The sequence below is a fragment of the Pseudomonas sp. 14P_8.1_Bac3 genome, assembly GCF_025466085.1.
Lineage (GTDB): Bacteria > Pseudomonadota > Gammaproteobacteria > Pseudomonadales > Pseudomonadaceae > Aquipseudomonas.
The window spans coordinates 57,672-113,415 of record NZ_JANLOD010000041.1 but is presented as its reverse complement, the minus strand read 5'-3'; the positions used below and the strand labels follow the sequence as shown (position 1 = coordinate 113,415).

55 protein-coding genes and 2 tRNA genes (2 of these 57 only partly in view) are annotated in these 55,744 nt (G+C 58.4%); 28 read left to right on the top strand and 29 right to left on the bottom strand.

Annotated elements, in window-relative coordinates; genetic code table 11:
* From NTD84_RS11920 to NTD84_RS11860, 13 genes are all read left to right on the top strand, one after another.
* A protein-coding gene (locus NTD84_RS11920) for an aminotransferase (protein ID WP_262165512.1) crosses the window boundary here: on the top strand, positions 1-1,892 show its 3' portion. 1,021 nt of this gene lie to the left of the window's left edge; the window shows 1,892 of its 2,913 coding nt (coding positions 1,022-2,913); its start codon lies off the left edge, out of view; its stop codon occupies positions 1,890-1,892.
* A 358-nt stretch (positions 1,893-2,250) separates the two neighbouring features.
* Positions 2,251-3,129: an N-carbamoylputrescine amidase gene (gene aguB / locus NTD84_RS11915; RefSeq protein ID WP_262165509.1), complete on the top strand. Its 879-nt coding sequence runs from the start codon at positions 2,251-2,253 to the stop codon at positions 3,127-3,129.
* A gap of 5 nt (positions 3,130-3,134) precedes the next feature.
* Positions 3,135-4,241, top strand: a complete 1,107-nt coding sequence (gene aguA / locus NTD84_RS11910) for an agmatine deiminase (RefSeq protein ID WP_262165506.1) — start codon at positions 3,135-3,137, stop codon at positions 4,239-4,241.
* A 245-nt stretch (positions 4,242-4,486) separates the two neighbouring features.
* Positions 4,487-4,699: a hypothetical protein gene (locus NTD84_RS11905; RefSeq protein ID WP_262165504.1), complete on the top strand. Its 213-nt coding sequence runs from the start codon at positions 4,487-4,489 to the stop codon at positions 4,697-4,699.
* A gap of 321 nt (positions 4,700-5,020) precedes the next feature.
* The gene (locus NTD84_RS11900) at positions 5,021-6,307 is read left to right on the top strand and encodes an OprD family porin (protein ID WP_262165500.1); all 1,287 of its coding nucleotides are present in this window, start codon (positions 5,021-5,023) and stop codon (positions 6,305-6,307) included.
* A 286-nt stretch (positions 6,308-6,593) separates the two neighbouring features.
* Complete coding sequence (locus NTD84_RS11895) at positions 6,594-7,607, top strand: 2-keto-3-deoxygluconate permease (RefSeq protein WP_262165498.1); 1,014 nt, start codon at positions 6,594-6,596, stop codon at positions 7,605-7,607.
* Positions 7,604-8,884 carry a four-carbon acid sugar kinase family protein gene (locus tag NTD84_RS11890; protein WP_262165495.1) on the top strand — a complete coding sequence of 427 codons (1,281 nt, stop codon included), beginning with the start codon at positions 7,604-7,606 and terminating at the stop codon, positions 8,882-8,884. Before NTD84_RS11895 ends, NTD84_RS11890 begins: the two co-directional genes overlap by 4 nt.
* A gap of 5 nt (positions 8,885-8,889) precedes the next feature.
* A complete protein-coding gene (pdxA, locus tag NTD84_RS11885) occupies positions 8,890-9,891 on the top strand; it encodes a 4-hydroxythreonine-4-phosphate dehydrogenase PdxA (protein WP_262165493.1) in 1,002 nt (333 codons plus the stop codon).
* A gap of 56 nt (positions 9,892-9,947) precedes the next feature.
* Complete coding sequence (locus NTD84_RS11880; RefSeq protein WP_262165490.1) at positions 9,948-10,724, top strand: DeoR/GlpR family DNA-binding transcription regulator; 777 nt, start codon at positions 9,948-9,950, stop codon at positions 10,722-10,724.
* 258 nt (positions 10,725-10,982) lie between these two features.
* On the top strand, positions 10,983-12,596 hold the full coding sequence (locus NTD84_RS11875) for a Fic family protein (protein ID WP_262165488.1): 1,614 nt from the start codon (positions 10,983-10,985) through the stop codon (positions 12,594-12,596).
* Between the two features lie 181 nt (positions 12,597-12,777).
* The gene (locus NTD84_RS11870) at positions 12,778-12,999 is read left to right on the top strand and encodes a tautomerase family protein (protein ID WP_262165485.1); all 222 of its coding nucleotides are present in this window, start codon (positions 12,778-12,780) and stop codon (positions 12,997-12,999) included.
* The gene (locus NTD84_RS11865) at positions 12,996-13,652 is read left to right on the top strand and encodes a DsbA family oxidoreductase (RefSeq protein ID WP_262165483.1); all 657 of its coding nucleotides are present in this window, start codon (positions 12,996-12,998) and stop codon (positions 13,650-13,652) included. Before NTD84_RS11870 ends, NTD84_RS11865 begins: the two co-directional genes overlap by 4 nt.
* A gap of 41 nt (positions 13,653-13,693) precedes the next feature.
* Positions 13,694-14,404 carry an SDR family NAD(P)-dependent oxidoreductase gene (locus tag NTD84_RS11860; RefSeq protein ID WP_262165481.1) on the top strand — a complete coding sequence of 237 codons (711 nt, stop codon included), beginning with the start codon at positions 13,694-13,696 and terminating at the stop codon, positions 14,402-14,404.
* Positions 14,405-14,490: 86 nt separating this feature from the next.
* On the opposite strand, the gene NTD84_RS11855 is transcribed toward NTD84_RS11860, so the two are convergent.
* Complete coding sequence (locus NTD84_RS11855; protein ID WP_262165478.1) at positions 14,491-14,853, bottom strand: DUF6124 family protein; 363 nt, start codon at positions 14,851-14,853, stop codon at positions 14,491-14,493.
* Positions 14,854-15,504: 651 nt separating this feature from the next.
* On the opposite strand from NTD84_RS11855, the gene NTD84_RS11850 reads away from it, so the two are divergent.
* Positions 15,505-15,795, top strand: a complete 291-nt coding sequence (locus NTD84_RS11850) for a CopG family transcriptional regulator (RefSeq protein WP_262165476.1) — start codon at positions 15,505-15,507, stop codon at positions 15,793-15,795.
* Positions 15,796-16,185: 390 nt separating this feature from the next.
* Here NTD84_RS11850 and NTD84_RS11845 read toward each other — a convergent pair whose 3' ends face one another.
* From NTD84_RS11845 to NTD84_RS11800, 10 genes are all read right to left on the bottom strand, one after another.
* Positions 16,186-17,070 (bottom strand): DUF4231 domain-containing protein, encoded by an 885-nt coding sequence (locus NTD84_RS11845; RefSeq protein ID WP_262165473.1) that lies wholly within the window; start codon positions 17,068-17,070, stop codon positions 16,186-16,188.
* Positions 17,067-19,652 carry a TIR domain-containing protein gene (locus NTD84_RS11840; RefSeq protein ID WP_262165470.1) on the bottom strand — a complete coding sequence of 862 codons (2,586 nt, stop codon included), beginning with the start codon at positions 19,650-19,652 and terminating at the stop codon, positions 17,067-17,069. Before NTD84_RS11840 ends, NTD84_RS11845 begins: the two co-directional genes overlap by 4 nt.
* A 1,163-nt stretch (positions 19,653-20,815) precedes the next feature.
* Positions 20,816-21,973: an ATP-binding protein gene (locus NTD84_RS11835; protein WP_262165468.1), complete on the bottom strand. Its 1,158-nt coding sequence runs from the start codon at positions 21,971-21,973 to the stop codon at positions 20,816-20,818.
* Between the two features lie 223 nt (positions 21,974-22,196).
* Positions 22,197-22,272, bottom strand: a tRNA-Thr gene (locus NTD84_RS11830).
* Positions 22,273-22,391: 119 nt separating this feature from the next.
* Positions 22,392-23,636, bottom strand: a complete 1,245-nt coding sequence (locus NTD84_RS11825) for a nucleoside deaminase (protein WP_262165466.1) — start codon at positions 23,634-23,636, stop codon at positions 22,392-22,394.
* A gap of 300 nt (positions 23,637-23,936) precedes the next feature.
* Positions 23,937-25,166, bottom strand: a complete 1,230-nt coding sequence (locus NTD84_RS11820) for an SAM-dependent methyltransferase (protein WP_262165463.1) — start codon at positions 25,164-25,166, stop codon at positions 23,937-23,939.
* Positions 25,147-25,836, bottom strand: a complete 690-nt coding sequence (locus NTD84_RS11815) for an ABC transporter permease (protein ID WP_262165461.1) — start codon at positions 25,834-25,836, stop codon at positions 25,147-25,149. Before NTD84_RS11815 ends, NTD84_RS11820 begins: the two co-directional genes overlap by 20 nt.
* Positions 25,833-26,528 carry an ABC transporter permease gene (locus NTD84_RS11810; RefSeq protein ID WP_262165459.1) on the bottom strand — a complete coding sequence of 232 codons (696 nt, stop codon included), beginning with the start codon at positions 26,526-26,528 and terminating at the stop codon, positions 25,833-25,835. The genes NTD84_RS11815 and NTD84_RS11810 overlap by 4 nt, the downstream gene beginning before the upstream one ends.
* Positions 26,529-26,606: 78 nt before the next feature.
* Positions 26,607-27,353 carry an ABC transporter substrate-binding protein gene (locus tag NTD84_RS11805; protein ID WP_262165457.1) on the bottom strand — a complete coding sequence of 249 codons (747 nt, stop codon included), beginning with the start codon at positions 27,351-27,353 and terminating at the stop codon, positions 26,607-26,609.
* A 13-nt stretch (positions 27,354-27,366) separates the two neighbouring features.
* A complete protein-coding gene (locus NTD84_RS11800) occupies positions 27,367-28,140 on the bottom strand; it encodes an ABC transporter ATP-binding protein (protein WP_262165455.1) in 774 nt (257 codons plus the stop codon).
* 565 nt (positions 28,141-28,705) lie between these two features.
* Here NTD84_RS11800 and gabP point away from each other — a divergent pair.
* Positions 28,706-30,097: a GABA permease gene (gene gabP / locus NTD84_RS11795; protein ID WP_262165453.1), complete on the top strand. Its 1,392-nt coding sequence runs from the start codon at positions 28,706-28,708 to the stop codon at positions 30,095-30,097.
* 362 nt (positions 30,098-30,459) lie between these two features.
* Entirely contained in the window at positions 30,460-30,786 is a 327-nt protein-coding gene (locus NTD84_RS11790; RefSeq protein ID WP_262165451.1) for a hypothetical protein, read from the top strand.
* A gap of 72 nt (positions 30,787-30,858) precedes the next feature.
* On the opposite strand, the gene vapC is transcribed toward NTD84_RS11790, so the two are convergent.
* The 6 genes from vapC to NTD84_RS11760 form a co-directional block, all read right to left on the bottom strand.
* Positions 30,859-31,266 (bottom strand): type II toxin-antitoxin system tRNA(fMet)-specific endonuclease VapC, encoded by a 408-nt coding sequence (vapC, locus tag NTD84_RS11785; RefSeq protein ID WP_262165448.1) that lies wholly within the window; start codon positions 31,264-31,266, stop codon positions 30,859-30,861.
* A complete protein-coding gene (locus NTD84_RS11780) occupies positions 31,266-31,496 on the bottom strand; it encodes an antitoxin (protein WP_262165446.1) in 231 nt (76 codons plus the stop codon). The genes vapC and NTD84_RS11780 overlap by 1 nt, the downstream gene beginning before the upstream one ends.
* Before the next feature lie 180 nt (positions 31,497-31,676).
* Complete coding sequence (locus tag NTD84_RS11775) at positions 31,677-32,129, bottom strand: hypothetical protein (protein ID WP_262165443.1); 453 nt, start codon at positions 32,127-32,129, stop codon at positions 31,677-31,679.
* Between the two features lie 6 nt (positions 32,130-32,135).
* Positions 32,136-32,552, bottom strand: a complete 417-nt coding sequence (locus tag NTD84_RS11770; RefSeq protein ID WP_262165441.1) for a hypothetical protein — start codon at positions 32,550-32,552, stop codon at positions 32,136-32,138.
* 20 nt (positions 32,553-32,572) lie between these two features.
* The gene (locus NTD84_RS11765) at positions 32,573-33,553 is read right to left on the bottom strand and encodes an alpha/beta fold hydrolase (RefSeq protein WP_262165439.1); all 981 of its coding nucleotides are present in this window, start codon (positions 33,551-33,553) and stop codon (positions 32,573-32,575) included.
* 68 nt (positions 33,554-33,621) lie between these two features.
* Positions 33,622-34,674, bottom strand: a complete 1,053-nt coding sequence (locus tag NTD84_RS11760; RefSeq protein ID WP_262165584.1) for a YhcG family protein — start codon at positions 34,672-34,674, stop codon at positions 33,622-33,624.
* A gap of 261 nt (positions 34,675-34,935) precedes the next feature.
* Between NTD84_RS11760 and NTD84_RS11755 the strand changes: the two genes are divergently transcribed.
* Complete coding sequence (locus NTD84_RS11755) at positions 34,936-35,385, top strand: carboxypeptidase regulatory-like domain-containing protein (protein WP_262165436.1); 450 nt, start codon at positions 34,936-34,938, stop codon at positions 35,383-35,385.
* Between the two features lie 65 nt (positions 35,386-35,450).
* Here NTD84_RS11755 and NTD84_RS11750 read toward each other — a convergent pair.
* The 5 genes from NTD84_RS11750 to NTD84_RS11730 form a co-directional block, all read right to left on the bottom strand.
* Positions 35,451-35,526 (bottom strand) — tRNA-Phe (locus NTD84_RS11750).
* Between the two features lie 103 nt (positions 35,527-35,629).
* On the bottom strand, positions 35,630-35,902 hold the full coding sequence (locus tag NTD84_RS11745; protein WP_010464608.1) for an oxidative damage protection protein: 273 nt from the start codon (positions 35,900-35,902) through the stop codon (positions 35,630-35,632).
* Positions 35,899-36,966: an A/G-specific adenine glycosylase gene (mutY, locus tag NTD84_RS11740; RefSeq protein WP_262165433.1), complete on the bottom strand. Its 1,068-nt coding sequence runs from the start codon at positions 36,964-36,966 to the stop codon at positions 35,899-35,901. Before mutY ends, NTD84_RS11745 begins: the two co-directional genes overlap by 4 nt.
* Complete coding sequence (locus tag NTD84_RS11735; protein WP_262165430.1) at positions 36,963-39,188, bottom strand: AsmA family protein; 2,226 nt, start codon at positions 39,186-39,188, stop codon at positions 36,963-36,965. The genes mutY and NTD84_RS11735 overlap by 4 nt, the downstream gene beginning before the upstream one ends.
* Before the next feature lie 77 nt (positions 39,189-39,265).
* Entirely contained in the window at positions 39,266-39,670 is a 405-nt protein-coding gene (locus NTD84_RS11730) for a PanM family protein (RefSeq protein ID WP_262165427.1), read from the bottom strand.
* 222 nt (positions 39,671-39,892) lie between these two features.
* Here NTD84_RS11730 and NTD84_RS11725 point away from each other — a divergent pair, with 222 nt between their 5' ends.
* The 6 genes from NTD84_RS11725 (at position 39,893) to hisF (ending at position 44,897) form a co-directional block, all read left to right on the top strand.
* The gene (locus NTD84_RS11725) at positions 39,893-41,557 is read left to right on the top strand and encodes an OFA family MFS transporter (RefSeq protein WP_262165425.1); all 1,665 of its coding nucleotides are present in this window, start codon (positions 39,893-39,895) and stop codon (positions 41,555-41,557) included.
* Between the two features lie 291 nt (positions 41,558-41,848).
* Positions 41,849-42,442 carry an imidazoleglycerol-phosphate dehydratase HisB gene (hisB, locus tag NTD84_RS11720; protein ID WP_003186751.1) on the top strand — a complete coding sequence of 198 codons (594 nt, stop codon included), beginning with the start codon at positions 41,849-41,851 and terminating at the stop codon, positions 42,440-42,442.
* On the top strand, positions 42,442-43,080 hold the full coding sequence (gene hisH / locus NTD84_RS11715; RefSeq protein ID WP_262165421.1) for an imidazole glycerol phosphate synthase subunit HisH: 639 nt from the start codon (positions 42,442-42,444) through the stop codon (positions 43,078-43,080). The genes hisB and hisH overlap by 1 nt, the downstream gene beginning before the upstream one ends.
* Complete coding sequence (locus tag NTD84_RS11710) at positions 43,080-43,337, top strand: DUF2164 domain-containing protein (protein ID WP_008024930.1); 258 nt, start codon at positions 43,080-43,082, stop codon at positions 43,335-43,337. The genes hisH and NTD84_RS11710 overlap by 1 nt, the downstream gene beginning before the upstream one ends.
* A gap of 42 nt (positions 43,338-43,379) precedes the next feature.
* Complete coding sequence (gene hisA / locus NTD84_RS11705) at positions 43,380-44,117, top strand: 1-(5-phosphoribosyl)-5-[(5-phosphoribosylamino)methylideneamino]imidazole-4-carboxamide isomerase (RefSeq protein ID WP_262165418.1); 738 nt, start codon at positions 43,380-43,382, stop codon at positions 44,115-44,117.
* 9 nt (positions 44,118-44,126) lie between these two features.
* Positions 44,127-44,897, top strand: a complete 771-nt coding sequence (hisF, locus tag NTD84_RS11700) for an imidazole glycerol phosphate synthase subunit HisF (RefSeq protein WP_007897430.1) — start codon at positions 44,127-44,129, stop codon at positions 44,895-44,897.
* Positions 44,898-44,945: 48 nt separating this feature from the next.
* On the opposite strand, the gene NTD84_RS11695 is transcribed toward hisF, so the two are convergent.
* Complete coding sequence (locus NTD84_RS11695) at positions 44,946-46,157, bottom strand: trypsin-like serine peptidase (protein WP_262165414.1); 1,212 nt, start codon at positions 46,155-46,157, stop codon at positions 44,946-44,948.
* Positions 46,158-46,376: 219 nt separating this feature from the next.
* Here NTD84_RS11695 and NTD84_RS11690 point away from each other — a divergent pair, with 219 nt between their 5' ends.
* A complete protein-coding gene (locus NTD84_RS11690) occupies positions 46,377-47,132 on the top strand; it encodes a substrate-binding periplasmic protein (protein WP_262165411.1) in 756 nt (251 codons plus the stop codon).
* 132 nt (positions 47,133-47,264) lie between these two features.
* Here the strand turns inward: NTD84_RS11690 and NTD84_RS11685 are convergent, their stop codons facing one another.
* The 4 genes from NTD84_RS11685 to gpmI form a co-directional block, all read right to left on the bottom strand.
* The gene (locus tag NTD84_RS11685; RefSeq protein ID WP_262165408.1) at positions 47,265-48,032 is read right to left on the bottom strand and encodes a divergent polysaccharide deacetylase family protein; all 768 of its coding nucleotides are present in this window, start codon (positions 48,030-48,032) and stop codon (positions 47,265-47,267) included.
* 1 nt (position 48,033) lies between these two features.
* On the bottom strand, positions 48,034-49,353 hold the full coding sequence (locus NTD84_RS11680) for a S41 family peptidase (RefSeq protein WP_262165406.1): 1,320 nt from the start codon (positions 49,351-49,353) through the stop codon (positions 48,034-48,036).
* Positions 49,354-49,387: 34 nt separating this feature from the next.
* A complete protein-coding gene (locus NTD84_RS11675) occupies positions 49,388-50,683 on the bottom strand; it encodes a murein hydrolase activator EnvC family protein (protein ID WP_262165403.1) in 1,296 nt (431 codons plus the stop codon).
* A gap of 229 nt (positions 50,684-50,912) precedes the next feature.
* The gene (gene gpmI, locus NTD84_RS11670) at positions 50,913-52,442 is read right to left on the bottom strand and encodes a 2,3-bisphosphoglycerate-independent phosphoglycerate mutase (RefSeq protein ID WP_262165400.1); all 1,530 of its coding nucleotides are present in this window, start codon (positions 52,440-52,442) and stop codon (positions 50,913-50,915) included.
* A gap of 151 nt (positions 52,443-52,593) precedes the next feature.
* Between gpmI and NTD84_RS11665 the strand changes: the two genes are divergently transcribed.
* The 3 genes from NTD84_RS11665 to secB are packed head-to-tail and all read left to right on the top strand — an operon-like array spanning position 52,594 to position 53,790.
* Entirely contained in the window at positions 52,594-53,007 is a 414-nt protein-coding gene (locus NTD84_RS11665) for a rhodanese-like domain-containing protein (RefSeq protein ID WP_262165397.1), read from the top strand.
* A gap of 1 nt (position 53,008) precedes the next feature.
* Entirely contained in the window at positions 53,009-53,263 is a 255-nt protein-coding gene (gene grxC, locus NTD84_RS11660) for a glutaredoxin 3 (protein WP_045061998.1), read from the top strand.
* 41 nt (positions 53,264-53,304) lie between these two features.
* The gene (gene secB / locus NTD84_RS11655; RefSeq protein ID WP_007949026.1) at positions 53,305-53,790 is read left to right on the top strand and encodes a protein-export chaperone SecB; all 486 of its coding nucleotides are present in this window, start codon (positions 53,305-53,307) and stop codon (positions 53,788-53,790) included.
* 129 nt (positions 53,791-53,919) lie between these two features.
* Here the strand turns inward: secB and NTD84_RS11650 are convergent, their stop codons facing one another.
* Positions 53,920-54,375: a tRNA (cytidine(34)-2'-O)-methyltransferase gene (locus NTD84_RS11650; RefSeq protein WP_262165391.1), complete on the bottom strand. Its 456-nt coding sequence runs from the start codon at positions 54,373-54,375 to the stop codon at positions 53,920-53,922.
* Between NTD84_RS11650 and NTD84_RS11645 the strand changes: the two genes are divergently transcribed.
* The gene (locus tag NTD84_RS11645) at positions 54,374-54,814 is read left to right on the top strand and encodes a hypothetical protein (RefSeq protein WP_262165390.1); all 441 of its coding nucleotides are present in this window, start codon (positions 54,374-54,376) and stop codon (positions 54,812-54,814) included. The two genes, NTD84_RS11650 and NTD84_RS11645, sit on opposite strands and share 2 nt — an antisense overlap.
* A 555-nt stretch (positions 54,815-55,369) precedes the next feature.
* Here NTD84_RS11645 and ntrC read toward each other — a convergent pair.
* A protein-coding gene (gene ntrC / locus NTD84_RS11640) for a nitrogen regulation protein NR(I) (RefSeq protein ID WP_262165388.1) crosses the window boundary here: on the bottom strand, positions 55,370-55,744 show its 3' end. It continues 1,062 nt past the right edge of the window; 375 of the gene's 1,437 nt are visible here — the last part of the coding sequence; its start codon lies off the right edge, out of view — the gene reads right to left on this strand; the stop codon is at positions 55,370-55,372.

The following is a 55,744-nucleotide window of genomic DNA, read 5'->3' as shown; positions in this document are numbered from 1 at the left end:
CGATCCTCACGGCGGTCGGCCACAACCTGCCGGCGATTGGCAGCGAAGGTTTCGCGCCGCTGCTGCCAAGCCTGGTCGGCCGTGAATTCGCCTTGATCGACCTCGGCGTACTGAGCCCGCACTTCGAGGCGGGCAACTGGGAACAGCAAGGAATCGATCAACGTCTGTTGAGCGAAGCGGCGGCGGCTCATGGTCTGGCGGCGAGCCGCTATGGACAATACCGGTTGTCCCGCACTCGACCCGACAGCGCCAGCGAACCGGACACTTGCCCGCTGCACGTCGAGTTGCGCGTGCCCCACGATACGCCGGTCGAAACGCCGTTTGCCGGGGTGGTCCACCAGCCGGCGCCGGGGGTGTTGCAACTGGACGGCCCGCAGCTGAGCGTACGACTATGGGGCGTTACGCCGTCGCTGCACGGCGGCGCGGCACTGGTCAAAGGCCAGGTGCTGGGCTCGGTCAGCGGACCGTTGCGGGTGCAGTTGTGCCGAGGCGCTTCGTTCGATGCGCCGCTGTTTTGCACGCCTTCGCGTGCCGCGGCCTGGCAGGCGTTGTGCCCGTCACCGGCGTCGCTGCTGGGGCTGGCGTGCGATGCTGAAACGGAACTGGATTCGCAAACATTGCTGGCGCGCCGCGACGCCAGTTTCGCCCGCACGCAAAAACACTATTACGTCGATCCGCCACGCATCGAGCGCGGCTGGCGCAATCACCTGATCGACATGCAGGGCCGCTCCTATCTCGACATGCTCAACAACGTCGCGGTGCTCGGTCACGGGCATCCGCGCATGGCCGCGGTGGCCAGCCGTCAGTGGTCGCTGCTCAACACCAACTCGCGCTTCAACTATGCGGCGGTGGCTGAGTTCTCCGAGCGTCTGCTGAAGTTGTCGCCGGACTCCATGGACCGGGTGTTCCTGGTCAACAGCGGCAGCGAGGCCAATGACCTGGCGATCCGTCTGGCCTGGGCCTACAGCGGCGGTCGTGACATCGTCAGTGTGCTGGAGGCCTATCACGGCTGGACGGTGGGCGCGGACGCCGTCTCGACCTCGATCGCCGACAACCCCAAGGCCTTGAGCAGCCGTCCCGACTGGGTGCATCCGGTGCCTGCGCCGAACACTTATCGCGGCGAATTCCGTGGTCCGGACAGTGCGCCGGACTACGTGCGCAGCGTCGAGCACAACCTGGCGAAACTCGCCGCGCAGGGGCGTCAATTGGCCGGGTTCATTTGCGAGCCGGTGTACGGCAACGCTGGCGGCATCTCGCTGCCGCCGAATTATTTAAAGCAGGTCTACGGCCTGGTTCGTGCCCAGGGCGGCGTGTGCATCGCTGATGAAGTGCAGGTCGGCTATGGGCGCATGGGCAACTTTTTCTGGGGCTTCGAAGAGCAGGGCGTGGTGCCGGACATCATCACCATGGCCAAGGGCATGGGCAACGGCCAGCCGCTCGGCGCGGTGATCACCCGCCGGGAAATCGCCGAAGCGCTGGAGGCCGAAGGTTATTTTTTCTCCTCGGCGGGCGGCAGTCCGGTCAGTTGCCAGATCGGCATGGCGGTGCTCGATGTGATGGAGGAGGAAAAGCTTTGGGAAAACGCCCAGGTAGTGGGCGGTTATTTCAAGACGCGGCTGGAGGCGCTGATCGACAGCCATCCGTTGGTGGGCGCGGTACATGGTTCCGGTTTTTACCTGGGGGTCGAATTGATCCGCAACCGCGAAACCCTGGAACCGGCCACCGAAGAAACCACGGCGCTGTGCGATCGCCTGCGGGAGCTGGGGATTTTCATGCAGCCGACGGGGGATTATCTGAACGTGCTCAAGATCAAACCGCCGATGGTCACTTCGCGGCAGAGTGTGGATTTCTTTGTCGACATGTTGGCGAAGGTGCTCGCGGAGGGGCTGTAAAACACAGTCCCTGTGGGAGCGGGCTTGCTCGCGAAGGCGTCGTGTCAGTCGACATCAGTGTTGGATGATCGATCGCTTTCGCGAGCAAGCCCGCTCCCACAGGGTTCATACCGACTTGAACTGCCTGCAGGACACGGACCTTGTGGGAGCGAGGCTTGCTCGCGGAGGTGAAATACCGATTGTTATCGGGTTTTAGCGCTTTGTTTTTCGACAGAAGGAAGATTAAACACTTTTAAAGTCGATTTTTATCGGCTATAAAGTCGTCATTGCCACGGCGCGCCCCGTCACGCCCGCGCTTCCCGTTCTGTCATCGGTCGAGACCACACTCGACCACAAAGCACTTGCCCGGAGATGATTCATGAGTCGCATCGTTACCGTCGCCGCCACCCAGATGGCCTGTTCCTGGGACCTTGAAGCCAACCTCGAAACCGCTGAAAGGCTGGTCCGCGAGGCGGCGGCCCAAGGCGCGCAGATCATCCTGATCCAGGAACTGTTCGAGGCGCCGTACTTCTGCCAGAAGCCAAACCCGGATTACCTGCAACTGGCCACGACGGTCGAAGACAACGTCGCCATCCGGCATTTCCAGAAGGTCGCCAAGGAACTGCAAGTGGTGCTGCCGATCAGCTTCTACGAGCGGGCTGGCCGCGCGCGTTTCAACAGCATCGCAATCATCGATGCCGACGGTTCCAACCTCGGGATTTATCGTAAAAGCCACATCCCGGACGGTCCTGGCTACCACGAAAAGTACTACTTCAACCCGGGCGACACCGGCTTCAAAGTCTGGAACACCCGTTACGCGAAAATCGGCGTGGGCATCTGTTGGGACCAGTGGTTCCCGGAATGCGCGCGGAGCATGGCGTTGCTGGGCGCGGAAATCCTGTTCTACCCGACCGCCATCGGCAGCGAGCCGCACGATAAAACCATTTCCTCCCGTGACCACTGGCAGCGCGTGCAGCAGGGCCATGCCGGCGCCAACCTGATGCCGCTGGTCGCCAGCAACCGCATTGGCAACGAAGAGCAGGACGGCTACGACATCACCTTCTACGGCTCTTCGTTCATCGCCAATCAGTTCGGCGAGAAGGTCCAGGAACTCGATAAAACCGAAGAGGGCGTGCTGGTGCAGCGTTTCGATCTCGACGAACTTGAACACATTCGCAGCGCTTGGGGCTCCTTCCGCGACCGCCGTCCGAACCTGTATGGTGCTCTCAAAACCCTCGACGGTTCCCTGGAGTCCTGATCGTCATGACCACGTTAAACAGCACGCCCCGCGCCGACGGCTTCTACATGCCGGCCGAATGGGCACCCCAAACCCAGACCTGGATGGTCTGGCCCGAGCGCCCGGACAACTGGCGCCTGGGCGGCAAACCGGCGCAAGCCGCCCACGTCGCCGTGGCCAAGGCCATCGCCCGTTTCGAGCCGGTGACCGTGGCCGTATCCGCCGGCCAGTATGAAAACGCCCGCGCGCGTCTCGACGTGCCGAATATCCGCGTGGTCGAGATGTCCAGCGACGACGCCTGGGTCCGCGACACCGGCCCGACGTTCGTGATCAACAACAGTGGCGAAGTCCGTGGGGTGAACTGGGACTTCAACGCGTGGGGTGGTTTTGACGGCGGCCTGTACTCGCCGTGGAATCGTGATTCGCAGGTCGGCGGCAAGATCCTCGAGATCGAGCGCAGCCAGCGTTATCGCACCGAAGGTTTCGTGCTGGAAGGCGGCTCGATCCACGTCGATGGCGAAGGCACCGTGATCACCACCGAAGAATGCCTGCTCAACCGCAATCGCAACCCGCACCTGAACCGGTCGGAAATTGAAGCGGTACTCAAAGACAATCTGGCCGTGGACAAAGTCATCTGGTTGCCGGATGGCCTGTTCAACGACGAAACCGACGGCCATGTGGATAACTTCTGCTGCTACGTGCGTCCGGGTGAAGTGTTGCTGGCCTGGACCGATGACCCGCAAGACCCGAACTACCCGCGCTGCCAGGCCGCGATGAACGTGCTGGAAAGCAGCACCGACGCCAAGGGTCGCCCATTCACGGTGCACAAGATGCCGATTCCGGGCCCGCTGTATGCAACCGAAGAGGAATGCGCCGGTGTCGACCCGGTGGACGGCACCCAGGAGCGCAACCCGTCGGTGCGTCTGGCCGGCTCTTACGTGAACTTCCTGATCGTCAACGGCGGCATCATCGCGCCGAGCTTCGACGACCCGCTGGATGGCCCGGCCAAGGAGATTTTGCAGAACCTGTTCCCGCAGCACGAAGTGGTCATGGTGCCGGGACGCGAACTGTTACTGGGCGGCGGCAATATCCACTGCCTTACCCAACAGCAGCCCGCGCCGCACAAAGAGTGAGTGCAGTTGTAACAGCCTGAGTTGATTGAAAAATCGGTCAAGCCGGGATTTTTCCCGCACGCCTCGCAAGAAGCCCGCAGCCCATCAGGACTGCGGGCTTTTTTGTATCCACTCGTCGACCGTTGCGACACATTGGCACAGCTCTTGTATCCCTTTTGGTGTGAAACAGGGAGGGGGAGGACTTCGATGTTCTGTCATAAACCTTGGATAAGTTAGCCGCTCACGAACCGGGAGAGAGCGCGGAAATGAACGCCGAAGTGAACGTGGTGAACGAGCGGGCATTGCATCCCCTGGCAGTCAACAGCGAATCGCTTCAGATTCTTGCGCACTGGTTGAAGTCCAATGGAACGCGTCAGATCAGGGAACCTGATCCGCGCCGGATGATGATCGAGCGCTATCCCGCTGGTTTATTCAGCGAGGCGGAACTGGACGCGTTGTGGGATCTGATGGAAGGATAAAAAAGAACAACAATGGATTGATAAGAGCGCTGCCGGGATGGCGGCGCTTTTTTTTAGCCCGTCAGCAGCCCACACCGCGCCATCGTTTAGACGTTTTTCGCCTATCTTCAGACGATTCATGAAATTGACACCGGGTTCTGGGCGCGACTAGGATTCGCCCCAACGCCTGTGGCCAACCGCCATGACTCAAAAATAATAAGAAGGCCCGCCACGATTTTTCGTGGGCGGGCCTTTTTGTTTCGGGTTGAAAAAAGAGTGCGATAGCGCCGATTCAGCCGTTCGACACAGCGCGTATCAACCCGTAATAAGGAAAAGAACAAAATGTTGAATAAGCGAATCAGCCTGATCGCTCTGGGGATGTTGAGCGCTACACAGGCCATGGCTAACGACCAGGCCGAATCCAAAGGTTTTGTTGAAGACAGCAGCCTCAAAGTGCTGCTGCGCAACGCCTATATCAATCGTGACTACAAAGATGGCCGACCGGACAAAGCCGAGTGGGGCCAGGCGGCCATCGGTACGTTCTCGTCCGGCTTCACCCAAGGCACTGTCGGTGTGGGTGTGGACGCGTTTGGTCTGTACGCACTGCGTCTGGATGGCGGCAAGGGTCGCACCGGCGCGCAAGGCATCGACTTCTTCAAAAAGGGTGACAGCGGTAACGCGGCTGACGACCTGTCCAAAGGTGGCGCGGCAGTCAAATTCCGTCTGTCCAGCACCACGCTGACCTACGGCGACCAGATGCCGTCCCTGCCGGTGCTGAGCTACGACAACGTGCGCCTGCTGCCGGAAAGCTACACCGGCACCCTGATCACCTCCAAAGAGATCAAGGGCCTGGAGCTGAACGCCGGTCGCTTCACCGCCGAATCGCGCAAAAGCGCCGAAGGCCGTGACAGTGGTGGCCTGAAGTCGATCAACGTATTGGGCGGTAGCTACCAGTTCACCGAACAGTTCAAGGCAGCGCTGTACGCCTCCGACGTTGAAGACGTGTTGAAGAAGCAATACGTGAACGCCAACTACGTGTTCCCGATCAACAAGGATCAGTCCCTGACCCTGGACTTCAACGGCTACCGCACCAAGCTGGACAACTCCTACGTCCGCGAAAGCGGTGCGACGGGCGACGACAACAAGATCTGGAGCCTGGCAGCCACCTTCGCCACCGGCCCGCACTCGTTCACCGTCGCTCACCAGCGCAGCACCGGCGACAGCAACTTCGGCTACGCCTACGGCGGCTACCAGAAGGATCAAGGTCGCGTCGGTGACGGTGGCAACACCATCTACCTGGCGAACTCCTACTGGTCCGACTTCAACGCCGAAGACGAACGCAGCTGGCAGTTGGGCTACGGTCTGGACTTCAGCGCATTCGGCGTGCCGGGCCTGAGCTACAACGTCGCTTACGTGCGCGGTGACAACATCACCACGTCCACCAGCGAAGGCGGCACCGAGCGCGAAATCTTCAACCAGTTCAAGTACGTCGTGCAGAGCGGCCCGGCCAAAGACCTGAGCGTGAAACTGCGCAGCTCGATCCTGCGCGTGGCGCAGAAATCCAGCGAGTACAACGTCAGCGGTAACGAAATCCGTGTGTTCGTAGACTACCCGATCAACATTTTCTGATGATCGGTTGCCGTATCGAGGCCTGATTCAAGGCTGAGGCAGAAAAGCCCCGACTGGTTCGGGGCTTTTTTGTGGGCGCTGCGGGGCTCTAGGTCGCGGTAATGACGTCATTCGACTGTCCGCCGTCTGCGCAAAAATGATCAAAACGAGCATTTCTAATGATTGGTTTGCGCAATTTGAAGGCCTGGCATAAGATAATTTGACTGAGTCAATCACTATCGTGACCAGTTCAGTCAGTTTCGAGGTAGAAACACGTCTTACCCAACAATTATAAAAGGAGACCCTCGTGGCCCAGATTCCTATCAAGCGCACCATAGAACGCATCCCTGGCGGCATGATGATCGTGCCCCTGCTGATCGGTTCGCTGGTGGCAACCTTTGCGCCCGACACACCCAAATTTTTCGGCTCATTCACCAATGCCTTGTTCACCGGGGCGCTGCCGATCCTCGCGGTGTTCTACGTGTGCATGGGCGCGAGCATCAACATCAAGGCCACGCCTTACCTGCTGAAGAAGGGCGGTACGCTGCTCATCACCAAAGTCGGCATCGCCGTGCTCATGGGCATCATCCTCGGGCATTTCCTCGGCGAGGCGCCGGTGTCGTCAGGCCTGTTTGCCGGCATCTCGACGCTGGCGGTGGTCGCCGCGATGAACGACACCAACGGCGGTTTGTACATGGCGCTGATGGGGCAGTACGGTCGTTCGGAAGATGTCGGGGCGTACTCGGTGATGTCGCTGGAGTCGGGTCCCTTTTTGACCATGGTCACCCTGGGCATTGCCGGTCTGTCGGCGTTCCCGTGGCCGACGCTGGTGGGCAGCATCCTGCCGCTGGCGCTGGGCATGTTGCTGGGTAATCTCGATCGCGACATGCGCGACTTCCTGGCCAAGGCCGTTCCAGTGATGATCCCGTTTTTCGCCTTGGCCCTTGGCGCCAGTCTTGACCTGCATAACGTCTGGCAGGCCGGTTTGCTGGGTCTCGGCATGGGTGTGGCGGTGGTGGTACTGACCGGCATTCCGTTGTTCTTCGCCGACCGCTTGACTGGTGGCACCGGCGTCGCCGGGGTGGCCGCCGCGACCACCGCGGGTAACGCCGCGGCGGTTCCAGCACTGATCGCAGCCGCCAACCCGGTGTATGCCGAAGCCGCCAAGAGCGCGACGATCCTGGTCGCCGCTTGCGTGGTGGTCACCGCGATCCTCGCGCCGCTGCTGACCGCCGCGGTCGCTAAACGCTTTCAGCCGCGCGAACCGGTCGTTATTCCCAAGCCGGGGATCGAACCGGTGAAGCAGGAGGCGTTGCGATGAGGATCCTGATCATCGCTGACGACCTGTCCGGCGCGGCGGATTGCGCCATCGGCTTTGCCAGCGCCGGGATGCAAACGGTGGTCAGCCTTGATCCGCTGAATGACCAGGCGGATGCGCAAGTGATCGCCGCGGATACGGACACCCGTCGTCTCTCGCCGGCGCACGCCGCCGAGCGTACCGTTGCCGCGTTCAAGGCGCTGCATCAACCGGGGCAACGCCTGTACAAGAAAATCGATTCGACGTTGCGTGGCAACTGGGCGGCCGAAGTCGCCGCCCTGCAACCCTTGGCCGGTCTGGCCATCGTCGCCCCGGCGTTCCCGGCCACCGGGCGTACGTTGCGTGGCGGTCGGGTGTTCGTGAACGGCCAGCCGCTGGAAACCACCGACACCTGGAAACTGGAAAACGCCGACCGCCCGGCCGACGTCGAAGCGATGCTCAGTGCCGCTGGCCTGAGCACCGCCAAGCTGGACCTCGACACCTTGCGCGGCAACGAACAAGTCTTGGCGCAACGCATTGCCGAGGTGGCCCGCAGAGGTACTCAGGCGCTGATTGTCGATGCGCAAACCGAGGACGATCTACTGACCCTCGCTCGCCTCACCGCGTCGCTGGATCAGCCGTTGTTCTGGATCGGCTCCGGTGGTTTGGCCCGGGAAATTGCCGGCCTTGCCGCGTTCACCGAAGCTCGGTTCACGAGCATCGAACCGACGGCGCAGGAAAAAAGCCAGGCGCCGATTCTGATCCTCGTCGGCAGCTTGTCCGGCGTCTGCGAGCGGCAATGCGCGCTGCTCAAGGAGCGCGGCGGGGTCAGCGAACTGGTGGTCCCGCCAGAAGTCCTGCGTCAAGGCAGCGCCCATGCAGAGTGGGCGACCTGGCAGGCGCGCATTGGCGAGCAACTCGATGGCTGGAGTGATTTGCTCCTGCGCATCGGTCGTGATGATGCGTTCGATCCGCAAGAAGGCGCGCACCTTTCAAGCAGTCTGGCCGTGCTGGTCGAACCGCACTTCGCCAAGGTCGGCGGCCTGATCGCCACCGGTGGCGAAACCGCACGGGCGATCCTGACCACCGTCGGCATCGACAGCCTGCAACTGCTGACCGAAATCGAAGCCGGGGTCGCGTTCGCCCGACCGACCGTGTCCCGCCAAGGTCATCGCCCGGGCATCGTGACCAAGGCTGGCGCGTTCGGCACCGATCACGCGTTGTATGCAGCCTGGCAACACCTGAGCGAAAGCGCCGATCGCTCCCCGCCCCAACGCACACGAATCCAAGGACTCGAATGAACACTATGAGCAACTACCTCCCCATCATCGGCATCACCATGGGCGACGCCTCGGGTGTCGGTCCGGAAATCATCGTCAAGAGCCTGACCCACGACGTCGTCTATCAACAATGCCGGCCGCTGGTGATTGGTGACGCTCGTCGATTGGAGCAGGCCAATGTCATCGTCGGCGGCAGTGCCAAGGTGCGCCGCATCAAGGACGCGTCCGAGGCGAAATACGAAGCCGGCATCATCGACTGCATCGACCTCGACCTGATCCCCGACGACCTGCCGTTCGGCGAGCTATCGCCCATCGCTGGCGACGCCGCGTATCAGTACATCGCCCGCGCCGTGCAACTCGCCGAGGCCAGCCAGATCGACGCGATCTGCACCGCGCCGCTGAACAAGGAAGCGCTGCACGCCGGTGGCCACAAGTACCCCGGCCACACCGAAATGCTCGCGCACCTGACCCACGTCGACGAAGTGTCGATGATGCTGGTGGCGCCGCAGTTGCGGGTGATTCACGTGACCACGCACATCGGCATCATCGACGCGATCCGCAAGATCGAACCGGGCCTGGTCCAGCGCACCATCGAGCGCGGCAACGCAACGTTGATAAAGGCCGGCATCGCTAGACCGCGCATTGGCGTGTGCGGGATCAACCCGCATGCCGGTGAAAATGGCCTGTTCGGTTATGGCGAAGAGGAAGAAAAAATCATCCCGGCGGTGAAGCTGCTGCAGGAACGCGGCCTCGACGTGACTGGTCCGCTGCCTGCCGACACGCTGTTCTTCCGCGCCGGCCGCGGCGACTTCGATCTGGTGGTGGCGATGTATCACGACCAGGGCCACGGCCCGGTCAAAGTGCTCGGCCTGGAAGCAGGCGTGAACGTGACCGTCGGCCTCGACGTGATCCGCACCTCGGTCGATCACGGCACCGCGTTCGACATCGCCGGCAAGGGCATCGCCGATGAACGCAGCCTGCTCGAAGCATTGCGTCAGGGCGCGGAACTGGCCACGCGACGGGGATGAGTCGCAGCGGCGCTGTCGTGTAAGATCGACCACCGTCCACCGTGCGAGACCCGCCCATGAAAGCCTCCGAACGCCACCGCGCCATCCTCGACCTCGTACGCATTGGCGATGCCAACGTCGAGCAATTGAGCGCGGCGCTCGGCGTCTCCGAAGCCACGGTGCGACGCGACCTGACCATGCTCGCCAAACAGCGCCACCTGGTGCGCACCTACGGCGGCGCCACCGCCGTGGTCGGCGTGCATGAACCGGAAGCCTCCCTCGAAGAACGCAAGACCTCCCAGTGGGAACAAAAAGAAGCCATCGCCCAAGCGGCGGCGGCTCACGTCCTGGACGGCGATACCGTGCTGCTCGACGGCGGCACCACCTGCGCCGCGCTGGCCCATCACCTGTGCTCGCGACAAGACGTGCACGTGGTCACCAACAACCTGCTCGCCGTCATGACCCTGGCCAACGCGCCGGGCATTCGACTGACCTTGATCGGCGGCGATTTGCGCGGTTCGAGCATGAGCACATTGGGGCCGTTGGCGGAACTGACGTTGAGCCGGCTGAGCGTCGACAAGGCGTTTTTGGGGGCGGATGGCGTGGTCGCGGAGTTCGGCTTGTGCGAGGCGAGCGCGCAGCAGGCTTATTTGAAGGAATGCATCATCAAACGGGCGGCGCAGATTGTGGTGCTCGCCGACACCGACAAACTCGGCCGCGCGCGGCAACAGCACTGGACGCCGATTGAGCGCGAGTGGCGGTTGATTACCGGGGCCACCGCCGATGACGCGGCACTGGCGCCGTTTTATGCGCTGAAACAGATCACTGTGGAAACCGTTGTGACGACTCCGTGAGATCGCCCGGTTTCGAAACGGTTTTGTGCAAAAAGCCAGATTTATGATCGTTCTTGAGCAAATGAAATCGTTTTTATGCGTTGGATGCAGTTCGAAGGTGGCCAATTCCTTCGCGAGCTCAATCCGAGGTGCTCTGAATGTTCGTTTTTGCGCATTAGCTCCGAAAAATAATCATTTTTATGCAGCGGAACCTGTTTTTGATCGTTACTCTTCATTTGCGGCGGTTTGCTTTAGCCGAAGTTTTGAAAGGAGTGTGGCGTGAGCGAGTTTCCCGTAGACCCCATCGGCGCTGCCTGGCTAGCAACGACATTCGACGTGCGGCCGATGGCACGGCTACCCGTGTTAAGTCAGGTCGGTAGCCGACGGTCAACTCAGGTCGAAGACGGGTTTCGTCTTGAAACCTATCCGGAAAACATGCGCCCCGATCCGGACTTTTCATCCCATCTGCAATTTCACCTACGACACGAAGTCCCGCACTTTGAATTCTTGAGCAGGCTGTTTAGCAAGGTGGGGCCTGCACCGGTACAAGGCTGGTTGAATGAGGAGCCTACTGGCCAATATGCCCGCAGGTCAGCGTTCTTGTTTGAGTGGCTCACGGGCGAGCCGTTGCAAGCGCCAGAACCTATAGGCGGCAAGTATGTGGATGCCATCAACGCCGAGCTGATGGTGGCGGCTTCACCCGAAGCGGCGGTGAAGGTGCCGCGTTGGCGAGTGAATGACAACTTGCCTGGCTCGAGCGACTTCTGCCCAACCGTCGTCAAGACAGCCGCGGTCAATTCGGCAGCGGACCTCAACGTGCCTCACCTCTTTGGTCAACTGACCGCAGAGTTTGGCGAAGCGCTTCTGCTGCGCGCCGCCGCATGGATGACACTCAGGGAAAGCAAAGCCAGCTTCGCCATTGAAGGGGAGGCGGATCGTTCTACGCGTATCCAGCGTTTCGCCGATGTGTTGGCGCGGCGAACCGGTCAGGGCGAACTGCCACTCACCGATGCTGCACTGGCTGAGATGCAAGAAGAAATCCTTGGCGCAGTGACCACACTGACACGTCTGGGAATTCGGCAATCACCGGTGTTCGTCGGCGAAACGGTGCGCTATCAGGAGATCGTCCATTATGTCGCTCCCCCGGAGAGCGATTTGGAGCGGATGCTGGAAGGCATTCGCGTCTTTCTGAATCGTACTCAAGGGCAGTCCCCGGTCATGCGCAGTGCTGTAGCCGCGTTCGCTTTTGTCTATATCCATCCTCTGGCCGACGGTAACGGTCGGGTCCATCGCTTCTTGATCAACGACATTCTGCGTCGTGACGGGGCCATCCCAGACCCGGTGATTCTTCCGATTTCAGCGGTTATCACCGACGACTCTGCTGAGCGGCGTCTTTATGACAGCGTACTGGATCAGGTTTCAAAACCGCTCATGCAGGGCATACGAGACCAGGTAGCCTTCGCCAGTACTCGTACGCAATACCCTGACGGCGTGGTCTCGAATATCGAGTTCGCAGGCCAGGATCAGGCTCGCCCGGTGTGGCGCTATCCGAACCTGGGGCCACACGTTGTTTTCATGTCTAACGTCATTCGCCGCACCATCACCGAACAAATGCGCGAAGAGTCGCGGTATTTACGCAGTCACATTAGAGCCAGGCAGGCAATCAAGGAAATCGTTGAGATGCCTGATCCGCAGGCTGATCGGCTCTTGCGATCCATAGAGCAGAACGAAGGGAAGCTGAGCAACGTACTGGCAAAGGAAATGCCTGTCCTGACAAGGCCGGAAATCTGGGCCGCCATTATCGAAGCGGTGGCCCAGTCGGTTCGAGGGGAGGAGCCGATAGACAGTAGCGTGAGTGATCGATACCACCCGAAACAGCCAGTGGGTCGATGATCGACTTACGCAAAAAGCCCCGATTGATTCGGAGCACCAGGTAATTTTTTACGGCGCCATCATTACACCACGTAACTAATGATGTTCCCGTCCCCACCTTTATCCCCTCCCGGCAAACTCCTACATTGAGCTCCAACACCTACCCATCATCCCGATGAGCAGGTCACTGGAGATCTTCCTCATGCCTTTCGTAAGCGTACGCATCACCCGCGATGGCGTTACCTCCGAGCAGAAAGCTCAGGTGATCGCCGAAATCACTGAAACACTGCAACGCGTGCTCAAGAAAGACCCGCACCTGACCCACATCGTGATCGAGGAAGTCGACACCGATAACTGGGGCTACGCCGGTATCACCACCACCCAGTACCGCGAGCAACTGGCCGAGAAGGAGGGCAAAGCGTGACGCCCTCAATCTCCATCGACTTCATCTCCGACGTGGTGTGCCCGTGGTGCGCATTGGGTGCGACGGCGCTGGAGCAGGCCATCGAGAACGTCGCTGATGACATCTCGGTGCAGCTGACCTACAAGCCGTTCGAGCTCAACCCGAACATGCCGCCCGAAGGCGAAAAAGCCGTCGAGCACTTGATGCGCAAATACGGGCGCACCGCCGAAGACATCGCCGCCGGCAAGGCGATGCAGATTGCTCGCGGCGAGGCCGTCGGCTTCACGTTTGACCTGGAAAAACGCAGCCACTTCTACAACACCTTCGACGCGCACCGGCTGTTGTTGTGGGCATTGCAGGAAGGGCGGCAGGTCGCACTGAAAAAGATTCTGCTGCGCGCTTACTTCAGCGACGGCCAGAACCCGAGTGATCGCGAGACGCTGGTTCGACTGGCGGCGGAAGCAGGGCTGGATGCGGCGGCGGCCCAAGCGGTGTTGGCGTCCGGCGCGTTCGCCGAGGAAGTGCGTGAACTGGAAGCGTTTTACCAGCAACGCGGCATCAACTCAGTCCCGGCCATGATCCTCAACGGTCGTCACCTGGTGTCGGGTTCGCAATCGGTCGAGTACTACGAGCAGATGTTGCGACAAATGGCCAACGCCCCCGCCGAAGCCTGATTACTTACTTTTCAATCATCATTTATGAGTGGAGGTTCATCATGAGCACTTCGAAAAAAGTCATCGTTATCACAGGCGCCTCTCAAGGTCTTGGCGCCGGCATGGTCAAAGCGTTCCGCGATCTGGATTACTACGTCGTCGCCACATCGCGCTCGATCAAACCGTCCACCGACCCGGACATCCTCACCGTGGCCGGCGACATCGGTCACCCGGAAGTCGCGCAAAAAGTCATCCGCGAAGCCATCGAACGTTTTGGCCGCATCGACACCCTGGTCAACAATGCCGGCATCTTCGTTGCCAAACCGTTCACCGCGTACACCGCTGAAGACTACGCCAACGTGCTGTCCGTCAACGTGAACGGCTTCTTCTACATCACCCAACTCGCCATCGCCGAGATGGAAAAACAAGGCAAAGGCCACGTCGTCAACATCACCACCAGCCTGGTCGACCACGCCATCGACGGCGTGCCGTCGGTACTGGCTTCGCTGACCAAAGGCGGGTTGAACGCGGCGACCAAATCCCTGGCCATCGAATACGCCAAGCGCGGGATTCGGGTGAACGCGGTGTCGCCTGGCATCATCAAGACACCGATGCATGGTGAGGAAACCCATGAAGCGCTGGGGAATCTGCATCCGGTTGGGCATATGGGTGAAATCAGTGATATCGCGCAGGCGGTTGTGTACCTGGACTCGGCCAACTTCGTGACGGGTGAGATTTTGCATGTGGATGGTGGGCAGAGCGCTGGGCACTAAGGTCTGGCGTTCCAAATTGCAGAAACGACAAAGCCCTCGTATGAGGGCTTTGTTTTGCGCGGATCGACTGTAGATCCGACCGCGTTCTATTCAACCGGGTCGAGATGGTCCAATGCGCGGTTCACCGAGATTTCTACATCGGAAATGATCATGTGAACGCCCAGCAGCGTATTGCGAACGGTGCCTGTCTCGAGGTCCGCCTTATCCATGATGATCACGCAAGCCGACGCCAGCGCCTCACTGGAAAAGCCCAGCAGTTCTTGCAGATCGACTTCTGGGTTGACGGTGAACATCTTGCATGGGGTGCGTGGGATGGTTTTGATGTGGGTGAAGGAGGAGTGATGGTCGTCGATGTCGTGGTTGGTGGCTTTGTCGGACTTTGCTGGATTTTGACTTTGATGCGGCGCTGCTTTGTCTGCGTCTGGGGGATCAGGGGTTACCTTGCTCATATTTGATTTCCTTGTTGGTGCCAACCGTTTCCGCCGCTAAGCGAAAAGGGTGGCAGCTGCACGCAGGTTAGCGGACCGGGGAAATCAGCAAAGCCGGTGCGCCCGAGGGCGCCCTGCGCACAGCCACCATCAAACCGCAGGCATGAAAACGCCTTTGATGGATGATGCATGTGCAGCAGATTTACCGCGGGCCGCTAAGCCCGGCCACTGATGAGCAGTGGCGGAGGTAACGGTAAAACCCATGGCTAGGCTGCACAAGCCGGCGAAGTCTGGCGTACCTGTAGGCAATGACGCAAGGTTGTGTGGCTTACAAGAAGTGAAGCTAAACGCAGTTAAACAGCTGGCCTAGGCATGTAATACGTCCCACGCCGGAGGCTTCATGGGGTGCTTTTCGAGCGTGAGTTGAGAAAATTTCTCACAATGAAAGAAGTGGGCGGGTGGACTCGCAGCCGCCGAGCTCAAGGTGCTGGCAATAACGGGTAGGAAGTCATTTAGCTGGTATCTATTTATCTCGCGGTTCTCTGGCGAGCGTTGCTTATTAAAATCTGGCTCTACTGCGAAAAATTGTGAGATATCGTCGCGGCAACCTGCTAATCCAAGTGAGCGCTTGCCCGTGTAGGATGTTCATCAACCGCCACCATCGAGGCTGCCATGACCGGGATATCTCTGAACCTGCCGGAAGACCTTTCGAACTCGCTCACCGATCTATCTAATACGAATGGCCAAACCGTGAGGTATCTGGCGATGGATGTGCTTCGCGACTACATCGAGCACGAGAGAGCTTTGACTGCGCAGATTGAACTGGCGGTACAAGAGGCTGATGAAGGAAAGTTCGCCACCAATGACCAAGTTGCGTCAATGCGCGCCCGCCGCTGGAGCCAGAATGCGGAAGTGTCGGTAAGGAGCGCTGGCGCCACGGTACTTATGGAACGAAGATCATGACGGCGGTGGAGTTGTGGAGGCGGGAGCTTCGATTGCCGTTGTGGGCAAGGACCATCGGCAAGAATGCTGTTTGGGTGAAGTTGTTTCTTTTTAGTTTTTGAGAAAGGCAGCTTTTGTCTCGGCGCGTAGATTGTCGATTTGCTTGACGTTCATCGCGAAAAAATTCGCTACCCGGATTGCAATGTGCGGACGGAAAGTGGACGTCCCAGAAACAACAAAGCCCTCGTATTTCTGCGAGGGCTTTGTTTTATATAGTGCGACACTAGGAGTAGTAGCTACTACTAACTATCTGGTTGTTGTGTTTTTATTATATGTGAGAAGATTTTTCTCTATTTAACTATCCTTTGACCAAAAATCCCAGTCATGGAAAAGTAGGGAGCAAGCTGGAGCTTAAATTTTTCTGATATATCTACGTTTTGCTGCCCATTGCGTATGCTCGCGTGAGAATAACGATTCTGCGTCATTGACGAAGGCAGAAAAATTTTCGCGGCTAGAGATGTCATGAATATCTGAATGTAGAAGTTCAATTTCACCGTGAGTTAATGAATAGGCTGCGGCCAGTTCGCTGTATTTTTTTGACTCAATCCAACCAATAAGAGCTGTTGAAATCGCAATAAGTAGGCCTGTAATCGGCAATGTGAAACTAGTGTCAGTCTCTTGCCATGCAGAGCAGAGAACTGCAAAAAAGTTACAGGTAATGAATGTTGCAAAAAACACTCGAGACATCGTTGAGTTGCGCTTTGCTTTGGTTGAATACCACTTGAGTTGGGGGGTAAGTCTATTTTCAATATAGGTGGTGATGTTATCCGTTGATAGGTCCTCAGCATGCTTGATTTCTGCAAGTAAAGGGTCGTTCTTATTTAGGTGGAATTTATTAGAACCTATGAGGCTATTACTTTCTAAACATGCCGCCTCTAAACGCTCCAGAAGCAACAGGCCCTGCTCCACTCCAGAGCTATTGAATGGTGCCGCGCCCATTCTATAGCGCCAAATTAAAGTTTTCACTGTTTCCGATAGCGATCTCGCGGCGTACCACTTTTCTTCGAGCGAGAGTTTTTTTGTGATTATCGCTAGTAAAATGCTTGCAGATAAAAGAACAGTCTTTGGATAAAGATTGCTCAGCCACTCGATCTTAAAGGCTTCAATTCCTGCTGCTGCAACTAAAATAATTAGGTTCGCAATGAGTAGAGCGTGGTTTGCCTTTTGATATACAGAAGAGTTTGTTCTGGCCTGCATATAGATACTGGGGTATTGGAAGTTTAATTCCTTGCTCATTTTTTTGTGTCCAGCATTTTGGATTTCTTATCCAGATCTTGCTGTTGCAGCTTTTCCATTGGTAGGCTTAAGTAAGAGGATATTTTTTGCTTATCTCGATACTCGACTGGGAACATATAGATATGCTGAATTACAATCTCCTTCAGTATCCGATCGCATACTATGTTGCCCTTAAATTCGTTTGCCAGTCGTTCGAGGGTTTCATGGTCAACCTTTTTATGAAAGTCTAGTTCTATCGCTTGGTTTATAAGCTTTATAGCTGGCGTTGGTGTTTCTGATTCGATGGCACGGTAAATTTCTTCAGCTTCAACACAGCCAGTAGAGCTGGCAATTTTTCTTACAACTGCATAAATAGCGCTATATGTGAAAAGGAGAAAAGCGCCTCGAGCTTCCTTCTCAATTGCAAAGTTTGTTTGAGATGGATTTTCGCGAATCTGCTGCGCGATTGTTTGGATTACCTCTTCTTTTGCGATGTCTGATATATCTATAAAGAATTGCAGAAATCTAAGTCCGCAACTGTATGATTCTTTTAATAGGGTCGATAGTTCCGACTTGTTAAGGGATGCATGTCGGTTTCGTACAATTTGCCCAATGAGTTCGGATCCTTTGAAAACCTTATTGATATTTGCAAACAAGCTATTATCGTCACGATCCTCGGGCTGAGGGCCTGTTATTTCAATTTCACTATCTTGTTCTGCTTCCAATGACTGTTGGTGTTTTTCACGTTCCTCTTGGATTTTTCGCTCTTCAATTACTAATTTCGGAATTTCTTTCAAGAACTCTTCTAGGAACGCGGTGTCCTTCGCCTCTAATGTTGCGGGCGCATGGTCGCTAAAAAGCTCCATTAGGCACATTTCTATTTCATCGAGAATCCAGCTCTCTTTTGTATGGTGAGTGATGAAGATAATTATATTCGCGTAGTCTTCACGATGCAGCCCTTCTAAGAGCTTTTTGATCTCTGTCTTTATAAGCTCGCTTTTGCTGAACGAGTCAGCTATCTTTTTGGCTGCAAAGAAGTAGTATATATATGGATACTTGAATGAGATCAAGTTGTCTTTTGATGCTAAGATGTTGCACTTGTGAAGATCTTCTGTAACTTTAGTGCGATCGACGCTTAAGTATTCTTGCGCGTAACTATCATAAAAACTTGACAGGGTGCTCGTAGTAAGCGGTTTTCCTTCGTTCTTGTACTGAGCCCATGCAAGCTCAGTCATTACATTCATGTATTTATCAATTTCTTTTTGCTTGATGTCAATTCGTTCTAACGCTTGGTAGACTAAGCTCTGATAGCAGTGGCCGTGGGATGTCATATCTAAGCGTTGCGATGTATAGGCTTCAAGCATTTGAAGTATGGATAAAATGAATATGGGCTTAGACGGAATAAGCTTTTTCCGAATTATTGAATTGATTTTTGTAGTTATTTCGTCGCATTCCTTATACATCGCGGCTTCATCCAGAGATTCTTCGACACCCAAAGAAACCCATCGCTCTATAAGTTTGGCGCGCTTAAAATTACCGAAGTCATTGATCTGATAAATATTGAAAATTTCCAGTTCTTCATGATCTGGTATTACGTATCGAAATGTGTCTTTGGCAAAAAAAACTAGTGCCGGGTATGTGGATTTTAGCGTTGATATTAACTGGTCGAAATGTTTATTGTTTAGTCCGTGCAGATGTATATCGTCGATAATTACAGTGATATTTTCTGTGGAGGACTTTTTAAGTTGTTCTGTAGATGTGTGCTGTTCGGCTAAACGCTTCTCAATGAGTGCGTTAATATTTGCAGAGCGCACTTCGCAACCATTTATATACACGGATAGATGGCCGGCTTCATTTATTTGACGGCAGAGGAATTTAGCAAGTGACGTTTTTCCGGCTTGCTCTTCTCCGATGACGATGGATAAATTTGAATCTTTTATTAAATTGTGTGCGCTTATGCTTTTTCTTATCTTGCTAGTGAAGCTCTTATTTACTACAAGAAGATCCGGTTCTTCGTATATTTTGCTAAGCTTAACCTTGTCCACAACACGGTGCGTTAACGTCACTTCCGTATCATCGAGCCAATGTTCATGAGACTCGGAGAAGCTGGGTTTTCTGCCATTGTTAGTCACTAATTCATTCATCGGCCTAGCCTCTAAGTATTCGGCGATTGCTGAACGTAAACCTTCGACTACATTTTTCCATGCTTCATCTTTGTCTTGCCATTTGTTCACTGGCTTTCTATCAGTGGGTAAGCCTTGTAATTCTTCTACGACTGAGCCTTTTACATCTGTGACGCGAATATATACTGGTATGACTCTGGTGAGTTTTAATTTATGTCTCTCTAGTGCTACACTCATCTCTTTATCGTAGCAGTATTCTGAGTATATGAAATCAGGGCTCACTAGCAACAAAACAATATCGGCGGCCTCAAGTTGTTTGTCAATTTCGTTTCTCCATGAGCTACCTCCGGTAATCTTTCTATCAGTCCATGCGGATATTTCGCCCTGTCGTTGCATATTGGTTAAGTACTTTACAAGGCTATCGTGAAATTCTTGATCTTCATGGCTGTAGCTGATAAAAACATTTACTAGAGAAGCCATTTTTTTTTCCTGTGCACAAAGCGGTTTTTAATATTATTGATGGCTCTAAAAGGCTGTCAGGCACCTAGTACAAAATTAGGGGCTTTAGTCTAATATTTCGCGAATTTGTTTTAGAAAATCTTTGGAGTAGATGTTTTCTGGGCGCGTTAACATATGAGTTGAACGCCGCTATCAGATTTTTTTCAGTACGAATGAAATTATTCAGCAAGACAGATGTGAAAAATTTAAATTTTCGGTGGGTTTGATAGGCTATTTCTATGACTGTTGAAGCTGGCCCTATCAGGGAGTCATCGCTTTCCAATGCGAATCGAAATGTCATTTTCTGTCCCGTCCGATGGGTTTATTAAGTACTGTCAGTATGCCACCGTCGGCGCGATAAAAAAAAGCACCATGCTTGATGAGGGGACTTGGGTATCCAGCCGTCCTGTTATGTTCACCATTCCTGCTCATGTCCCTGATGCGTCGAAGCGAACGGGCCTATGACTGCTATGTTCAAAAGCCTCGATCACAGACATACATATATCCCCCACGTCATCCCGCCAAGAATGCTGAGTGTTATCAGGGATCAAGTCCCCTGCGACCTGTGGGAATGTCCATCACGCGGGACTGACGCCTCTTTACGAACGGGAATTTGGACATGATCTGGCCTCTTGAATACTTCCAAATAAGTGGGCGGGGTGCAGGCTGCACTGGCTGACGAGACCAGCGCCGCGAGATCCTGAGTCGGATGAAGGCAGTGAAGCGATGACCGGGGCATGCCTGACTGTCAGTCAGGTGCAGTCCATTCCGTGGGCTGCGGCTCCATCATCTGCATCGCTGTTGCTGGTGACTTCGGTGTTTGTCACACCGATTGTCACGAGGGGGAATGCCGCAATGCCTTGTACGAGTTGGGCTGCAGTAGCGATAGGAGCGCCCGTCTCTTTCCGGGAGAAAGAGACGGGCGCAGGTTGGCGCACGGGAATGGCCAAGCGGATAGGTTGCTGCAGGGCAGCTATGAAAGGGAATGAGTTGCCGCAGTGGGCATACTGATAAAAGTAGGCATCCATCACATCGCTGTGACCCTGCGAGCCACCGGACGCTAATCGCACTTTGGGAGAACCACCACCGTGTGGCGTAGCCTTAAAGGTTGTGCCTACCTGGGTCGCTGTCGTTTAGCTCGCCCTCTAACTCCCCTCAATCAAAGCCCGCTCCTCCAGCCAAATTTCTTGGACAAACTGATCCGTAATCGCGTAAATGCCATGCCCGCGCCGCATGATGATGTTCTCCGCTACCAGCGCAATCACCACCGGTTGAATCTCTTCAACCCGCACCTCGCGCCCCACTGACTTTGAATACTCTGCTGCCGCATCGGTGGAGAAGATCCCGCGTGCATCGCCTTCTGTAGAGGCGATTTTATTGAAAATTGCCAGAGCCAAACTGCCCAGTTGCTCGACTTTCTGTAGCTCAATGCTCGCAGCCGCCGAGCGCAAGGTGCTGGCAATTACGGGTAGGAAGAGGTCGGGTTCACCGTCCTGCTGCAAGAGTTGACGCAGGGCCTTGAGCATTTCCTCAGGTCGATTCCCCAAGGTGTTGAACGCCTCGATGGCGACTTCGAGGGACGGCAGCTTTTTCTTGTTCACCGTCATGGCGAGTCGGTTGAGCAGGAACTCCACGTAATCACCGCCCAGCACCGGGTAGGCGGTTGACGTGGCGCCGGAAAACGCCTGGTTGCGTTTGGCGGTTAATTCGCTTACTTGCGCCCTGTGCGAGCCGGTTCCTATAAACAGGAAGTAACCTGGCGTACCTGGGCGCGGGTTGATGGCGTCGCGTGCGGCCTTGAGTGCCAGAAGCAGCTGGTTGCCATCGTCAGAGGACATTGCGTGCTGCACTTCGTCGATGATCAGTACCAAATCGGTCTTCGCCTGATCGACGACCTCTGTCAGTGCTTGCGCCAGCGTGGGGCCGTCGGCGTTACCAATGTTGTCGAGTTTGAACCCGAATTTGAATCCCGCAGCGCCAACATCAACGTTGCTGACGCGCTTGAGGACGTCTAGGACGGAAGAGCCCGGCGTCTGCAGGTCTTTCAATGTTTTATAGATGGCGTTGTGCACGAGCGTAGCCGGGTTGGCCAGGGTGTCGCTCCATAGGTCGACGTAGATGACCAGAGCGCCTGCTGCTTCCAAGGCAGGGATCAGGTCATTTCTCAGAAAAGTCGTTTTGCCTGTGCGGCGCAGGCCAGAGAGGAACAGGCCTGAGCGTAGACCTTCATCAAGTACACCAGGATGAAGAAGCTGATTTGCCATTGATTCAGCCAGTTCAGGGCGCTGAAAGATGCTGCTCATGCAATTATCCCTTTTTATGGATACGCCATAATTATTGCTATTTCATAATTTAGCATAAAGCTTGGAAAGTGAATCTTTGATGCAAAGTCATTGATTCGGGAGGTTTTGATAAGTTGGAAGTGATGCGAAATAGTGCGAGGGGGGTACTACGAAGTGTTTCCAGAGACATTAATACCCCAGAAACAACAAAGCCCTCGTATTTCTACGAGGGCTTTGTTTTATATGGTGCCGGCACCAGGAGTCGAACCCGGGACCTACTGATTACAAGTCAGTTGCTCTACCAACTGAGCTATACCGGCGTGTTAGGGCGACGATTATAGCGATTGGATAGCTTCTGTAAACCCCTGAATTCAGACTATTTTTACGCAGCCGTCAGACCCGCCCCGCATATCCTTCTGCGGGGCCGGCCCGCCTTGCATCACACGCCGTTTTTCACGGCGTTGATCAGGTCCTGGCTCAGCACCTGCGCGGGGGCGACTTGTACGCTTTGGGTGTAGAACGGCGGCAGGTTCTGGGCCAGTGTCGATAACGCTTGTGCGGTGGTGTTGCCCGGCAGCAGCACGTATTGCAGGTTGGACGGATAGCTTTGCGGCACGGGGCCTTCCATGGTCGAGCCATAGGCGCCGAAGGTCATGACGGCTTGCGGTGTGGTCGGGTCGGGGGCGTAGAGGAAGACGAAGGCGCCGTACTTCGGATGCGTCAGGTATTGCCCGGCCTCGGCGCGAACGGCGGGGTCGGGATCATTCATCAGGGTCCAGCGCATGAGCGCATAACCGCGGGTGGTTTCCATAAAGGCTGTACGAATGGGCGACTTGTCCTCGGCGCCGGCCAGGCAGGCCAGCAGGTTGCCGAACGGATCAATCAGCGCGACCGAATTGAACACTTTGCCCTGCTGCGCTGTTTTCAACAGCGGCGGGGCAAGCTCCGCGCCGGGGTCGCGTGGGTTCGCCGATTGCACGGTCAGCGCAAACGGACTGAGCGCGGTGAGTGCCTGGCGCACTTTGCTGGTGGCGGGCAGGTTGGCGGGGTTTTGCAATTGATCTGGTGGCAAGCCGCTATTGTTGCTGGCTTCACGCACGGTGTTGACGCTCGCGGAGAAGATCGAGCTGCAGAGAAAATACGCCGGCGAATCGATGTACTGACCGCCAAACACCGGGGCGGTCGTAGAACCTTGATAGGCACGGCTGACCGGTGCCGCGACGCCGTAGTAACCCCACGTAGCTTGCGCTTGCAGGCGGATTTTCGGCGGCAGTGACGGGAAGGTGAACTGGCTGTTGTAGTTGATGCCGGCGTAGTCATCGATCGCGCTGACGGCGACGTTGAATCCTGCAGTCAGCAGCGAACCGGCGCACATGGCGCACGGGTCCAGCGTGGTGACGATCGTTAGCTGATCGGGCGGCGGCAGGTTCAGTGGTGCGACATTGTCGTAGTACCAGTCCACCAGTTGCCGCTCGCCGTGGGCGGTCGGGTCATGGGGTAGAAAGTAGGGGGTGCCGCTGCCCGGGAATGGCATCAGCACGTTGTTGTGCATGGCGGCGATGACCTCGCCCGTTGCGTTGTTGATGATGGCGCCGCCGACGGCGAAGGTTTGCTGCAGCGCCGCCTCGATGGCTTCGTTGGCGACGGTATCAACGGCTTCCTGCGCACTGTTCAATGTGCTCATGTTTGCTTAGCTCCATGCTAGTCCCTGATGTCAGAGAATTCTGACGCTTGGCAAAGATAGTCGAGGATTTCCAGGTCGTTTATGTTCTTTTGGCTTAACGCTTATGCACAACGGGCAGTCGAGCGCACTTGACTTGGCTCGAAAATGTGGACCCGTTCTCATTTGTGCGCAAATGCCTGTTTTTTCGGTTTTTTATCAGGGTGTACGAAAATTGAACAATAGCGTTTCACCCCTGAAACAGGCGCGAATATTGGATCCACGATAATTCCATCAACAGAGTTATCCACAGGCTGGAGCGAGTTAAGTGCGCTCTGCGAGCACCAGCAGGTTACGCGGTGTGAGCGGGGTTTCGCAGAAGGTTCCGAGGCGAACGGCATAACCCTGCTCGGAGAGGAAAAGAGCCCTATCGAGCACCAGCCAAAGCTCCAGCGGGCGTCGGAAAAGTCCGCGCAGCAGCTCCAGATTGCGCACTTGTGCGAGTCGCTGCCAACCCGCGGTTTCGACGGCTGACCAATCCTGCGGGCCGATTGTGGATAACTCCTTAAATGCGGCCAAATGATGGCAGTACTCGGAGAACGGTTTATCCAGCCATGTAGTCGGCAACGAGGGGGTGGGCAGGTATTCATCGACGCCGCGCAACTGCCGTTGCAGCAGGTCGAACCCGAGGCGGCGGGCCATGGATGTGTCGCGCTGACGTCGGACGCGCGCACCGGCGGTGACGGTTTCGCTCATCGGCAGCAAGAGATCGTCGAGGTTCAGCTGTAGGACAGAGCGCGCTGCCACCGAGGACATCGGCTGATAGTCGCTCCGACTGATTCGGTTATAGCAGCAAGGCGACACGGCCAGTTGTTTGCACCCGACGGCGCTGGCGAGCTGGATCAACCGCACATGCAGATCACCGCAAGCGTGCAGCGCCACCGGCGTGTGGTCGCAATTCAGTAATGAGGCGGTACTGGTCGCGAGCACATCCTGCTCGACATGCAGCGCGTGCAAATGATGACGTTGGCTAAGTGCCTGGCCGCTCAGGACCAGCGCCGGGTCATGTTCAAGGCAGGTGAGCTGTTGACCAGTCTGCAACAACCGTCGACCCAAGTGGCCTTTGCCAGAACACCAATCCAGCCAATGCGTCGGCGGTGTGGCAAACGAAAGCCGACTAGCAAACGCCTCGATCTGTTGCCACTTGCGCCCCGGCACATCGACGTTCAATCGATGCCCGGCCGCTGCAAGTGTATGAGTCGGCAGTTGACCCAGCGTGCTCAGCTCAAGCGACAGCGCCGCCAAGGTTGCAAACGGCTCCGGTGCGTCCAGAAGCGCTGGTTGGTGATGGGCGTTTTCTGCATCCTCAAGCGACCTGCCGCGTAGCCATGAAGCCAAATCCGGGTAGGACGTTTCCCAAGGAAGCCGTAGATGAGTAAACGGTCGAGGTTTCCACAGCGCCTGATGCTCGATCAGAAAAGTATCCAGCGCCATGAAACGGGCGAGCAGGGCCTCGCCCGTCAACACCTGGGAATCAACGCCCCTGGCAGGCATCGACGCGCAACCAGCGCTCCAGCAGCTTGAAGCCGCGGACCAGCACGTAGGCCATCAACAGATAGAACATGCCCGCGGCGAAGAAGATCTCCACCGGCAGATACGTGCGGGCAATGATGGTGCGCGCCATGCCGGTCAGTTCCAGCAGGGTCACGGTGCTGGCCAGGGCACTGGCCTTGAGCATCAGGATCACTTCGTTGCTGTACGCCGGCAGGCCGATGCGCGCGGCACGGGGCAGGATGATGTAGAACAGCGCCTTGGCCCGGGACATGCCCAGCGCCCGTGCTGCTTCAATCTCGCCCGGTGGAATCGCCTGAATTGCACCGCGCAGAATCTCGGCGATATAGGCGGCGGTGTGCAGCGTCATGGTGGCGGTGGCGCACCAGAACGGATTGCGCAGGTACGGCCACATCGAGCTGTTACGGACCGCGTCGAATTGCGCCAGGCCGTAGTAGACCAGGAACAGTTGAACCAGCAACGGCGTGCCGCGGAAAAAGAAGATGTAGCCGTAGGGAAATGCCCGCACGTACCAGCGTCGCGACGAACGCGCGATGCCCAGCGGGATCGCCAGCAACAGCCCGGCAATCACGGCGATGGCCACCAGTTCCAGGGTCAGCGTCGCGCCCTGAGCCAGTTTCGGCAGCCACTTGATGATGACTTCCCAGTTCATTGGGCGCTCCTCGCGAAGCCGCGTGCGGCGCGTTTTTCCATGAAGTGCATGCCGGTCATGGCGAGAATCGTCAGGCCCAGGTACATGAACGCGGCCACCATATAGAAGGTGAACGGTTGCTTGGACACGGTCACGCCGATTTGCGCATGACGCATGATTTCTTCCAGGCCGATGACCGAGACCAGCGCGGTGTCTTTCATCAGGATCATGAACAGGTTGCCAAGGCCGGGCAGGGCGATGCGCCACATCTGCGGCATGATCAGCCGGGTGAAGATGCGCAGCTTCGACAGGCCCAGGGCCACGCCAGCCTCACGGTGACCTTTGGGGATTGCCAGGATTGCGCCGCGAAACACTTCCGTGGCGTAGGCGCCGAAGCACAGGCCCAGGGCAATCACGCCGGCAGCGAAGGCACTGAGTTCAAGGCCGGGATTGCCGAACAGTTCGCCCAGGGCACGCATCATGTTGACCGTGCCGAAATAGATCAACAGCACCCAGAGCAATTCCGGGATGCCGCGGACCAGTGTCGAATAAGTGCCGCCAAGCCATTGCAGCGGCTTGTACGGGGAGGTCTTGGCCAAGGCGCCGAGCAAACCGAGCACCAGCCCGAGGCACAGGGCCGAGAGTGCCAGTTTCACAGTCATCAGCGCGCCAGCGGCGAGCGCCGGGCCGAATCCGTAGAGGTCGATAATCATGGATTTCTTTTCAAATCGCGGCAGGCAATGCCAAGGACGGGCGCCGTCAGTGAGCGGCGCCAGTCAGGCAGGTCAGGATCAGTAGATGCTGAACGGGAAGTACTTGTCGTTGATCTTTTTGTAGGTGCCGTCAGCAACGATTTCTTTCAAGGCGAGGTTCAGTCGCGCGCGAAGCGGGTCGCCTTTTCTTACAGCGATGCCGATCTTGTCGCTTTCTTCCACCGGGTCGCCTTTGAATTCGTAGGATTTGCCGGCGTCGCTTTTCAGCCACTCGTAGTTGACGTATTTGTCCGCGAGGATGCCGTCCAGTCGACCGGAAGTCAGGTCGAGGTAGGCGTTTTCCTGGGTGTCATAGAGTTTGGTTTCAACGCCTTCCATGTGGTCTTCCATCCAGGTGCCGGCGAGGGTCGCGCGTTGCGCACCGATCACTTTGCCTTGCAGGGAATCCTTGTCGGTCTTGAAGTCGACGTCTTTCTTGGCGATGAATTGCAGCTTGTTCGAGTAGTACGGGTCGGTGAAGTCCACCGCTTGCTTGCGCTCGTCGGTGATCGACATCGAGGAGATCAGGAAATCGAACTTCTGGGCATTCAGGGCCGGGATGATGCCGTCCCAGTCGGAGGTGACCACGGTGCACTCGACTTTCATCTTGGCGCACAGGGCGTCGCCGATTTCCTTGTCGAAGCCGACGACATTGCCACTGGCATCTTTGTTGTTGAACGGCGGGTAGGCCGCTTCGATGCCCATCCTCAAGGTCTCGGCGGCGGCACCGGCGCTGAACGCCAGGGTGACGGCGGCAGCCAGGAAGATTTTTTTGAAGTTCTGCATGCGGGTAGCTCCGTTAGCGGTTGCTGGACATGAATTGTTTGCAGCGCGCCGAAAGCGGGTTTTCGAACACCTGCTGTGGCGATCCTTGCTCTTCTACCAAGCCCTGGTGGAGGAACACCACTTCGCTGGACACCTGACGGGCGAAGCCCATTTCGTGGGTGACCAGCAGCATGGTGCGACCTTCTTCGGCCAATGCGCGGATGACATTAAGTACTTCCTGGACCATTTCCGGGTCAAGGGCGGAGGTGGGTTCGTCGAACAGGATCACCTTGGGTTGCATCGCCAGCGTGCGGGCGATGGCGGCGCGTTGTTGCTGGCCGCCGGAGAGTTGCGCCGGATAGGCGTGGCGCTTGTCGGCAATGCCGACCTTGGCCAGCAGGGCTTCAGCCACTTCAGTGGCTTCGGCCTTGCTCTGGCCGAGCACGCGGCGCGGTGCTTCGATGATGTTGTCGAGCACGCTCATGTGCGGCCACAGATTAAAGTTTTGAAACACAAAACCAATCTCGCTGCGCAGGCGATTGATCTGCTTGCCGTCGGCGGCGACCAGTTCGCCGTTCTTGGCGGCTTTGAGTTTGAGTTCTTCGCCGGCCACCAGGATCTGGCCCTGCTGCGGATTTTCCAGCAGGTTGATGCAACGCAGGAAGGTGGACTTGCCGGAACCGGAGGAACCCAGGATCGAGATCACATCGCCGTCGCGGGCGGTCAGCGAGATGCCTTTGAGCACCTCAAGCTGTCCGTAGCGTTTGTGCAAGTTGCGGATTTCAAGCGCGGGCGCGGCCTCAGCCATGTGCATTCCTCATAGTGTTTCGCTCCTGCTGTTGGCGGGCCTTCCTGGCGAGGCGGCCAACCTAGCATAGCGTCTGAACGGCAGCCAACAGCGCTACGGGCGGTAAACGGGCGGTGTGTGGCCGGTTGTCGCATCGGTACAGCAGACTGTCGCGCTGCTATCAACCGAACAGCCGTTTGAACAGCGGCTTGCCAATGAAAAGCGCGGTGGGTTGCGCAAAAAGGGCGCGATGTTGCCAGCTTTGGCCGGGTGTTGGAAGCGCTATCCGGCCAAAGGGTCTCTATCCGCACTTTTATCGTGCGTCGAGCCTTTTTTCTGCGTGTTTCCGGTGCGCCGATTCGTTCTTGAAAGTGGGTCGCAGGGTAACGTTCTGGCGAATTGCCATTAATCTCAATGGGTTGCGATGACTGTCCGGTCACGCCACAGCCCCCGCGCTTGACCAGTCTGTAACATTTTGGCGCAATTATTGCGTGCAGAATCCAGAACGTCCCGTTGGTTTCTTTTTACGAGAAGGAACACCAGACGGGATGGATGCACATCGCTTTCCCTTACAAAGGTAGTTTCAATGAGCAGTACCCCAAGCTCCAATGGCCTCGAACAGGGGCTCAAACCGCGTCATGTGACCATGCTGTCGATCGCCGGGGTTATCGGTGCCGGCCTGTTCGTCGGCTCCGGCCACGCCATCGCCGCCGCAGGCCCGGCCGTGCTGTTGGCCTACGCCGCTGCGGGTGCACTGGTCGTTCTGGTTATGCGCATGTTGGGCGAAATGGCCGTCGCCTCGCCGGACACTGGCTCGTTCTCGACTTACGCCGATCGCGCGATCGGTCACTGGGCCGGTTTCACCATCGGCTGGCTCTACTGGTGGTTCTGGGTGTTGGTGATACCGCTGGAGGCCAACGCCGCCGCAACGATCCTGCACGCCTGGTTCCCGAATGTGGCGATCTGGGCGTTCACGCTGGTCATCACGTTGCTGCTGACGATCACCAACCTGTTCAGCGTGAAGAACTACGGTGAATTCGAATTCTGGTTCGCCCTGGTCAAAGTCGTGGCGATCATCGGTTTCATTGGTCTCGGCATTCTGGCGATCTTCGGCTTCCTGCCGACCAGTCAGGTCAGCGGTGTGTCGCACCTGTTCGACACCCAAGGTTTCCTGCCGAACGGCATGGGCGCGGTGCTGGGCGCGATCCTGACCACCATGTTCTCCTTCATGGGCACCGAGATCGTGACCATCGCGGCCGCGGAATCGAAGAATCCGGGCCAGCAGATTTCCAAGGCTACCAACTCGGTGATCTGGCGGATTGGCTTGTTCTACCTCGTTTCGATCTTCATCGTCGTGGCGCTGGTGCCTTGGAATGACCCGGTACTGGCTGCCGTAGGTTCTTACCAGACCGTGCTGGAACGCATGGGCATCCCGAATGCCAAGCTGATCGTCGATATCGTGGTGTTGGTTGCCGTGACCAGTTGCCTGAACTCGGCGCTCTACACCGCTTCGCGCATGATGTTCTCGTTGGGCAAGCGCGGCGATGCGCCGGCCGTTTCCCAACGCACCAACAAGAGCGGCACGCCGTACTGGGCCGTGATGCTGTCGACCGCTGCTGCGTTCCTCGCGGTATTCGCCAATTACGTGGCCCCGGCCGCCGTGTTCGAATTCCTGCTGGCCAGTTCCGGCGCCATCGCCCTGCTGGTGTACCTGGTGATCGCGTTTTCGCAACTGCGCATGCGCAAGCAGCGCATGGCCCGCGGTGAAAAGATCGCCTTCCGCATGTGGCTGTTCCCGGGCCTGACCTATGCGGTGATCATCTTCATTATCGTGGCCCTGACCGTCATGCTGTTTCAGGAAGCCCATCGCGTGGAAATCCTCGCAACCGGTGTACTGAGTCTATGCGTGGTGGCTGCTGGTTTGTTCGTGGCTCGCCGCCGTCGCAATGAGCCATTGGTTGCCGCCGTGACGCGCTGAGTCTCACGGCCGCTGTCGCTGTACCTGAAACGACCGCCATCAGAAATGATCGCGGTCGTTTCTGCTTTCATTCAAGCGCTTTATCGGTTGGCCTGGTGATGGACACGATGATGTCTAAATAGTAGCCTTCTCGCCGAATGTGTATCTCGCTGTTGCGGGTACGATGGAGTTTCAGGACATGGATTGTTCGACGCCCCCAGCCTTCCCGGCTAAAGCCCCCGACTTTTTTGCCTGCTCTCTCATCTGCCGCGTTTCACAGATGCATTTGCGTGCGCCTGCCGTTTGCGTGGCAGCCACGGCCAGCGCTGCATGGAGATAGCCCGGCCATTCAGCCAACCCATTGGGGCATCAAGGAGACAGGCATGGCGTTTACATCGGTTGTGTTCAAAAACCCTAACACGGGTGCCATGAAGGAAGCCCCGATCGGCTTTTCGTGGACCGTGTTTTTCTTTGGCTTCATTCCGCCGCTGTTCCGTGGCGACATCAAGTATGCAGCGATCATGTTCGTCCTGGCCTGCTTCACCTTCGGCCTCAGCAACTTCGTGTTCATGTTCATCTACAACAAGCTCTACGTGCGCGACCTGATCGGCGCCGGCTTCAAGGCTCAATCCATCGCCAGCGGCGACCTGAGCTACGCCAGCGCCAAGATCGGCATGGAAATTCCACGCCTGGATGCTGTTGCTGCCTGATGGGTGTTTGACGTTTGCAAAAAAATGGCCGCTGTCTGTAAGGACGGGCGGCCGTTTTTTTCGATGCTCGATTTAATCGGGTTGAGTCCAGTCCTGCACACGTATACCTGGGACCCGTTCAAACTCTCGCCTGTTGTTGGTGACCACGATCAACCCTCGTGAGCGCGCATGCCCGGCGATCATCTGGTCATAGGGGCCTATGGGGGTTCCAGCCTTTGCGAGTTCGGATCGAATCATTCCGGTGTGCGCAGCGGCTTCATTGTCAAAGGGCAATACATCGAGGCGTGCCGCCATGCCCTCGATCACCGCGAGGTTCTTTTCGGGAGCTGCCGATTTTTCGGCACCGTAAATTAACTCCATCAGCGTGACAGCGCTAATACACAACTGCCCGTCATGGAGGTTAAAAGCCTCTCTAACAATTTGCGGTTTGTTTTTGATGGTGAAAATGCAGATGTTGGTATCGAGCATGAACTTGATCATCAGAACGATTCACGCTCCTGATCGATGGGTTGTTCACGATTGGTCATGAAATCTGTACTTACGCTGCCTCCGTCGAACCAGCTATCCCACGTCTCGTCCGCGGGAGTAATAAGGCGAGCTCTGCCGATAGCAATTACGTTCACTCTTTTTACATCGCTTGGCATTGCAACGGCTTTGGGAAGGCGGACAGCCTGGCTTCGATTGCTCATGAAAAGTGTTGTCTGTTCCATTTGGCCTCCCTGTTTCTAACGGTCTCGTCCTTCACAGAGTAGATTTCTAGAGGGATATGTCAACGGGATATACATCGGCACTGACAAAAGGTCATTCCAAATGGTTTATTTGCCACGTCTCAGAAAAACGGCCGCGGTCTGTAAGGACATGCGGCCATTTTTGTTTTCACTCAAAGGCGATTACTCGCTCTTTTCTTCCCGCGCCTCCAGCGACTGACGATAGCTGTCCAGTGCATCGCCGAAGTCGGTGATGAACTGTGGATCGGTCAGCCACGCCTGAGCGGTGTCGCGGTCCATGCCGTCGGCCCACATGCGGTAGTCGATCAGCATGTCGGCAGCCAGGTGGGTCGCGGCCATGGCTTCGTTGTCGGCGTTTTCCATGTCCAGCAGTTCTGGATGCTCGTTGATGATGTCGGCGAGGTTCGACAACAGTGTCAGCAGCATGTCGTTGCGGCTGGTGGCTTCGGCGTCGCGCATTTTGCTGAACATCGCCAGGGTGTATTCCGGGATTGGCTCACCGATGTCGCCCAGCTCATCGTCCAGTGCGGCGGGTTTTCGGCCGTGGATGTTGATCTGTTTGGCTTTGATCTTGGCGCGCTTGGCGCGTTTCTGCTGCTTGTTCAGGGATGCCATGGGAACTCAGTTCGGTGTCGGTGGATTTTGGGCGGCGATGGCTGCGGAAGCCGCGACGTAATCAACCTGGAAGGCTGGGGATTCGATCCAGGCCAGGGCGCCGGCTTCGTCTGTTTCGGTAGACCATTGGCGATATTCGATCAGCGCGGCAATGATGAAGTCCGTGGCGGTTTCCTCGCCTTCCTGCAGCAGCACCAGCGCGAGCAGCGGGTGCTCGAGGAACACCGTGCACATGGCCTGCTGGCTGATCTTTTCGGCGTCGATCATTTCTTTGAACAGGTCGGTCAGGTCCACCGATTCGAAGTCGATGCGATCATCGTTCGGGTCCAGCTCGACCGGCGCGGCAGGCCGTTGGGTGCGGTTCTGCTTGGCCTTGGCTTTGGCGCGGGTCGCGCGTTTCTGCTGTTTGTTGGCGGAGCCCATGGGTTTTGATCCATCGTGCGTTAAAGGGATTCGCTGCGCGGCACTATCCGCCCGGGCGTATCGCGGGGCAGCTCGCCACTGTGCAGCCAGGACAATGCTATGGGCCATAGTGTGGCTTGGTATGCGCTGCGAAAAAAGGCGAAATGTCCGACCTGTTCTTCGCCGATGTCTTCGGGGGCGATTCGCAGGTGGGTGTTCGTGCCGCCGGTGAAGTAACCGAGCAGGCGTTCGATGGCGGGGATCGTGCCGTAGGGATCGTCCGTGATGCTGATCGCCAGGGTGTTCGCAGTCATCGTTGCGAAGGGCATCTGGCCGATTTTTGCGTTGAGCGCGCGGCCGCTGGGGCGCGTCTCATATCGAGTAGTGGGCATTGCCCAGTCGCGAACCACCCCGGCGGGCGTGTCTTCCAGCCAACCAAGGCGTTTGCCGGGAAAGTAGCCGCAAATCATCGTGATCAACGGCATCACCACATGCCACTTACCGAACATGCGCCAGCGATGAGCCGGCGCGTAGTCGCGCCAGTAAGCGAATTGTGCGCCGACCGTCACCAGGCGCCGGATAATCTTCCCGGACACCCCCAGGCCCGCTGCACAGCCGCCAAAGCTGTGGCCGACCACGTCGATGGGCTGGCCGGGGAATTCGCGCTCAGCGCGCTCGAGCATCGCCTGGAAGTCCAGTGCGCCCCAGTCGGACCATGACGCCTTCAATCCTTTTAGAGACTCAGGTCGCGATTCGCCGATGCCGCGATAATCATAGGTGACGACGTCGAAGCCGTTGGAGAACAGGTAGTCGGCGAAGCGTGAATAGTGTCGGCAGCGCACCGAGGTGGCGGCGTTGATGATGACGACCGGCCGAGCAGTGTCTTGAGAGGCGTGCCGCCAGGTGAAGCCACCCAGGATAAAGCCGTCTGCCGCGGGCTCCCTGAACGGTTCGCCGGAAGCGGAGGCTGGCAGCGGCGACTCGATTTGAGCGGGGGCCAGTGACGTGTCCTGCACATTCATCGACTTCGAACCTTTGCGGGGAGTTGCCAACGATAGTCTTCACGGGGCGGGTGGACAATCGTCCGTGGTTAATCCATGGCCAGAGCGCGGTCTTGAAGCGCGGCCCGTTCCCGATCCAGTTCCGCGCGCAGTTCCTCCTCGCTGGGCAGTACTGTCCTGTATTTGCTGGCGAAAAGCTGTTCGGTGTCTTTCAGCATCGAGTAGCGCACCACCGATTCGTCCTTTTGCGCACAGAGAATGATGCCAACGGTGGGCCCGTCCTCCGGTCCGCGTTTGAGGTCGTCATACATTCGAACGTACATGTCCATCTGGCCAACGTCCTGATGGGTCAGCTCGCCGCGTTTGAGATCGAAGATGACGAAGCACTTGAGCAGGTAGTTGTAGAACACCAGATCAATGTAGAAGTCTTTGCTGTCGGTGCTGATGCGCTGTTGGCGCGCGATGAACGCAAATCCTTTGCCCAGTTCGAGCAGGAAGGCCTGAAGCTGGTTGATCAATGCCTGCTCGAGATTGGTTTCCTGGTTCAAGCCTGTGTTGGGCATACCCAGAAACTCCAGCATGACCGGATCCCTGATGAAGTCCCTGGGCTGTACGTTCATTTTCTGAATGTTGCTGGCGGCTTCCTGCTCTACGGCAGCCCGGTCACGGCTCGTCAGCAAGCGCTCGTAGTAGAGGGTGTTGATCTGACGTTCCAGGGCGCGGCTCGACCAGTTTTGGTTGGCGGCTTCGTTCATGTACCAACGGCGTGCCTTGTCGCTGTCGACTCGCAGCAGTCTGCGATAGTGGGTCCAGCTCAATTCGTGACGCAGTGCGTCACGAATTGGAAACGCCTTATAAAAGAGGCGCATATAGCGAAGGTTGGAGGCGTCAAAGCCTTTGCCAAAGTCCTCTGTCAGATTCCGGGCCAGCGTTGCCAGCAACTGCTTCCCATACTCCGCCCGTCGAGCCCCTTCCTGCTCGAACTCCACGATATGGCGTCCGATCTGCCAGCAGGTTTGCACCTGCACGGTATCAACCGTTCGCAGCACTTTCTGCCGGGCCTGGCGGATCAGCTCGCCAAGATTGCCCAACAGCGAGGCGAGTTGAAGGTCCTGCGTGCTTTCAGGTTTGGGTAGGCTCATGAAATCTTCCGCCGAGGGATGAACAGGCAGGAGAGGATGGCAGCGACGGTGGGGGCGGGGATGCCGGGCGCGGCTGTAAAACCGGAAGGAAAGTCCGATTGGATTTGCAGGATCGCTCCTACGGCAATCCGCACCCGAGGAAACCATGTGTAGTCCAATTCGCAGTGAGCTCAAGCACTAATCAATCTGAAACCAGGACGGTCGGCAGCAAATCCAAATAAGGGTAACGATTGAGCTCCGTGGAGCTCGGGAGTCCCCCCTATGAAACCTATTCATGCGTTGCTGTTGCCCATCGCTGCCATGGGCCTGTTGATGTTCCCGGTGATGTTGCAGGCTGCCAGCCTTGAGCCTGTGGATAATTCAGGCGTGCAGGTTCAACGGCAGGATCAAAACGGAGTGGCCTACCTGTCTGGCGGTATCGGCGTGGATGAGGCGAAAGCCATCCAGCAAGCGACGGGCTACAACCTGCACATGACGTTTTCCATCGGGCCGGAAGGCAAATATGTGCCGGACGTCGATGTGGTTGTGCAGAAGGCCCAAGGGCAAACCGTGCTGACACTCACCCAGGCGGGCCCGCTGGTTTACGTGCAGCTGCCACCTGGCAAGTACACCGTTGTTGCAACGCGTAACGGCGAAGAGCGGCGCGATACCACAGACGTCGGACGCGGCTCGCCGCGCAACCTGGTTTTTACCTGGAAGGGCGACGAGTAGCCGGGCCTGAACAAATCCCAGGCATAAAAAAACCCTGAATCTTGCGATTCAGGGTTTTCGGTATTTGGTGCCCAGAGACGGAATCGAACCGCCGACACGGGGATTTTCAATCCCCTGCTCTACCGACTGAGCTATCTGGGCAACGGGGCGCATTAAACGGGTTTTTCAGGGGGTCGTCAAGCAAGTTTTCAAAAAAAATTTAACTATTACCGTCGCTTACGTTCCGACCCCCGATGAAACGGGATTATTCTGCCGGCGGAACGTAGCCGTCAGCCTTGGCGTATTCCTCGCCGGAGAAGTACTTGTCCATCTCGCCCTGCAAATATTTGCGGTCTTCGGCGTTCATCATGTTCAGGCGTTTTTCGTTGATCAGCAGGGTCTGGTGTTTCTGCCAGTCGGCCCAGGCCTTGGCCGAGACGTGGTCAAAAATGTCCTGGCCTTTTGCGCCAGGGAAAGGAGCGCGCTCCAGGGCGGGCAGTTCTTCTTTGTACTTGCGGCACATGATGGTGCGGGTCATGACGACTCTCCTGCGTTCAATACGGCGGCCGCGCGTTCGAGCAAGGTTTTGACCGGGGCAGCAAGGCCCAGGCGCGGCGGGGTGGCGAGGTTATACCAGAGCCAGTCAGCCTCGGCCACGTGATGGCCGGCCTCCTGGACCTGAACCAGCCAGGGTTCGATGGACAACTGGAAGTGGCTGAAGGTGTGCACCAGGCTCGGCAGCGCTTGTTGCGTGCCCAGTTCCAGCGAGTGCTGTGACGCGAGGTGCTGCAGGTCGTCGAGGTCGTCGAGTTCCGGCAGGCTCCAGAGCCCCCCCCACAAGCCGGTGGAAGGGCGACGGTAAAGCAGAATCGCGCCTTCACCGTTGGCGAGCATCGGCATCAGCGTGCGCTTCTGTGGCACGGTTTTGCGCGGTTTGGGGATCGGGTAGCGGGTTTCCAGGCCGAGCATGTGCGCTTCGCAGCCTTTTTCCAGCGGACACAGCAGGCAACTCGGTTTGCTGCGGGTACAAAGCGTGGCGCCCAGGTCCATCATCGCCTGGGTGTAGGCGTTGACCCGATCATGGGGTGTGAAGCGCTCCGCGGTCGCCCACAGCTGTTTCGCGACTTTCGGCTCGCCCGGGTAGCCTTCTTGCGCCGTAAACCGCGCCAGCACCCGTTTGACGTTGCCGTCCAGGATCGGCGCGCGCAACCCCATGCTCAGGCTGGCAATGGCGCCCGCCGTGGACAGGCCGATCCCCGGCAGCTCCACCAGTTTTTCCACATCCCGCGGAAATTCCCCGCCGTACTCGGCGACGACAATCTTCGCGGTCTTCTGCAGGTTGCGCGCGCGGGTGTAATAACCGAGGCCGGTCCACAGGTGCAGCACTTCGTCTTCCGGTGCAGCGGCCAGGGCTTCGACCGTCGGCAACGAGGCCATGAACCGGTCGAAATAATTCAGCACCGTGCTGACCTGGGTTTGCTGCAGCATGATTTCCGAGACCCACACCCGATACGGGGTGATGCCCTGTTGCCAAGGCAAATCGTGGCGGCCGTGGCGGTCGTACCAGTCCAGCACCGCCGTTGAAAACTGCTCGGCTTTCATCGCTTGAACAGCCCCTTCAGCGCGTTTTTCAGTTCAGGGCTGACCTTGTCGCCGAGTTTCTCATCGATCTTTTCGCTGAGCTTGTCGCCCGCCAGTTTGGTGGCGACCTGGCCCATGCGCTCGTTGTCGAGGCGGCAGGCTTTGGCGCCGAGTTCCAGCGGACCGCGGCAACGCAGTGGCCATTCGATGCCGACGAACTTGTCGCCGACCTGACAGGCCGGGTCCGGCATCGCGCTGGTGTCGCCTTCGACGATGATGCCGACGCGGTAATCCATGCCCAGCACCCGCAGGTCGACGTCACCGTCACCGTTGACGGTCATGCCGGGGATGCGCACTTTGAGGTCCGGGTTGCTCGCCACGCCGTTACGGAAGATCAGGTTGCCCTTGAGCTCCTGGAACGGCGTGTCCTTGCCGCGCGGCTCACCGCTCAGGGTTTTGCGGTTGAGCGTGGCGATGCCTTTGCACAGTTGCTGTTCGAGGTTGGCATTAAGCAGGACGCCGTTGTTGATGACGAAACTGGCGTTGCCGTTGAGGGTCTCGATCAGCGCTTTCTGACTGTTGCCATTGCCGGTCAGGCTGCTGTTGAGCGTGACCAGGCCTTTGACTGGTGGATTCTTGCCCTGGCTTTCGAGGATTTTCTCCACCGGCACTTTGTTGATGCGGGTCTGCATGTTCAGCGCCGGTACGTCCTGGCGCACGTCGAGGGTGCCCTTGGATTCAAAGCTGCCGTCGTACAAGTCGCCGCGCAGATTTTCGAGGGTGAGCAGACCTTCCTTGCCATTGGCCTTGAGCGCCGCGTTCTGGATCGGCAGCTTGTCGAGGGTCAGTTGGCCGAACGTCAGGTCGGCGTCCACATCGAGTTTGCTCAGGCGCTCCACCGGCAACAGGCGCTCGGTGCTCCATGCGCCTTTGGTGGGTTTGTCCGGCAGCGGTGTGCTGCCGGCGCCGGCCATGGCATCGGCCTCGGTGCTGGCCACTTCGGCCTGTCGCACCTGCGTCGCGCTGTTGGCTTCGGCGGATTTTGGCGGCAGGTAGCGGTCGACGTTGAACGTGTCAGCCTTGAGCACCGCCCGCAGCGATTGCTTGGCAAAATCTTCGACGGCGATGCGGCCGCTGAAGGTGCTGTCGTCGATTTTCAGGTTGATGTTGTCCAGCGCCAGGCTGGTCGGCGTGCCGGCAACGCGGCTGACCAGTTCGACTTTGCTCAGGCTGCCTTCGGCCATGGCCGGGAGCGTTTGACCGATGCTGTCGACGAACTTGGCCAGATCGAATTGCGCAATCGAAATCCCGCCGTTGACCTGCGGGGTCTTGTCCAGGTCGTTGACCTTGAGCTCACCCAGCGCGCGCAACTGATTGGCGGAGATTTTGATGCCGGTCCATTCGGCAACGTTCGCCGCTTTATCCAGCAGCAACTGCCCTTGGGCGGCAAAGGTCACGGTTTTGCCTTGCAGCGGATCGCCGGCGAGTTCGCCGGACAGTTTCATGTCTTCGAATTTATAGCGTTGCAAGGCCCGTTCGAAACGCAGCTCGCCGTTGAGCTCGGTGCGCACCCGCAGAACGGGCTGGTTGGTGCCGAGGAACGCAGTGAGCTTGAGCGGAATGTTGGTGGAGTCGTGCACCGGGCCGGTGCTCAGCTGGATGCTTTCGGCGCTGAACTGCTTGCCGGTCTTTTCGTCGCTGTATTCGACGCGGGCGTTGTTGACGGTCAGGCTGTCGATGTCCAGGCGAATCGGTTGGGCCGGCTTTTCCACCTGGACGGTGGTTTGCGAGGCAGGTTCGCCGGGGGTGACGGGAGGTGCGGCCGGGTTGGCAGCCGTTGGCACTTTGCCGATGTCTTCCCAGTTGCCGTGGCCATCCTTGTCGCGGTTCAGGCGCAGGTTCAGGCCTTCGACGCGCACGTCGCTCATCTGCACTTCACGGCGCAGCAGCGGCAGCACGCGCACCGACAGGCCGAGCATCTGCAGGTCGGCGAACGGTTCGGTGGGCTTGGCCAGCGTTGCAACACTGGCTTCGTGCAGTTCCAGGCCCAGCCACGGGAACAGGCTCCAGCCGATGTCGCCATTGAGCGTCAGCTCGATGTGGGCCTTGTCGCGGGCAATCTGGCGAATCTCGTCTTTATAGTCGTTGGGATCGAAGAGGTGGGTCAGGGCAAAGCCCAGCGCCACAATGATCAGCAACAGCCCGAGAAGTACCAGACCCAGGATTTTGCCGAACGCTTTCATGGGCGAGTCCTTGTAGTTAGTCGAATTCGAATTTAGCCGGGGAGTATAGCGCTCCGAAGTGGACGACCGGTCATCGATCAACCCGGCAACACATCCAGCGGCACTTTCAGTTTGGCTGCCAGCGCCTGGGCTTCAAGGTGCCCGGCAGGCGCCAGCAGCCGCAATGTCGCACCCGCTCGCGACGCCAGTTCCTGTGCTTCGTTCACCAGGCGCTCGGCAACCCCACGACGTCGGGTAATTTTTCGTACGCACAGTTGGGACAAATGCCAGACGTCCCGATGCCTTTGCAGGCGTGCCGCGCCCAGCAGTCGATCGTTGAAACGTCCGGCGATCAGCGAGCCGTCGCGCAGACAGCCTTCGATCAGCTGCACATCGTCGGCAAACGGGGCGAACAGCCAGCCCGGTGCGTCACGGTAAATCTTCTGCAGATCCTGCTGATCCTGATAGGTGGCGTCGTTCAGCAACTCAACTATGATCGGCATGAAGGTTCCTTGAGTGGTACGAAAACAGACGACTTTGCAAAAGTGATATCAGTTTGGTTTTTCTGTCACGTGCAAATGGTAACCTTTGCCAGTTCGTCCGTCCTTCTGCGACGTGATGTCGCACCAAAATGAAGCTCCATCCTGAAAAAACGGTCATGCGTGCGCATAAAGGCTGGGGATGGGGAATGACTGCGAACCATACTTATAATTGGGGGATACACAATGACCACGAGCACCACGGCGGACGGTTTCAAAACCGACCAGCCTGCGTTCCTGTCCAAGGAGCGCATCATCGCCAAGCCCGGTTTCAACCGTTGGCTGGTACCACCGGCCGCCTTGGCCATCCACCTTTGCATCGGCATGGCCTACGGCTTCTCGGTATTCTGGCTGCCGCTGTCCAAAGCCCTGGGCGTGACCAAGGCGGTTGCCTGCTCGCCAGACATGAGCTTCATCTCGCAGGTTTTTTCCTCGCAATGCGACTGGCCGATCTCGATGCTCGGCTGGATCTACACCCTGTTCTTCATTTTCCTCGGCTGCTCGGCAGCGATCTGGGGTGGCTGGCTGGAACACGCCGGGCCGCGCAAGGCCGGTGTGGTGTCGGCACTGTGCTGGTGCGGTGGTCTGCTGATTTCGGCGCTGGGCGTGTACACGCACCAGATCTGGCTGATGTGGATCGGCTCCGGGGTCATTGGCGGTATCGGCCTGGGCCTGGGTTACATCTCGCCGGTGTCGACCCTGATCAAGTGGTTCCCGGACAAGCGCGGTATGGCGACCGGCATGGCGATCATGGGCTTTGGCGGTGGCGCGATGGTCGGTGCTCCGCTGGCCGCGGCCCTGATGGGCCACTTCGCTTCGCCGACCAGCGTCGGCGTGTGGCAAAGCTTCCTGGTGATGGCCGCGATCTACTTCGTGTTCATGATCGGCGGCGCACTGTCCTACCGCGTTCCGCCAACCGGCTGGAAGCCTGAAGGCTGGACCGCTCCGGCGAAAAAAGCTGCTAACGCGATGATCACTCATCGCCACGTGCACGTGAATGTAGCGTGGAAAACCCCGCAGTTCCGTCTGGTGTGGCTGGTGCTGTGCCTCAACGTTTCCGCCGGTATCGGCATCCTCGGCATGGCCTCGCCCCTGTTGCAGGAAGTGTTTGCGGGCAAGCTGCTCGGCACTGACCAGACGTTCGGTCAGCTGGACGCGGGTCAACTGGCGGCGATCGCCGCGATTGCGGCCGGTTTCACCGGGTTGCTGAGCCTGTTCAATATCGGCGGCCGGTTCTTCTGGGCGTCGTTCTCGGACTACCTGGGCCGCAAGAACACCTACTTCGTGTTCTTCGCCCTGGGCTTTGCGCTGTACGCGTTGATTCCGAACCTCGGTCACCTGGGTAACGTGGCGCTGTTCGTGGCGGCGTTCTGCATCATCCTGTCGATGTATGGCGGTGGTTTTGCCACGGTTCCGGCTTATCTGGCGGACCTGTTCGGTACGCAAATGGTCGGTGCGATCCACGGTCGTCTGCTGACTGCCTGGGCAGCAGCGGGCGTGTTGGGCCCGGTGCTGGTGAACTACCTGCGTGAATATCAACTGAGCATCGGCGTCGAACGCGCCGCGGCTTACGACATCACGTTGTACATCCTCGCGGGCCTGCTGGTGCTGGGTTTCCTCTGCAACCTGCTGGTGCGTCCAGTGGCCGACAAATACTTCATGACCGACGCCGAACTGGCCGCCGAACAGGCGCTGGGCCACGACAAGGGTGCTGACAGCAGCACCGTGCTGGAGTGGAAAGCGGCGCCGGGCACCAAGCCGCTGGCGATTGCTGCGTGGCTGGTGGTGGGGATTCCGTTGGCGTGGGGTGTTTGGGTGACGCTGCAGAAGACGGCGGTGCTCTTCCACTAAGGAACTTGGCCCGGACCTGATGGTTCGGGCCCAGGCACCGAACCTTGTGGGAGCGGGCTTGCTCGCGAAAGCGCTGGTCCAGTCGACATTATCTTCGGCTGAACCAGCGCTTTCGCGAGCAAGCCCGCTCCCACATTTGTTTGTGTCGTACGAAAGTGACTTGTATGGACAGGTACATTCTCGGCAGTCCTGAATTCACTCCGTCAGCGATATCACCTCCCGTGTTTCTGTTTCCCGCCCGCGCCCCTATAATGGCTGCCTTTTTCGCCCAATGATTTTGCGGAGCTGGTGATGGCCGAACGTAAGGCGTCAGTCGAGCGCGACACTCTGGAAACCCAGATCAAAGCCTCGATCAACCTGGATGGCACCGGAAAGGCCCGATTTGATATCGGTGTTCCTTTTCTTGAGCACATGCTGGACCAGATCGCCCGTCACGGGCTGATCGACCTGGATATTGTCAGCAAGGGCGACCTGCATATCGACGACCACCACACCGTGGAAGACGTCGGTATCACCCTGGGTCAGGCCTTCACCAAAGCCATCGGCGACAAAAAAGGCATCCGTCGCTACGGCCACGCCTACGTGCCGCTCGATGAAGCGCTGTCGCGCGTGGTGATCGACTTCTCCGGCCGTCCGGGCCTGCAGATGCACGTTCCCTACACCCGCGCCACTGTTGGCGGTTTCGACGTTGACCTGTTCCAGGAGTTTTTCCAGGGCTTCGTCAACCACGCCAATGTCACCTTGCACATCGACAATCTGCGTGGGCACAACACCCATCACCAGATCGAAACGGTGTTCAAGGCCTTCGGCCGCGCATTGCGCATGGCAGTCGAGCTGGATGACCGCATGGCCGGTCAGATGCCATCGACCAAGGGCGTTCTGTAATGCAGACGGTCGCGGTTATCGATTACGGCATGGGCAACCTGCACTCGGTGGCCAAGGCCCTCGAGCACGTCGGGGCCGGCAAGGTCTTGATCACCAGCGATGCCGACGTGATTCGTGAAGCCGACCGGGTGGTTTTCCCCGGCGTTGGCGCGATTCGCGATTGCATGGCGGAGATCCGTCGCCTGGGCTTCGATTCGCTGGTGCGCGAAGTCAGCCAGGATCGCCCGTTTCTCGGCATTTGCGTGGGCATGCAAGCCTTGCTCGACAGCAGCGAAGAGAACGACGGCGTCGACTGCATCGGCCTGTTTCCCGGCCAGGTGAAATTCTTCGGCAAGGACCTGCATGAGGACGGCGAGCACCTGAAAGTCCCGCACATGGGCTGGAACGAAGTGAAGCAGACGGTCACGCACCCGCTGTGGCACAACATTCCGGACCTCGCGCGTTTCTATTTCGTGCACAGCTACTACATCGCCGCCGCCAATGCCCGGCAGGTGGTGGGTGGCGGTCACTACGGTGTCGATTTCGCCGCAGCGCTGGCCGACGGCTCGCGTTTTGCCGTGCAGTTCCACCCGGAGAAAAGCCATACCCATGGCCTGCAATTGCTGCAGAACTTCGCCGCGTGGGACGGTCGCTGGTAATGGCCGTCAAGAAGAAGCCGCCGATCCTGACCCTCACTCCCGAGCAGGAGAACGAGGCCAACCACAAGATCAAACGCTTCATGGAGGATCGCTTCGAACTGGACCTGGGTTCGTTCGAAGCGGCCGAAATCCTTGAGCTGTTTACCCGCGAAATTGCGCCGCACTATTACAACAGGGCGATTTTCGATGTGCAGACGCACCTTAAAGAAAGGTTCGAAAGCATCGAAAGCGACCTGTGGGCGCTCGAGAAAAACTGATTTCCGAGCGAAGCTGAACAATCGAATTTGAAGGTTTGCCAGATGCTGATTATCCCCGCTATCGATCTCAAGGACGGTGCCTGTGTTCGTCTGCGCCAGGGCCGCATGGAAGATTCCACGGTGTTTTCCGATGACCCGGTGAGCATGGCTGCCAAGTGGGTGGAAGGCGGTTGCCGCCGTCTGCATCTGGTCGACCTCAACGGCGCGTTCGAAGGCCAGCCGGTCAACGGCGAAGTGGTGACCGCCATCGCCAAGCGCTACCCGAACCTGCCGATCCAGATCGGCGGCGGTATCCGCTCCCTGGAAACCATCGAGCACTACGTCAAGGCGGGCGTGAGCTACGTGATCATCGGCACCAAAGCCGTGAAAGATCCGGCCTTCGTTGCCGAAGCCTGCCGCGCGTTCCCGGGCAAGGTGATCGTCGGTCTCGACGCTAAGGACGGCTTTGTCGCCACTGACGGCTGGGCTGAAATCAGCACCGTTCAAGTGATCGATCTGGCCAGGCAGTTTGAAGCCGACGGCGTGTCCGCCATCGTTTATACCGACATCGCCAAAGACGGGATGATGCAGGGTTGCAACGTGCCGTTCACCGCTGCGCTGGCCGCTGCGACGAAGATCCCGGTGATCGCATCCGGTGGCATCCACAATCTGGGTGACATCAAGTCGCTGCTCGACGCCAAGGCGCCCGGCATCATCGGCGCGATCACCGGCCGGGCGATCTACGAAGGCACCCTCGACGTCGCTGAAGCGCAAGCTTTCTGCGATTCGTACAAAGGCTGAGGACTGACCATGGCGCTGGCCAAACGCATCATCCCTTGCCTGGACGTGGACAACGGTCGTGTCGTCAAAGGTGTGAAGTTCGAGAACATCCGCGATGCCGGTGACCCGGTGGAAATTGCCCGTCGCTACGACGAGCAGGGCGCCGACGAGATTACCTTTCTTGACATCACCGCCAGCGTCGACGGGCGCGACACCACGCTGCACACCGTCGAGCGCATGGCCAGCCAGGTGTTCATCCCGCTGACCGTGGGCGGCGGCGTGCGCACCGTGCAGGACATTCGCAACCTGCTGAATGCCGGCGCGGACAAGGTGTCGATCAACACCGCCGCCGTATTCAACCCGGAATTCGTCGGCGAAGCGGCGCAACATTTCGGTTCGCAGTGCATCGTCGTCGCCATCGATGCGAAGAAGGTGTCCGGCCCGGGCGAAACCCCGCGCTGGGAAATCTTCACCCACGGCGGTCGCAAGCCAACGGGCCTCGATGCGGTCGAGTGGGCGAAGAAGATGGAGGGCCTCGGTGCCGGTGAAATCCTGCTCACCAGCATGGACCAGGACGGCATGAAAAACGGCTTCGACCTGGGCGTTACCCGCGCCATCAGCGATGCCCTGGGCATCCCGGTGATCGCCTCCGGCGGCGTCGGCAACCTGCAGCACCTGGCCGACGGCATTCTCGAAGGCCACGCCAGCGCGGTGCTGGCGGCAAGTATTTTCCACTTCGGCGAATACACCGTGCAGGAAGCCAAGGCCTACATGGCCCATCGCGGGATTGTGATGCGCTGAACGCTGATCCCTCGGAGCCGACGCTCCGGGGGATTTGCATCACAGGGGTCAAAGAGCAGGCGCGTTGGTGTCCTCGCTCGTCAGCACCACCGGCACCGACAACGCGTTTCTCAGCAGGCCGGGCTCCAGCGCCTGATCTTCAGACTGCATACCGATAATGCACAGGAAATAGCGTCCGGGCCGCGTACCGATCCGGCTGTCGATAAAGCCATCTATCGAATTGATCGCCGGCGAATAGTGCCGTGGACTTTCGCATTGCTTCGCCACACGCACCGTCTTATGACGGAAGTACGCGGTGTCGATAGTGAATCGATAATCCCAGGTAGGCGTAATCGCTCGGCCGTTCTTCGATTTTTTAATGGTTTTATTGACGGCGGCGACCTTGTCGACGGTGTCGACGTTAAACGTCGGGTAAAGCGGGCAGTTCTTTTCGAGCATGAAGCCGCTTCTGAAACAGCTGGAAAGGTGGGCGACCGGGTTTCCGTAGACATTGCCTTGTATCGCCTCATAGCCTTTTTTTGTCGGTGTGCAGGGAGCATTCAGGCTGCAAGGTGTGAGTGATGGATCGTCATTCACTGTTCCGACCACGCCAATGATTTCGTTGGTGTAGCGATCCAGCAACGGGCTTCCGGAATGGGCTTCGCGAATGTCCTTGCATCGGGTCATGAAGTTGTTGCGCCATACCCATTTGCCTTCGACGACATCGGCCGCCGGTTGTAGCGTGCAGGCGGCCATTGTCAGTATCGAATTCAGCGGCGCACCCACGATCAGCACATCAGAGCCTTTGGCCGGGGTGGCGGCAGCCAGTTTCAGCGGCTTGATGCCTTCGGCGACCAGTGTTTGCAAGCTGATGTCCAGCTCAACGACCGCGATGTCAACGCCCTGCATGCTTCGCCACTTCACCGACTTCAACGGATACGATTTGACTGCGGCATCGTCGAGGAAGTAATTGAAGAACATGCTTCCCCTGATGGGTTGATGGGTGGTGATCTTTCCATTGGAGCGATCAATGCAATGGCCGGCGGTGAGTACATAGGCCGGCGTATGGACGTCGGTCCTGTGCAAGGTGTCGATAAGGGTGGCGGTACACGCGGAATCGTTGCGCAGACGGCCAATCCCCCGCCAGTGATCCCGAGGTTCATCCAGGGTCATTTCATTAGTGAGGTTTCGTACGCCTTCGCCGTAGTCACGAGTGTCTGCAAACGCGGTTGTGCCCATCAGGCCAAAGGCACTGATGAACAGGAGTGGAATCGATTTCATCCTTGAGATCTCTGATTGTTTAGTAGTCGTTGGCCCCGGCAAATCCGGGGTAGGACTAATTAATCAGGTGAGGCAGGGGGCAGGGCGGTAACTATGTAGTGCTTTAAAAAAAGCACCGCTGAAACCGCCGCGTTTGTTCGTACTGAGATCAAAAGGCCAGTAGACAGCGCCACACGCTCAAGGCACTCTTGGGTACGCCATGGATTTCGGTAGCCAGACATGCTCAAACGCCTTCTTCTCGCCCTCGCCAGCGCCTCTCTTTTGCTTATCAATGGAGCGCACGCTGCAGAAAGCCCTGATGCCGATCTGGTGTTGCTGACGGAAAACTTCCCGCCGTACAACATGGCGAAAAACGGCAAGAACTTCGCTCAGGACGAGAACATCAATGGCATCGCCGTGGACATCGTCCGCGAGATGTTCAAGCGCGCCGACATTACCTACAGCCTGACCCTGCGGTTCCCTTGGGAGCGCATCTACAAGCTCGCCCTCGAGAAACCGGGTTATGGCGTGTTCGTGATGGCGCGGTTGCCTGACCGTGAGAAGCTGTTCAAGTGGGTCGGCCCGATTGGCCCGGATGACTGGATCATGCTGGCCAAGGCGGACAGCAAAATCAGCCTGGAAACCCTCGACGACGCGCGCAAGTACAAGATCGGCGCGTACAAGGGCGATGCGATTGCCGTGTCGCTGGCCAAGCAAGGGTTGAACCCGATCGTGGTGCTGCGGGATCAGGACAACGCGAAGAAACTCACCAGCGGTCAGATCGACCTGTGGGCCACGGGTGATCCGGCCGGACGCTATCTGGCGCGTCAGGACGGTGTGACGGGGCTTAAAACGGTGCTGCGCTTCAATAGCGCGGAGTTGTATCTGGCGTTGAACAAGGACGTACCGGATGAGACTGTGGCCAAGTTGCAGGCCGCACTCGATCAGTTGCGCAAGGATGGCGTGGTGGATGAGATCATGGCGCGGTATCTCTGACCCCGGAGCCTTGCACCCATCCAATGTGGGAGCGGGCTTGCTCGCGAAAGCGGTTAATCGTTCAGCCTATGTTGGCTGACACGACGCCTTCGCGAGCAAGCCCGCTCCCACAGCAGTTTTGGGTGTGGCTGATTAGCGGTACACGCCATCTTTGCCGTGGGCCGCCGTTGCGCGATTGCCGCGCACGCTGATCATTAATTTGATGTCGATCCAGTCAATGCCCTGAGCCTTCAGCTTCGGCAACTCGCGCTCCAGCACCGCCAGTGTCTGCGGATAGGGATGGCCGATCATCACCGCCGAACCCTGCTTGCGCGCCAGGCTGATCGCCGTCTGCAGCTGCGTGAATATCGCCGCCTCCGTGCGCTCATCATCCAGAAACACATCTCGCGAAACGCTGGCCAAGCCGATCTTCTGCGCCTCGGCCGCGCCCACGGTTTGCGCGCTGGTGCGGCTGTCGACGAAGAATTTGTGCCGTCGCTGCAGATCCGCCATCAGCCAGGCCATGGCGGCCGGTTGCGCGGTCATGCGACTGCCCATGTGGTTGTTGATGCCGGCGGTGTAGGGCACGACCTTGAACGCCGCGTTCAGGCGTTTTTCCAGCTCGTCGATGGGCAGGTCGGGATGCCACGCGAATGGGCCGGTGGCCGGGTCCATTGGCATGTGCAGGATGACAATCTTGCCGGCACGATGAGCTTCGCGGGCGAATTCGGTGGCGTGGGGCGTGTCGGGCATGATCGCCGGGGTCACCGGGCCGGGCAGGGCCAGCACGCGGCGATCCCGGGGCAGGTTCTGCCCCAAGTCATCGATGATCAGGCTGATATAGGCCTTTTGAGCGGCAGGTGCTGCCTGGGCAACACCCGCCAGGCAGCACAGCAGGCCGAGCAGCAACCGCAGGCGCATCTCAGCGGCCGGAGGTGATGCTCAACCCTTTGAGCAGGCTCAGGGCCTGGGCCAACTGGTAATCATCATCCTGTGGCATCGCCTTGGCCTTGCCGCCGGAGCCGGTCGGTTTGTCGGCCCCGCCGTTGCCATTGCCGAGGTGACCCTGGAGGTCGGCTTCCTTGAAGTATTCGCCGTCCTGCTCGCTGGTGATCTTGGCCTTGCGCACTTCGATGTCCGGCACGATGCCCTGGGCCTGGATCGAGCGGCCGTTCGGCGTGTAATACAGCGCTGTGGTGATCTTCAGCGCGCGGTCGTTGTTCAGTGGCAGCACGGTCTGTACAGAGCCTTTGCCGAAACTGGTGGTGCCCATGACCACTGCGCGTTTCTGATCCTGCAGCGCGCCGGCGACGATTTCCGAGGCTGAGGCGCTGCCGCCGTTGATCAGCACAACCATTGGCACGGCTTCGCTTTCGTCCTTGCCCGTGGCGGAGAAGCGCAGCTCGGAGTTGGCGATGCGGCCCTTGGTGTAGACGATCAGGCCCTTGGTGATGAAGTGGTCGACCACTTCCACCGCCGCTTGCAGCACGCCGCCCGGGTTGTTTCGCAGGTCGAGAATGATGCCGTTGAGCTTCTTGCCGTTGTCCTTGCGCAGCTTGGCCAGGGCTTTGGAGACCTCTTCGCCGGTCTTGACCTGGAACTGGGTGATGCGGATGTAGCCGTAGCCGGATTCCAGCAACTGCGCCTTGACGCTCTTCACCTGGATGATGGCGCGGGCCAGGGTCACGTCGAACGGCGTGCCGCCATCGCGGACCAGGGTCAGGGTGATTTTCTGGCCGATCTTGCCGCGCATCTTGTCCACGGCTTCGGTCATGGTCTGGCCGCGGGTCGGTGCGCCGTTGATCTTGACGATGAAGTCGCCGGCCTGGATGCCGGCCTTCGAGGCCGGGGTGTCATCGATCGGCGAGACCACTTTGATGAAGCCGTCTTCGGCACCGACTTCGATGCCCAGGCCGCCGAATTCGCCGCTGGTGCTTTCCTGCAATTCAGCGAAGTCTTCCGGGCCGAGGTAGGCGGAGTGCGGATCGAGGTTGCTGAGCATGCCCTTGATGGCGTTTTCCAGCAGGGTCTTGTCGTCCACCGGTTCGACATAGGCGGCCTTGATCCGGTCCATGACCTCGGCAAAGGTGCGCAGCTCTTCCAGCGGCAATGGCGCCTTGGTGGTGGCAGCAGTGCCCGCAGGCGCGACCGCCGGAGCCGGTTGAGCAGCGAACGCCAGAGGCGCGCCGATCACCAGGGCGATCGTCAGGGCCAGCGAGGTAAGGCGGGACAAATGCAGCATGTCGAACGAACTCCTAATGTAGGTGACTCAACGCCTATCCTTGCGCGTGGCACCATTGCGCCGGATCACTCGGGTGACCCTGCTGACGAATAGCGAAATACAGCGCTGGTGTGTCCTGCCCGCCGCTGTTACCGACAGTGGAGATGGACTCACCGGCTTTTACCACGTCACCCGCAGACTTGAGCAGCGTCTGGTTGTGACCATAAAGACTCAAGAAACCGTTGCCGTGGTCAAGAATCACCAGCAGCCCGGCGCCGCGCAACCAGTCGGCGAACACCACGCGACCGCCATGCACGGCATGCACCTGGCTGCCGGCGGCGGCGCTGATCATCACGCCATCCCACTTGGTTCGGGCATCGTCGCCACGGGTTTCACCGAAGCGTGCCAGCAATCGACCATCAACCGGCCACGGAAGTTTTCCCCGGGTTGCAGCAAAAGGGCCACCGAAGGTCTCGCCTGAGCTTGAAACCAGCGCGCCAGGGGTTGGTTTGGCGGGTTTGCGTGGGGCGTCAGTGGCAGCGTCTGCTTCAGCCTGAGCCTCACGTAAACGCTTTTTTTCGGCTTCCTGCTGGGCGATCAGCGCTTTTTGCCGCGCTTCTTCTGCCTCACGAGCCTGGCGGGCCAGGGTTTCCTCGATGGTTTTAAGGACTTTAGACAGGTCTGCCTGATCCTGCTCGCGGGCCGCCAGTTTCTGATCGCGGGCCTTTACGTCGTCGCTGAGCTTGGCGAGGACTTGCTGGCGTTCCTTGCGTACTTTGTCGAGCTCGTCGCGCTGGCTGTCGAGGCTGCTTTTCTGCACCAGCAATTGCGCTTGCTGCAGGCTGATGTCTTTTTCGACGTTGGCCAATTGGCGCAGGGTTTCGTTGAAATTCTTCAACTGCTCCAGGCGGGCCTGACTCAGGTAGTCGTAATAGGTGAGGGTGCGGGCGAATTTTTCCGGGTTCTGCTGGTTGAGCAGCAGCTTAAGGTATTCCTGACGGCCGTTCTGATAGGCCGCGCGGGCCTGGATGGCGATCAGTCGTTGCTGTTCAGTGCGCGCGCTCTGGAGTTTTTTTTTCTCACCATCGAGTCGCTGCAGCTCGGATTCGCTTTTCTTCAGCTCTTTCTGCAGGGCTTCGACCTGCTTCTCGAGCTTGCCCATCTCGGTCTCGGTGCCCTTGAGCTCTTTCTGCACACCGGATCGTTCTTCCTGGAGCTTGCCCAGCAGTTTCTTCAGCTCGGCAATGTCCTGACGCGTGGCGTCCAACTGTTGTTGGGTTTGCGCGCGCTCGTCAGCAAAGGCCGGTTGGAGCAGGCAAGTCAGTGCAAAGGCTATCAGGACGCGAAGCATAGAGGCGGGTGATACCAGGGAAAGGGACGGCCTAGTATGCCCGCCATGCGCGGCAAAAAAAATGCCCAATTGGGGCTGTGTGATAACCGGCCTGAAAAACACCGCAAAACCCATGTGGGAGTGGGCTTGCTCGCGAATGCGGTGGGTCAGCAACGTTGATGTCGCCTGATCCACCGCATTCGCGAGCAAGCCCGCTCCCACGGGGTTTTGCGGTGTTTGTGCGGGCGCGTTACACCAGGATCGACGTGCCGGTCATTTCCGCCGGTTTTTCCAGGCCCATCAACATCAGCATGGTCGGCGCCACATCCGCCAGCACGCCGCCTTTGCGGACCTTCAGGTCGCGCTTGCCGACATAAATGAACGGCACCGGCTCGGTGGTGTGAGCGGTATGAGCCTGGTGGGTTTCTTCATCGGCCATTTTCTCGACGTTGCCGTGGTCGGCGGTGATCAGCGCTTCACCGCCGACCTTTTCCAGTGCGTCGACGATACGGCCCACGCACAGGTCCAGGCATTCCACGGCTTTCACCGCAGCGTCGAACACGCCGCTGTGGCCGACCATGTCGCCGTTGGCGTAGTTGACCACGATCACGTCGTAACGCTGGTTTTCGATGGCTTCGACGATGCGGTCGGTCACCTCCGGCGCACTCATCTCTGGCTGCAAGTCATAGGTGGCGACTTTCGGCGATGGGATCAGGATGCGTTCTTCGCCCGGGAACGGTTCTTCGCGACCGCCGGAGAAGAAGAAGGTGACGTGGGCATATTTCTCGGTTTCGGCGATGCGCAGCTGGGTCTTGCCGTTTTTCGCCAGGTAGTCGCCCAGCACGTTGTCCAGACTGCCAGCGGCGAAGGCCGATGGTGCGGGGATGCTGGCGGCGTATTGGGTCAACATGACGAAGCCGGCCAGTTTCGGCTGGCGCGCGCGCGCGAATTCCTTGAAATCTTCTTCGACAAACACGCGGGTCAGTTCACGGGCGCGGTCGGCGCGGAAGTTCATGAACACCACGGCGTCGCCGTCTTCGACTTTCACGGGCTCGCCGATCGAGGTGGCCTTGACGAATTCGTCGCTTTCGCCACGGTCGTAGGCGGCTTGCAGACCTTCCTGAGCGGTAGCGGCGTGGAATTCGCCCTTGCCATCGACGATCAGGTTGTAGGCCTGGGCCACACGGTCCCAACGGTTGTCACGGTCCATGGCGAAGTAACGGCCGACGATGCTGGCGATCCGGCCTTTGCCCAGGGCCTGGAACGTCGCGTCAAGCAGTTCGATGGACGACTCGGCGCTTTTCGGCGGTGTGTCACGGCCATCGAGGAAGGCGTGCAGGTAGATTTTTTCGGCGCCGCGCTTGTAGGCCAGTTCCGCCATGGCGACCAGGTGATCCTGGTGGCTGTGCACGCCGCCATCGGACAGCAGGCCCATGAAGTGCACGGCTTTGCCGGCAGCGACGGCTTTATCCACGGCGGCGCAGAGGGTCGGGTTCTCGAAAAACTCGCCGTCGCGGATCGATTTGGTCACGCGGGTAAAGTCCTGATACACCACGCGGCCGGCGCCAAGATTCATGTGGCCGACTTCGGAGTTGCCCATCTGGCCGTCCGGCAGACCGACGTCCATGCCGCTGCCCGAGATCAGGCCGTTCGGCACTGTGGCACTCAGGCGGTCCAATACCGGCTTCTTCGCCGCCAGCACGGCGTTCGATTCAGGGCTTTCACTGTGACCGAAGCCGTCGAGAATAATCAGGACCAAAGGTTTAGGCGTGGTAGTCATGGATTCGACTCGTGGCTGAATAAAGAGGGCAATGGAAAAGGGAGTGGCAGTTTAAAGCGAAGTTCCGGCCGCGTCACCGCCGGACGGGGTTTGGCCCACCATAGCGGCTGTGTATACTGGCCGACATTTTAACGCCCTGGAACCTCCTTCGATGGTTGCTCACCTGATTGAATTTGCCACTAACCACTATCTGCTCGTCGGTATCTTCGTCGTACTGCTGGCGTTGCTGATCGCCTATCAGATGCAAGGCGGCGGCCGCAGCCTGAGCACCGGTGAACTGACCGGCCTGGTCAACAAGGACGCGGGCGTTGTGGTCGACATCCGTCCGGCCAAGGATTTCGCTGCCGGTCACATTGTCGGCGCGCTCAACATTCCTCACGACAAACTGGCTGCGCGCGTTGGCGAGCTGGAAAAGCACAAGGCCAAGACCATCATCCTGGTCGATGCCATGGGTCAGACCGCCGGCACCCATGCCCGCGAACTGATGAAGTCCGGCTTTATCGCCGCCAAACTGTCCGGCGGGATTTCCAGCTGGAAAGGCGACAACCTTCCGCTGGTGAAGTGATATGAGCAACGTCGTCGTCTATTCCAGCGATTACTGCCCTTACTGTTCGCGAGCCAAGTACCTGCTCGAGAACAAAGGCGTGGCCTTCGAAGAGATCAAGGTCGATGGCAAGCCGCAGGTGCGCGCCGCCATGGCCCAGAAAGCCGGACGTACGTCCGTGCCGCAGATCTGGATCGGTGAGCGCCACATTGGCGGCTGTGATGATTTGTTTGCCCTTGAGCGCGCCGGCAAGCTCGACGCCCTGCTCAAGGCCTGAATGCCTTCCCTATAAGACCCCAAGATCAGAAAGGATCTGAGATGACTGACCAACAGAACACTGCAGCTAGCGAAGAAGAAACCGCACCGCAATTCTCCTTGCAGCGCATCTACGTACGTGACTTGTCCTTCGAAGCCCCGAAAAGCCCGGCGATCTTCCGCCAGCAGTGGGAACCGAGCGTCGGTCTGGATTTGAACACCCGTCAAAAGGCTCTGGAAGGTGACTTCCACGAAGTCGTGCTGACCTTGTCCGTGACCGTGAAAAACGGTGACGAAGTAGCGTTCATCGCTGAAGTGCAACAGGCCGGGATCTTCCTGATCAAGAACCTGGACGACGCGTCGATGAGCCACACCCTCGGCGCGTTCTGCCCGAACATCCTGTTCCCGTACGCTCGCGAAACCCTGGACAGCCTGGTGACCCGCGGTTCGTTCCCGGCATTGATGCTGGCTCCGGTGAACTTCGACGCGCTGTACGCGCAAGAGCTGCAACGCATGCAGGCGGCTGGCGAGACTCCGACCGTTCAATAAGTGGCCTGAGTCAACGCAAGTCCAATGTGGGAGCGGGCTTGCTCGCGAAAGCGGTTGATCATTCAACATTGATGTTGGCTGATACGACGCTTTCGCGAGCAAGCCCGCTCCCACATTTGTTATGCGGCGTTATTTGAAGTCGTTCTGGCGCCAGGCTTCGTAGACGGCCACGGCTACGGTGTTGGACAGGTTCAGGCTGCGACAGCCCTCACGCATCGGCAAACGCAGACGTTGCTCGGCGGGCAGGGCGTCGAGCACTTCGGGTGGCAAACCACGGCTTTCCGGGCCGAACAGGAATGCATCGCCTTCGACGAAGCTGGCATCGTGGAACGGCCGCGAGCCCTTGGTGGTGAAGGCGAACACCCGCGGATGGCCAAGGCTTTCCAGGCAGCTGGCGAGATCAGCGTGGCGTTGCAGGGTGGCATACTCGTGGTAATCGAGGCCGGCCCGGCGCAGGCGCTTGTCGTCCATCTCGAAGCCCAGCGGCTCGATCAAATGCAGGTGGCAGCCACTGTTGGCGCACAGCCTGATAACGTTGCCGGTATTCGGCGGAATTTCTGGTTGGAAAAGGATGACGTGAAACATGCACGGCTCCGAAGGTAAAGATGACGCGCATTCTACGCCGCAAGCGGACCCGCGTTCGAAACTATTCCCGCGGGTGATGGGGTCGCTGGCGATCTTCGGGGTGATGGTAGGCCTGATGATCGGCCGCCTGACCACGCCTGACCCCATTGAGCTGCAGCAGGTCGAGGTGACGAACGACGGGCTGGTGGTGTGGTTCAACAACGAACCCAAGAGCCACGGTGAGTTCGTCGACGGCAGCCTGGCGCTGCTGTTCGAGGCGCAAGGCAAGGCGCAGAAAGGTCAGCTTCAGCTTAACGACAAGGGCGTGAACTGGCGGGTACGTTTGAGTGATGGGGGGTTGTTGCTGTCGGTGGTGGCGGCCCGGCCACTGCAGGGCGAGTGGGCCGGTAGCGAGGTCGATGACCGCTGGCGGCTGGAGATCCATCTCCGGGAGCAATAAAAGAGGGAATCCCCGGCCTGCCTGTACCAAGGTCCCCAAAACGGCAGGGCTCGCGCATTGCGTCGTGAGCCCGGTGTAAAGAAGGAACCCCTGACCTGCCTGTATCAAGGGCCCCAAAACTGTTTGGGCTCGTCGCTTTGAGCGGTGTGAGCCCGATGTAAAGAGGGGAATCCCCGGCCTGCCTGTACCAAGGTCCCCGAAACCGGGTAGTGAACTGAATCACTGAATGGACTATTGCAGGGGGCGTGCCAGGTTTTAACAAATTGGTACAGAAACGCTCGCTGAAACGCTGAAAGCCCCGGAATACGGGGCTTTCGTGTTTTTTCAATTGGGGTTCGGTTGCGAAAACAGATGGAGGTTTGGAGCCGTTGCCGTGCGCGATTGCGGTTCACTATGCCTTCAGGCGGTGCACTCGGGCCCCAAAGAGCTTCGCGAGCAAGCCCGCTCCCACAGGGTTCAGTGTTGTTCCCGAAATCGTGAAAACAGCTGAGGCCACTGTGGGAGCGGGCTTGCTCGCGAAGGCGGTGTATCGGTCAGCAAAGGCCTTAAGGCTGTTTAACCCTCTTCCCCTTCATCATCATCCCCACCATCCACCTTCATCCCCAATTCCTTGATCTTGCGCGTCAGGGTATTACGCCCCCAACCCAGCAAGACCGCGGCATCGCGGCGGCGCCCGGCAGTGTGTTTGAGGGCGGTTTCGATCATGATCCGTTCAAAGGCGGGCACCGCCGTGTCAAGCAGGCTCGACTGACCACGCGCCAGCGCCTGATCAGCCCATTGCCGCAGCGCCTGCTCCCAGTTGGTCACCGGTGCGGAATCCTGCGGCAGGCTCAGCAGTTCCGGCGGCAAGTCGCTGATGTGCACTTCGCGACCCGACGCCATCACCGTGATCCAGCGGCAGGTGTTCTCCAGCTGGCGGACGTTACCGCC

Excerpts from the sequence above, each read along its gene's own strand:
- aguB (WP_262165509.1), top strand. The coding sequence starts at position 2,251 with ATGAGTCGCATCGTTACCGTCGCCGCCACCCAGATGGCCTGTTCCTGG.
- aguA (WP_262165506.1), top strand. The coding sequence starts at position 3,135 with ATGACCACGTTAAACAGCACGCCCCGCGCCGACGGCTTCTACATGCCG.
- NTD84_RS11905 (WP_262165504.1), top strand. The coding sequence starts at position 4,487 with ATGAACGCCGAAGTGAACGTGGTGAACGAGCGGGCATTGCATCCCCTG.
- NTD84_RS11900 (WP_262165500.1), top strand. The coding sequence starts at position 5,021 with ATGTTGAATAAGCGAATCAGCCTGATCGCTCTGGGGATGTTGAGCGCT.
- NTD84_RS11890 (WP_262165495.1), top strand. The coding sequence starts at position 7,604 with ATGAGGATCCTGATCATCGCTGACGACCTGTCCGGCGCGGCGGATTGC.
- pdxA (WP_262165493.1), top strand. The coding sequence starts at position 8,890 with ATGAGCAACTACCTCCCCATCATCGGCATCACCATGGGCGACGCCTCG.
- NTD84_RS11880 (WP_262165490.1), top strand. The coding sequence starts at position 9,948 with ATGAAAGCCTCCGAACGCCACCGCGCCATCCTCGACCTCGTACGCATT.
- NTD84_RS11870 (WP_262165485.1), top strand. The coding sequence starts at position 12,778 with ATGCCTTTCGTAAGCGTACGCATCACCCGCGATGGCGTTACCTCCGAG.
- NTD84_RS11860 (WP_262165481.1), top strand. The coding sequence starts at position 13,694 with ATGAGCACTTCGAAAAAAGTCATCGTTATCACAGGCGCCTCTCAAGGT.
- NTD84_RS11855 (WP_262165478.1), bottom strand. The coding sequence starts at position 14,853 with ATGAGCAAGGTAACCCCTGATCCCCCAGACGCAGACAAAGCAGCGCCG.
- NTD84_RS11850 (WP_262165476.1), top strand. The coding sequence starts at position 15,505 with ATGACCGGGATATCTCTGAACCTGCCGGAAGACCTTTCGAACTCGCTC.
- NTD84_RS11845 (WP_262165473.1), bottom strand. The coding sequence starts at position 17,070 with ATGAGCAAGGAATTAAACTTCCAATACCCCAGTATCTATATGCAGGCC.
- NTD84_RS11840 (WP_262165470.1), bottom strand. The coding sequence starts at position 19,652 with ATGGCTTCTCTAGTAAATGTTTTTATCAGCTACAGCCATGAAGATCAA.
- NTD84_RS11835 (WP_262165468.1), bottom strand. The coding sequence starts at position 21,973 with ATGAGCAGCATCTTTCAGCGCCCTGAACTGGCTGAATCAATGGCAAAT.
- NTD84_RS11825 (WP_262165466.1), bottom strand. The coding sequence starts at position 23,636 with ATGAGCACATTGAACAGTGCGCAGGAAGCCGTTGATACCGTCGCCAAC.
- NTD84_RS11820 (WP_262165463.1), bottom strand. The coding sequence starts at position 25,166 with ATGCCTGCCAGGGGCGTTGATTCCCAGGTGTTGACGGGCGAGGCCCTG.
- NTD84_RS11815 (WP_262165461.1), bottom strand. The coding sequence starts at position 25,836 with ATGAACTGGGAAGTCATCATCAAGTGGCTGCCGAAACTGGCTCAGGGC.
- NTD84_RS11810 (WP_262165459.1), bottom strand. The coding sequence starts at position 26,528 with ATGATTATCGACCTCTACGGATTCGGCCCGGCGCTCGCCGCTGGCGCG.
- NTD84_RS11805 (WP_262165457.1), bottom strand. The coding sequence starts at position 27,353 with ATGCAGAACTTCAAAAAAATCTTCCTGGCTGCCGCCGTCACCCTGGCG.
- NTD84_RS11800 (WP_262165455.1), bottom strand. The coding sequence starts at position 28,140 with ATGGCTGAGGCCGCGCCCGCGCTTGAAATCCGCAACTTGCACAAACGC.
- gabP (WP_262165453.1), top strand. The coding sequence starts at position 28,706 with ATGAGCAGTACCCCAAGCTCCAATGGCCTCGAACAGGGGCTCAAACCG.
- NTD84_RS11790 (WP_262165451.1), top strand. The coding sequence starts at position 30,460 with ATGGCGTTTACATCGGTTGTGTTCAAAAACCCTAACACGGGTGCCATG.
- vapC (WP_262165448.1), bottom strand. The coding sequence starts at position 31,266 with ATGATCAAGTTCATGCTCGATACCAACATCTGCATTTTCACCATCAAA.
- NTD84_RS11780 (WP_262165446.1), bottom strand. The coding sequence starts at position 31,496 with ATGGAACAGACAACACTTTTCATGAGCAATCGAAGCCAGGCTGTCCGC.
- NTD84_RS11775 (WP_262165443.1), bottom strand. The coding sequence starts at position 32,129 with ATGGCATCCCTGAACAAGCAGCAGAAACGCGCCAAGCGCGCCAAGATC.
- NTD84_RS11770 (WP_262165441.1), bottom strand. The coding sequence starts at position 32,552 with ATGGGCTCCGCCAACAAACAGCAGAAACGCGCGACCCGCGCCAAAGCC.
- NTD84_RS11765 (WP_262165439.1), bottom strand. The coding sequence starts at position 33,553 with ATGAATGTGCAGGACACGTCACTGGCCCCCGCTCAAATCGAGTCGCCG.
- NTD84_RS11760 (WP_262165584.1), bottom strand. The coding sequence starts at position 34,674 with ATGAGCCTACCCAAACCTGAAAGCACGCAGGACCTTCAACTCGCCTCG.
- NTD84_RS11755 (WP_262165436.1), top strand. The coding sequence starts at position 34,936 with ATGAAACCTATTCATGCGTTGCTGTTGCCCATCGCTGCCATGGGCCTG.
- NTD84_RS11745 (WP_010464608.1), bottom strand. The coding sequence starts at position 35,902 with ATGACCCGCACCATCATGTGCCGCAAGTACAAAGAAGAACTGCCCGCC.
- mutY (WP_262165433.1), bottom strand. The coding sequence starts at position 36,966 with ATGAAAGCCGAGCAGTTTTCAACGGCGGTGCTGGACTGGTACGACCGC.
- NTD84_RS11735 (WP_262165430.1), bottom strand. The coding sequence starts at position 39,188 with ATGAAAGCGTTCGGCAAAATCCTGGGTCTGGTACTTCTCGGGCTGTTG.
- NTD84_RS11730 (WP_262165427.1), bottom strand. The coding sequence starts at position 39,670 with ATGCCGATCATAGTTGAGTTGCTGAACGACGCCACCTATCAGGATCAG.
- NTD84_RS11725 (WP_262165425.1), top strand. The coding sequence starts at position 39,893 with ATGACCACGAGCACCACGGCGGACGGTTTCAAAACCGACCAGCCTGCG.
- hisB (WP_003186751.1), top strand. The coding sequence starts at position 41,849 with ATGGCCGAACGTAAGGCGTCAGTCGAGCGCGACACTCTGGAAACCCAG.
- hisH (WP_262165421.1), top strand. The coding sequence starts at position 42,442 with ATGCAGACGGTCGCGGTTATCGATTACGGCATGGGCAACCTGCACTCG.
- NTD84_RS11710 (WP_008024930.1), top strand. The coding sequence starts at position 43,080 with ATGGCCGTCAAGAAGAAGCCGCCGATCCTGACCCTCACTCCCGAGCAG.
- hisA (WP_262165418.1), top strand. The coding sequence starts at position 43,380 with ATGCTGATTATCCCCGCTATCGATCTCAAGGACGGTGCCTGTGTTCGT.
- hisF (WP_007897430.1), top strand. The coding sequence starts at position 44,127 with ATGGCGCTGGCCAAACGCATCATCCCTTGCCTGGACGTGGACAACGGT.
- NTD84_RS11695 (WP_262165414.1), bottom strand. The coding sequence starts at position 46,157 with ATGAAATCGATTCCACTCCTGTTCATCAGTGCCTTTGGCCTGATGGGC.
- NTD84_RS11690 (WP_262165411.1), top strand. The coding sequence starts at position 46,377 with ATGCTCAAACGCCTTCTTCTCGCCCTCGCCAGCGCCTCTCTTTTGCTT.
- NTD84_RS11685 (WP_262165408.1), bottom strand. The coding sequence starts at position 48,032 with ATGCGCCTGCGGTTGCTGCTCGGCCTGCTGTGCTGCCTGGCGGGTGTT.
- NTD84_RS11680 (WP_262165406.1), bottom strand. The coding sequence starts at position 49,353 with ATGCTGCATTTGTCCCGCCTTACCTCGCTGGCCCTGACGATCGCCCTG.
- NTD84_RS11675 (WP_262165403.1), bottom strand. The coding sequence starts at position 50,683 with ATGCTTCGCGTCCTGATAGCCTTTGCACTGACTTGCCTGCTCCAACCG.
- gpmI (WP_262165400.1), bottom strand. The coding sequence starts at position 52,442 with ATGACTACCACGCCTAAACCTTTGGTCCTGATTATTCTCGACGGCTTC.
- NTD84_RS11665 (WP_262165397.1), top strand. The coding sequence starts at position 52,594 with ATGGTTGCTCACCTGATTGAATTTGCCACTAACCACTATCTGCTCGTC.
- grxC (WP_045061998.1), top strand. The coding sequence starts at position 53,009 with ATGAGCAACGTCGTCGTCTATTCCAGCGATTACTGCCCTTACTGTTCG.
- secB (WP_007949026.1), top strand. The coding sequence starts at position 53,305 with ATGACTGACCAACAGAACACTGCAGCTAGCGAAGAAGAAACCGCACCG.
- NTD84_RS11645 (WP_262165390.1), top strand. The coding sequence starts at position 54,374 with ATGCACGGCTCCGAAGGTAAAGATGACGCGCATTCTACGCCGCAAGCG.
- NTD84_RS11650 (WP_262165391.1), bottom strand. The coding sequence starts at position 54,375 with ATGTTTCACGTCATCCTTTTCCAACCAGAAATTCCGCCGAATACCGGC.